Annotated in this window: 45 protein-coding genes (2 of these 45 cut by a window edge); 24 read left to right on the top strand and 21 right to left on the bottom strand. The window is 47.0% G+C overall.

The window, feature by feature from the left end:
* Window positions 1–1833: the 5' portion of a GH92 family glycosyl hydrolase gene (locus K1Y79_RS13410; protein WP_220250575.1), read on the bottom strand. It extends 477 nt beyond the left edge of the window; 1833 of the gene's 2310 nt are visible here — the first part of the coding sequence; it begins with the start codon at window positions 1831–1833; its stop codon lies beyond the left edge, outside the window.
* Between the two features lie 150 nt (window positions 1834–1983).
* Between K1Y79_RS13410 and proB the strand changes: the two genes are divergently transcribed.
* Window positions 1984–3018, top strand: a complete 1035-nt coding sequence (proB, locus tag K1Y79_RS13405; protein WP_220250574.1) for a glutamate 5-kinase — start codon at window positions 1984–1986, stop codon at window positions 3016–3018.
* 22 nt (window positions 3019–3040) lie between these two features.
* Window positions 3041–4288, top strand: coding sequence for a glutamate-5-semialdehyde dehydrogenase (locus K1Y79_RS13400; RefSeq protein ID WP_220250573.1), 1248 nt, complete (start codon window positions 3041–3043; stop codon window positions 4286–4288).
* Here the strand turns inward: K1Y79_RS13400 and K1Y79_RS13395 are convergent.
* Window positions 4281–6728 (bottom strand): glycoside hydrolase family 9 protein, encoded by a 2448-nt coding sequence (locus tag K1Y79_RS13395; protein WP_220250572.1) that lies wholly within the window; start codon window positions 6726–6728, stop codon window positions 4281–4283. The genes K1Y79_RS13400 and K1Y79_RS13395 overlap by 8 nt on opposite strands.
* A 156-nt stretch (window positions 6729–6884) precedes the next feature.
* On the opposite strand from K1Y79_RS13395, the gene K1Y79_RS13390 reads away from it, so the two are divergent.
* The 10 genes from K1Y79_RS13390 to K1Y79_RS13345 all read left to right on the top strand — a co-directional run bounded on the left by K1Y79_RS13390 (window position 6885) and on the right by K1Y79_RS13345 (window position 19172).
* Window positions 6885–8366, top strand: coding sequence for a sodium:solute symporter (locus tag K1Y79_RS13390; protein WP_220250571.1), 1482 nt, complete (start codon window positions 6885–6887; stop codon window positions 8364–8366).
* Between the two features lie 24 nt (window positions 8367–8390).
* On the top strand, window positions 8391–9191 hold the full coding sequence (gene murQ / locus K1Y79_RS13385; RefSeq protein ID WP_220250570.1) for an N-acetylmuramic acid 6-phosphate etherase: 801 nt from the start codon (window positions 8391–8393) through the stop codon (window positions 9189–9191).
* A gap of 6 nt (window positions 9192–9197) precedes the next feature.
* A complete protein-coding gene (locus tag K1Y79_RS13380) occupies window positions 9198–10391 on the top strand; it encodes an anhydro-N-acetylmuramic acid kinase (RefSeq protein ID WP_220250569.1) in 1194 nt (397 codons plus the stop codon).
* 119 nt (window positions 10392–10510) lie between these two features.
* Window positions 10511–11257, top strand: a complete 747-nt coding sequence (locus K1Y79_RS13375) for a DeoR/GlpR family DNA-binding transcription regulator (protein WP_220250568.1) — start codon at window positions 10511–10513, stop codon at window positions 11255–11257.
* Window positions 11258–11426: 169 nt separating this feature from the next.
* Window positions 11427–14549 (top strand): SusC/RagA family TonB-linked outer membrane protein, encoded by a 3123-nt coding sequence (locus K1Y79_RS13370; protein WP_220250566.1) that lies wholly within the window; start codon window positions 11427–11429, stop codon window positions 14547–14549.
* A 20-nt stretch (window positions 14550–14569) separates the two neighbouring features.
* Window positions 14570–15868: a RagB/SusD family nutrient uptake outer membrane protein gene (locus tag K1Y79_RS13365; protein ID WP_220250565.1), complete on the top strand. Its 1299-nt coding sequence runs from the start codon at window positions 14570–14572 to the stop codon at window positions 15866–15868.
* 318 nt (window positions 15869–16186) lie between these two features.
* On the top strand, window positions 16187–17203 hold the full coding sequence (locus K1Y79_RS13360; RefSeq protein WP_220250564.1) for a DUF4421 domain-containing protein: 1017 nt from the start codon (window positions 16187–16189) through the stop codon (window positions 17201–17203).
* A 71-nt stretch (window positions 17204–17274) separates the two neighbouring features.
* A complete protein-coding gene (locus K1Y79_RS13355; protein ID WP_220250563.1) occupies window positions 17275–17703 on the top strand; it encodes a c-type cytochrome in 429 nt (142 codons plus the stop codon).
* Between the two features lie 101 nt (window positions 17704–17804).
* Window positions 17805–18125 (top strand): hypothetical protein, encoded by a 321-nt coding sequence (locus K1Y79_RS13350; RefSeq protein WP_220250562.1) that lies wholly within the window; start codon window positions 17805–17807, stop codon window positions 18123–18125.
* A 282-nt stretch (window positions 18126–18407) separates the two neighbouring features.
* A complete protein-coding gene (locus tag K1Y79_RS13345) occupies window positions 18408–19172 on the top strand; it encodes a hypothetical protein (protein WP_220250561.1) in 765 nt (254 codons plus the stop codon).
* Between the two features lie 345 nt (window positions 19173–19517).
* Here the strand turns inward: K1Y79_RS13345 and K1Y79_RS13340 are convergent, their stop codons facing one another.
* From K1Y79_RS13340 to K1Y79_RS13310, 7 genes are read right to left on the bottom strand one after another with little or no spacing between them, the layout of a single operon-like run.
* A complete protein-coding gene (locus K1Y79_RS13340) occupies window positions 19518–20033 on the bottom strand; it encodes a hypothetical protein (RefSeq protein WP_220250560.1) in 516 nt (171 codons plus the stop codon).
* A 46-nt stretch (window positions 20034–20079) separates the two neighbouring features.
* Window positions 20080–20865: an SDR family NAD(P)-dependent oxidoreductase gene (locus K1Y79_RS13335; protein ID WP_220250559.1), complete on the bottom strand. Its 786-nt coding sequence runs from the start codon at window positions 20863–20865 to the stop codon at window positions 20080–20082.
* 22 nt (window positions 20866–20887) lie between these two features.
* Window positions 20888–23224, bottom strand: a complete 2337-nt coding sequence (locus K1Y79_RS13330) for a glycoside hydrolase family 95 protein (protein WP_220250558.1) — start codon at window positions 23222–23224, stop codon at window positions 20888–20890.
* Between the two features lie 13 nt (window positions 23225–23237).
* Complete coding sequence (locus tag K1Y79_RS13325) at window positions 23238–24458, bottom strand: DUF4998 domain-containing protein (protein ID WP_220250557.1); 1221 nt, start codon at window positions 24456–24458, stop codon at window positions 23238–23240.
* A 20-nt stretch (window positions 24459–24478) separates the two neighbouring features.
* Complete coding sequence (locus K1Y79_RS13320; protein ID WP_220250556.1) at window positions 24479–25735, bottom strand: DUF4959 domain-containing protein; 1257 nt, start codon at window positions 25733–25735, stop codon at window positions 24479–24481.
* A 37-nt stretch (window positions 25736–25772) separates the two neighbouring features.
* Window positions 25773–27689, bottom strand: a complete 1917-nt coding sequence (locus K1Y79_RS13315) for a RagB/SusD family nutrient uptake outer membrane protein (RefSeq protein ID WP_220250555.1) — start codon at window positions 27687–27689, stop codon at window positions 25773–25775.
* Window positions 27690–27699: 10 nt separating this feature from the next.
* Window positions 27700–30939 (bottom strand): SusC/RagA family TonB-linked outer membrane protein, encoded by a 3240-nt coding sequence (locus tag K1Y79_RS13310; RefSeq protein ID WP_220250554.1) that lies wholly within the window; start codon window positions 30937–30939, stop codon window positions 27700–27702.
* A 188-nt stretch (window positions 30940–31127) separates the two neighbouring features.
* Here K1Y79_RS13310 and K1Y79_RS13305 point away from each other — a divergent pair, with 188 nt between their 5' ends.
* From K1Y79_RS13305 to K1Y79_RS13275, 7 genes are all read left to right on the top strand, one after another.
* A complete protein-coding gene (locus tag K1Y79_RS13305; protein WP_220250553.1) occupies window positions 31128–32048 on the top strand; it encodes an AraC family transcriptional regulator in 921 nt (306 codons plus the stop codon).
* Window positions 32049–32075: 27 nt separating this feature from the next.
* Window positions 32076–32720: a hypothetical protein gene (locus K1Y79_RS13300; protein ID WP_220250552.1), complete on the top strand. Its 645-nt coding sequence runs from the start codon at window positions 32076–32078 to the stop codon at window positions 32718–32720.
* A gap of 112 nt (window positions 32721–32832) precedes the next feature.
* Window positions 32833–33396, top strand: a complete 564-nt coding sequence (locus tag K1Y79_RS13295; protein ID WP_220250551.1) for an RNA polymerase sigma factor — start codon at window positions 32833–32835, stop codon at window positions 33394–33396.
* 64 nt (window positions 33397–33460) lie between these two features.
* On the top strand, window positions 33461–34468 hold the full coding sequence (locus K1Y79_RS13290; RefSeq protein ID WP_220250549.1) for a FecR family protein: 1008 nt from the start codon (window positions 33461–33463) through the stop codon (window positions 34466–34468).
* Window positions 34469–34480: 12 nt separating this feature from the next.
* Entirely contained in the window at window positions 34481–37897 is a 3417-nt protein-coding gene (locus K1Y79_RS13285) for a SusC/RagA family TonB-linked outer membrane protein (protein WP_220250547.1), read from the top strand.
* A gap of 11 nt (window positions 37898–37908) precedes the next feature.
* Window positions 37909–39360 (top strand): SusD/RagB family nutrient-binding outer membrane lipoprotein, encoded by a 1452-nt coding sequence (locus K1Y79_RS13280; protein WP_236059591.1) that lies wholly within the window; start codon window positions 37909–37911, stop codon window positions 39358–39360.
* A 23-nt stretch (window positions 39361–39383) separates the two neighbouring features.
* Entirely contained in the window at window positions 39384–40634 is a 1251-nt protein-coding gene (locus K1Y79_RS13275) for an alkaline phosphatase family protein (protein WP_236059590.1), read from the top strand.
* Here K1Y79_RS13275 and K1Y79_RS13270 read toward each other — a convergent pair.
* The gene (locus K1Y79_RS13270) at window positions 40608–41141 is read right to left on the bottom strand and encodes a DinB family protein (protein ID WP_220250544.1); all 534 of its coding nucleotides are present in this window, start codon (window positions 41139–41141) and stop codon (window positions 40608–40610) included. The genes K1Y79_RS13275 and K1Y79_RS13270 overlap by 27 nt on opposite strands.
* A gap of 148 nt (window positions 41142–41289) precedes the next feature.
* Here K1Y79_RS13270 and K1Y79_RS13265 point away from each other — a divergent pair, with 148 nt between their 5' ends.
* Together K1Y79_RS13265 and K1Y79_RS13260 are read left to right on the top strand one after the other, a co-directional pair.
* Window positions 41290–42132 carry a rhomboid family intramembrane serine protease gene (locus K1Y79_RS13265; protein WP_220250542.1) on the top strand — a complete coding sequence of 281 codons (843 nt, stop codon included), beginning with the start codon at window positions 41290–41292 and terminating at the stop codon, window positions 42130–42132.
* Between the two features lie 584 nt (window positions 42133–42716).
* Window positions 42717–43394, top strand: a complete 678-nt coding sequence (locus tag K1Y79_RS13260; RefSeq protein WP_236059589.1) for a TIGR02117 family protein — start codon at window positions 42717–42719, stop codon at window positions 43392–43394.
* Between the two features lie 186 nt (window positions 43395–43580).
* Here the strand turns inward: K1Y79_RS13260 and K1Y79_RS13255 are convergent, their stop codons facing one another.
* The 3 genes from K1Y79_RS13255 to K1Y79_RS13245 all read right to left on the bottom strand — a co-directional run bounded on the left by K1Y79_RS13255 (window position 43581) and on the right by K1Y79_RS13245 (window position 46486).
* Complete coding sequence (locus K1Y79_RS13255) at window positions 43581–44621, bottom strand: S41 family peptidase (RefSeq protein WP_220250541.1); 1041 nt, start codon at window positions 44619–44621, stop codon at window positions 43581–43583.
* A gap of 14 nt (window positions 44622–44635) precedes the next feature.
* On the bottom strand, window positions 44636–45340 hold the full coding sequence (locus tag K1Y79_RS13250; RefSeq protein ID WP_220250540.1) for a M949_RS01915 family surface polysaccharide biosynthesis protein: 705 nt from the start codon (window positions 45338–45340) through the stop codon (window positions 44636–44638).
* 168 nt (window positions 45341–45508) lie between these two features.
* Complete coding sequence (locus K1Y79_RS13245; protein ID WP_220250539.1) at window positions 45509–46486, bottom strand: zinc metalloprotease; 978 nt, start codon at window positions 46484–46486, stop codon at window positions 45509–45511.
* Between the two features lie 325 nt (window positions 46487–46811).
* Here K1Y79_RS13245 and K1Y79_RS13240 point away from each other — a divergent pair, with 325 nt between their 5' ends.
* Window positions 46812–47789, top strand: coding sequence for a 2-hydroxyacid dehydrogenase (locus K1Y79_RS13240; protein ID WP_220250538.1), 978 nt, complete (start codon window positions 46812–46814; stop codon window positions 47787–47789).
* Between the two features lie 178 nt (window positions 47790–47967).
* Window positions 47968–50109, top strand: coding sequence for a rhamnogalacturonan lyase family protein (locus tag K1Y79_RS13235; RefSeq protein WP_220250537.1), 2142 nt, complete (start codon window positions 47968–47970; stop codon window positions 50107–50109).
* Between the two features lie 119 nt (window positions 50110–50228).
* Here the strand turns inward: K1Y79_RS13235 and K1Y79_RS13230 are convergent, their stop codons facing one another.
* Window positions 50229–51572 (bottom strand): serine hydrolase, encoded by a 1344-nt coding sequence (locus K1Y79_RS13230; protein WP_220250536.1) that lies wholly within the window; start codon window positions 51570–51572, stop codon window positions 50229–50231.
* Window positions 51573–51656: 84 nt separating this feature from the next.
* Between K1Y79_RS13230 and K1Y79_RS13225 the strand changes: the two genes are divergently transcribed.
* Entirely contained in the window at window positions 51657–52478 is an 822-nt protein-coding gene (locus tag K1Y79_RS13225; protein WP_220250535.1) for a ThuA domain-containing protein, read from the top strand.
* On the opposite strand, the gene K1Y79_RS13220 is transcribed toward K1Y79_RS13225, so the two are convergent.
* The 7 genes from K1Y79_RS13220 to allB all read right to left on the bottom strand — a co-directional run.
* On the bottom strand, window positions 52479–52676 hold the full coding sequence (locus tag K1Y79_RS13220) for a KTSC domain-containing protein (RefSeq protein WP_220250534.1): 198 nt from the start codon (window positions 52674–52676) through the stop codon (window positions 52479–52481).
* A 73-nt stretch (window positions 52677–52749) separates the two neighbouring features.
* A complete protein-coding gene (locus tag K1Y79_RS13215) occupies window positions 52750–54177 on the bottom strand; it encodes a DUF6986 family protein (RefSeq protein ID WP_220250533.1) in 1428 nt (475 codons plus the stop codon).
* 11 nt (window positions 54178–54188) lie between these two features.
* The gene (gene uraH / locus K1Y79_RS13210) at window positions 54189–54527 is read right to left on the bottom strand and encodes a hydroxyisourate hydrolase (protein ID WP_220250532.1); all 339 of its coding nucleotides are present in this window, start codon (window positions 54525–54527) and stop codon (window positions 54189–54191) included.
* Window positions 54524–55030 (bottom strand): 2-oxo-4-hydroxy-4-carboxy-5-ureidoimidazoline decarboxylase, encoded by a 507-nt coding sequence (gene uraD, locus K1Y79_RS13205; protein WP_220250531.1) that lies wholly within the window; start codon window positions 55028–55030, stop codon window positions 54524–54526. Before uraD ends, uraH begins: the two co-directional genes overlap by 4 nt.
* A gap of 13 nt (window positions 55031–55043) precedes the next feature.
* A complete protein-coding gene (gene allE / locus K1Y79_RS13200; RefSeq protein WP_220250530.1) occupies window positions 55044–55790 on the bottom strand; it encodes a (S)-ureidoglycine aminohydrolase in 747 nt (248 codons plus the stop codon).
* 1 nt (window position 55791) lies between these two features.
* Window positions 55792–57042, bottom strand: a complete 1251-nt coding sequence (locus K1Y79_RS13195; protein ID WP_220250529.1) for a M20 family metallo-hydrolase — start codon at window positions 57040–57042, stop codon at window positions 55792–55794.
* A gap of 14 nt (window positions 57043–57056) precedes the next feature.
* Window positions 57057–57671: the final stretch of an allantoinase AllB gene (gene allB / locus K1Y79_RS13190; protein ID WP_220250528.1), read on the bottom strand. 732 nt of this gene lie beyond the right edge of the window; only the last 615 of its 1347 coding nucleotides appear in the window; its start codon lies beyond the right edge, outside the window; the stop codon is at window positions 57057–57059.

Raw genomic sequence — 57671 nt, 5'->3', positions numbered from 1 at the left:
GAACTCGTCAGGTAGATGCATGGTAAACAGCGAATCCAGGTGGCCAGAGAAACGCTTTTTACCACCATTGAGTTCAATTAGTTCGGCCGGGTACTGAGGTACATAAAGGCTGTAATTCCAGGCATTACCTTCAATAAAACCCTGGTTGTCTGTTTTAAGCGGATCAAATGCTGCACGGAACGTGCCGTCATTGAGTCTCGGACGCATATAACCGATGCTTGCGTCATATACATTACGATAGTTCTGAGAACGTTTTATAAACTCATCATATATATCTTGTTTGCCCAATTTCTTGGCTATCTGAGCTATACACCAATCGTCATATGCATACTCCAATGTCTTTGACACAGAAGCTCCGCTTTTATCTTCCGGCACATATCCCTTGTCGATGTAGTAACCGATGCCATCATAACTGCGGTGCCTTGCAGTAGTTACACACGCTTCCAGCGCTTTTTCCTGATCAAACGGTGCATTCCCTTTGATGATTGCATCTGCAATCAACGATACACTATGATAACCTATCATACACCAGTTTTCATTAGCGTAATGCGACCATACTGGCAGCATGCGGTGTACGCTCTGATCGTAATGCGCCAGCAGGGATTGTACCATATCGGCGTTACGCTTAGGCTGTATTACATTGAATAAAGGATGTAACGCTCTGTAAGTATCCCACAAAGAGAAGGTGGTATAGTTAATAAAGCCTTCTGCCTTATGATTATTCTGGTCTAGCCCGCGGTAAGTGCCATCAATATCCATGTAGGTAGTAGGGCTAAGAAACGCGTGATACATAGCAGTGTAGAAGTTAATCATCTCATCATTGCTATTCAGCTGCGCAGTAACACGTTGCAACTCCTTATTCCATAATGCCTGGCCATCCTGCTTTATTTTGTTAAAATCCCAGCCCGGAGCTTCTGCTCGCAGATTAGCCAATGCACCTTCCGTACTAACTGGAGATAAAGCGAACTTGATCTTTATTTGTTCGCCTGCCTTTACCTTGAAGTCAAACCAGGCTCTGATCTGACGGCCTGCCATTTCAGGGAAGTTGTGCGCTACATCAAATTTGCGCCAGAAGCCCTTATATACATCATTTGCATAGTTCTGATGCCCGTATTGTGATATAGGTTTGGAGAATGACATTGCAAAATACTCGGTACGTGTACGCGCCCAGCCGTTAGTCTGGCGATAGCCGGTAACCAGTGTGTCATTCTCTACTCTTACAAACGTCCACACGTTCTTATTACCATAGTTATAAATGCCCGCCATCAGATCCAGGATAATATGTGCCTGATCTGTAGCCTCTGCAAATGTATATTGATGAAAGCCAACACGGGTAGTGGTGGTCAATTCTGCCGTAATATTGTATTTGTCGAGTTTAACTTTATAGTAATCTGCTTCTGCTGTTTCATTGTCATGAGAGAAACCTGAGCGGTAACCTGTCTCCGGATTGCTGGCTGTACCCGGGTTGAGTAATAGCTTACCTGTAGTTGGCATAATCAGAAAGTCACCCAGGTCAGAGTGACCGGTACCGCTGAAATGCGTATGACTGAATCCTGTAATAGTCTTATCTACATACTGATAACCTGCGCAATACTTATAAACGTCCGGGTTATAACGGCCGTTCATCTCATACGGGATCGTATCTGTATCGGGACTTAGTTGCACCATTCCAAAAGGCACGGTGGCTCCGGGATAGGTATGGCCCATTTTTTCAGTACCGATAATAGGTTTAACGTATTGTACCAGATTCCGTTCCTGCGCCTGCAGTGAAAGCTGGGTGCATAGAGAAAATGCCGTGAGTAATGTAAGACGTGTTGCCTGACTTGCGCCCATGTCAATATGTGTTTAAACGATTAGAGAACCCCGCAAAATAAAAGGTCCGGGATAAACAGCTTGTCACAGACGGGTAAAACAGTTTAAATGAAATGTAAATAATGAAAAAATGAGCCATTTTCAATATTTTGTTGGCAAATTCAGCGAGCAGTGACAAAACCGATACTAGTAATAAAATTTGGGACAGCTTCCATCACACACGAAAACGGGGAGCTGGATGAAACAATAGTGGCTTCCATTGCCAGGCAGGTAGCCGATCTTAAGAATGAATATAATATTGTGCTGGTGTCGTCTGGTGCAGTAGCTGCGGGTAAGAAATACCTCAAGAACTATACTGGCACTATGAGTGAACGCAAGGCGGCAGCGGCTATCGGTAACCCTTTGCTATTAAGCAAATATGCACGCTATTTCTCACCATATGATATTGCTATTGCACAAAGTCTTTGTGAACGCAGGCATTTCAGCAACAGGGCCCAGTTCCTTCAGCTAAAAAAGACATATGAAGAATTATGGGCCAGCGGTGTAATACCTGTAGCTAATGAAAACGACGTGGTCAGCGACCTGGAATTAAAGTTCTCAGATAATGATGAATTAGCCACGCTTATTGCTGTCGGCTTTGGTGCATCCATGCTACTATTCAGTACCTCTGTAGGTGGTGTGCTTGATAGGGAAGGAAAGGTTGTTCCACAAATTGAGACAATTGACGCATCTATCCTGTCGCTGGCAGATACCAAAAAGTCATCCCTGGGTTTGGGTGGAATGGTGTCTAAACTCACTTTCGCCCGTTTAGCAACCCGTATGGGTATCAAAGTAGTGATCTTTGGTATTCATACCAATGATGGTATTCTTAACGCGATTGCTGGTACTACAGGTACGTTATGTTTGCCGCAACCATGCAGTATGCCCGCCCGTAAGAAATGGCTGGCCAGCGGTAGTCTGGTAACCGGCCGGGTATTAGTAGACGAAGGCGCATTATCTGCGCTGCAGAAACGACGTAGCTTGCTGGCGGTAGGCGTGCTGACTGTACTGGAAAGATTTGAAGACGGGGAGGTATTTGAGATCGTTGATGAAGAACATAATGTGATTGCTGTGGCTCGTGCCAAGGTATCTTCGGAGGTGCTGTCTGAAGACGGGAAAATGCAGAATCTCGAGGTGGCACACGCTGATGATATAGTTTTATTATAAAACTGACCAAAATTTAAAGAAGATGGAGTCTATACAACCTTTACTTGAACAGGCACAGGCTGCCACCCGCTCCCTCAAGTCACTGCCTGATCACCAGAAGCAGCAGTTGCTGCGGCAGCTGGCCGATACAATAGAAACGCACACGGATGCTATTGTTGCCGAGAATAAGAAGGATCTGGATAAGATGTCCGATGAGGACCCTAAAAAAGACCGCCTGTTACTCAATACGTCCCGTATCAGTCAATTGGCGGCCAGCCTCCGTGACATAGCAGGACTGCAGGACCCTGCCAATCAGTTACTGCTGGAAAGAACCCTGGCTAACGGACTAAAAGTCGAAAAGCGTACGGTGCCTCTGGGCGTTGTTGGCGTTATCTATGAATCTCGTCCTAATGTTACACTCGACGTTGCTGCTCTTTGTATCCGCTCAGGTAACGTTGCCGTACTGCGTGGCGGTACTGACGCTTTTCATACCAATATCATCCTGGTAGAACTGATACAGAAGGTGTTAAAGGCATTCAACGCTGATGCAAATGCAGTACAGTTATTACCGGTTGATAGAGCGCTCATCGGAGAAATGCTCACTGCCGTAAAGTATATAGATATCATTATACCGCGAGGCTCTCAGCAACTCATAGACTACGTACGCGCTCATTCAAAAGTGCCGGTCATTGAAACCGGGGCTGGCGTATGCCATACCTATGTGGAAAAGACGGCCGATCTGGAAAAGGCCAGCGCTATTATCACCAATGCAAAAGTATCCCGGCCCTCGGTGTGCAACGCACTGGATACGGTACTGGTGGATGAGCAGGTAGCGCCTGAGCTACTTCGGTTGCTGGCAAATGCCTTGCAGGATTACGACGTAGAGATCTTTGCAGACGAACTATCCTACAACCTGCTGCAGGCACTGGAGTATCCTTACCTGATCAAGGCTACGCCATCTGACTTCGGACGTGAGTTCCTGGACTTCAAATGTTCTGTAAAGGTAGTAAATGGCGCTGACGAAGCATTGCAGCATATCCAGGCATACTCTTCCAAACATTCTGAAGCAATCATCTCACAGGATAGCGCTATCAGCGAAAGATTCCTGCAGGAAGTCGATGCTGCTGCGGTATACGTGAATGCATCTACCCGTTTTACTGATGGTGGTGTATTCGGATTGGGAGCTGAAATCGGGATTTCAACCCAGAAACTGCATGCGCGCGGACCATTTGCATTGGAGAAACTCGTCACCGAAAAATGGATTGTAAGGGGAGATGGCCAGGTCAGGTAGCCAGGTTATTCACTTTTTTAAACTGATACCCCTGTTGCTTTAAATATTTAATCAGCTGATGCAGTTGCAGGTACAGCTTATCTTTCCTTCTAGGATCTGTACCTGCATGTATCAGCAGTATAGCCCCATTTAGTTTTCCTACGCGTTGCTGCTCAAATCTTTTCACTGAAGACAGTATTACCGCTGTACTTTTATAAGTGTTGCCCATCTCCGGATAGGTGTAGTCGGCATTGGTTCCGGTACCTGGTGTAAAACTGATGACCTGCAATCCCTCATCCGCAGACCATCGCGCAATGCTGTCATTCCACCACTCATACGGAGGTATATATTGTTGAACCTGTGTAGTATCAATACCCGCCTGTTGCATTGCTGTCAGGTTGTTACGGATGTCTTCAAGGAACTGCGGCCGTGTTATCAACAGACTATCCGGCTTATTCCAGTCACAGTATAACAGGTGTTTGTCTGAATGAGGCCCCATATAATGTCCTTCGTTACTCAGCTGCTTTATAACCGGCTGCAGGTCAGTATTGCGGTAGCAATTACCAGTAAGGAAGAATGACCCTTTTACCTGCTCTTGCTGCAAAACTTTATGGATGGAGGATAATCCTTCTCCAAATTCATCTGCCGTAAATACCAGGGCAATTTCCCGACGACTACTATCCATTCTGGTAATGCCACCGCTGGTCAGGGTATAGCCCTTGCTACCTGCTGCGGTCTCCTGCGCGGCCAGCAGATAGATCAGGACCGCTGTGCCATCCATTGTCGGCTCATTGGTACTGTAGTCGCCATAGTCATCGTGGTAAACTGCAAGATCGCTCTGGTATTCTGCATATTCATCTTCCTCCTGGAGCTGTATACCAATCAGGTTGTTGAAGATATTGGTATATACCGGGCCGTCAACCAGGCCTCCATCAATGGGATATTGTTTCAGGTGGGTAAATGACGAATGCGGATCAACGGGTGTATCTCCATAGGCGGGTAGTCCATATACCATAGACGTACCCCAGGGATTACAGCCGAATATCCAGTCGAAACAGGCTTGTTCCAGCTGCAAGTAGCTGGCATCTCCACTTAACTGGCGGTACCAGTAACATTGAATGGCAAATGCCACAGTCAGATTATTACTGCACCAGATGAACGGTATCCCTCTGTAAAAGGCGTTCCCTGACGCTTTCTGCCACACCCTTTCAATCCCTTCTTTGTAATAGTGTATGAGCGTATCCCGCTGACTACCCGTAACCTGCCTGGCCAGTTCAGCATGCCCCTGGTTGATAAACGGATACCACTGATAATGCCTGGCTGTATCTTTCCCTAACCAGGGTGTCATCGGCTCCTGCCGGGCAAACGTCCATGCCTGGTTAAGATAGGAGCCACCCAACGTTGCCGCTGCCAGCTCCATGTCATCAGTCCAGTTATCTTCTTCATAGAAATAAGGAGAACGCCCCGGTGCTGTCTGACAAACGCCTGGTTGGGCCATGCCAAATGCATAAGCTGCTGTTGCTTTGTGACGCAGTGTTGCTGCATATTCTGATTGGATAGAAGAAAATAGCTGCTGCCCGAGTGCGAAACAGCTACTGAACTTCCCTGCAGTAGACGCTGTGCCGGTAGACCTGTTCTTGTATTTCAATAAGCCTTGGGGTGCGCCAGTACAGAAATATACCGGCCGTTCCAGTCCGCGGTCATAGAAGTTAGTATCCTGTCCTGGTATGCGCATGCCCCGGTGATCCCGATCGTCCCCTACCTGATTATACATTCTGTCGTCCCGGGGATTCATTTTAATCAGCCAATCCAGCCCCCATTTTGCCTCGTCCAGGACGTCGGCAATACCATTGCCGCCAGACAACCCATTTGCCTGTAAAGTGTCTGAAAATGCGTTTGGGAAGTCTCTCCATGCTGCCAGTAAATGCCAGGTCGCATTTGCAGATGTCGTGGCATACTGGAGGTAGTCCGACGCATCATGCCACCCTCCGGAGACATTCACAAAGGTACTATCCGGACCATATACCGGGAAGCCATCATGCGTATGACAAGAGTCTTTTAGAAAGGGATTAAAGCCGCTTCTTTGCTGTCGCAGGTACCGCAAACAGAAATCCGCCGTTCCTTTATAGGCTGTATCGCTGATGGAGAATTTGGGCGACTGCGTATTGCCTGTTCTCAAATAGTATTGTCCGGCAGTCGTAAACGCAGTAAAATCCAGTCTGCTTGTTTGCCGGAAAGGACCATACGCCCCTGTCGCATTTCCTGCTTTATTCTTAAATACCACCTTGCCCGTGGCGACATTTACCAGTTCAAAATATTTTAATGTATCTTGTTCTTTACTGCACCACACAGCTACCTTGCTGCCTGTGCACGCGTAACCAAGCTGGTTGATGCGTATAACGTCTGCAAGGAGGGGAAGGCTGATCAAAGCGGATAATACCAGCAGCAACAGCTTTTTCATAAACGCGCAGTTTTGGGTGGAGATGGTATGATCTTTCTAATTTAATTCGTTTTTCTGCATATTAATAATAGCATCTTTGCGTTTTTGTATTTATATTAGAATGTGAATGTGCGTTTTTTTGCGGCTTTTAATCAACTGAAACTATAATTCCCGGGTATGACAGCAGGTCTATTATTTTCCATCGTCATTGCGTATTTCATCATTTTATTGATCGTAGCCTGGTACACCGGCAGAAATTCCAATAACGAATCCTTCTTTATAGGTAATCGTAACAGTAACTGGATGCTGGTGGCGTTTGGTATGATCGGTACATCTCTCAGCGGGGTTACCTTTGTAAGCGTACCGGGCGATGTAGGTAAAACGGCCTTCTCCTACCTGCAGGTGGCACTTGGTAATATGCTGGGGTATGTGGCTATTGCCTTTATATTGCTACCCTTATATTATCGCCTGCAGCTTACCTCAATTTACAATTACTTCAATACCCGCTTCGGCGTCAGATCTTATAAAACGGGTGCATCTTTCTTTATATTATCCAGGACATTAGGTGCTACAGCCCGCTTATACCTCGTCGTTAACATCCTGCAAAACCTTTTACAGGAAACCTTCAGAGAACAGTTTACGGTTCCCTTCTGGGTCACCACCATGATCATACTACTGATGATACTGCTGTATACATTTGAAGGCGGGGTAAAAACGATCGTATATACAGATACGCTTCAGACTACCTGTATGCTGGCCGGACTGGTGATATGTATTATCTATATCCTCAATCACCTGGATCTGAGTGTTGGCAGCAGCCTCCAGGCCATGGGAGAGAAGGGAATGTCCCAGGTCTTCTTCTTCGACCCCAATAGTCCGCACTTCTTCCTCAAGCAGATACTAGGCGGTGCATTTATCACTATTACCATGACGGGAATGGACCAGGAGATGATGCAGAAGAACATCTCTGTAAAACGACTGGTTGATGCCCAGAAGAATATCATGACGCTCAGTGTGATCTTCGTGATTGTGATTATCCTGTTCCTGTTTCTCGGCGGACTATTATACCTCTTCGCAGAACAGATCAATGTCACCGCTTCGGCTGATAAACTGTTCCCAACGTTGGCCCTGGATGCCCGGTATATGCCGCCTGCTATCTCCATCATCTTCATTATTGCCCTCATATCGGCTTTGTTCCCAAGTGCAGACGGCGCTATCACGGCTTTAACATCTTCCTTCTGTATAGACATCCTGGATCTGCAAACAGATAAACCGAGGTCGGAAGAACAGAAGAAAAAGATCAGACGTACTGTACATCTGGCATTTACCGGCGTCTTCCTGATCTTCGTGCTGATCTTTAAACGTATTGATAGTCCAAGTATGATCTCTGTGATACTGAAAGTAGCGTCTTATACCTACGGGCCATTACTTGGCATGTTTGCATTTGGTATCCTTACCAGGCGTACGGTAAAAGACAATATGACGCCTAAGATCGCCATTGCAGCTCCTATTCTCTGTTTTGCTCTGGAATACTTCCAGCAGTATCTTTTCCAGGGGTATAAGATCGGTCTGGAACTGCTGATCATAAACGGATTACTCATGTTTATCGGTTTATGGATGTATTCAAAGGATAATCAGAAAATAGAACAGCTATCCTGATCTGTAAATATTAAAGCCAAAGCTATGCTTACAACTGAGATGTCTTCCCATTTTAACGATCTGGAGAAGATGAGTGTCCGCGCCCTGCTGGAAGGGATCAACAGTGAAGATATGACCGTGCCGCTGGCAGTGGCAAAAGCTATCCCCCAAATAGAACTACTGGTAACCGCCCTTGTTGGGAAGATGAAAGCAGGCGGCCGCTTGTTTTATATCGGTGCCGGCACCAGTGGCCGACTTGGTATATTAGACGCCTCTGAATGCCCCCCTACCTTTGGCGTGCCGCACGAACTGGTTATTGGTATCATTGCAGGCGGAGATACTGCTATCCGTAAGGCAGTAGAATTTGCAGAAGATGATACGCAACAGGCCGAGAAGGATCTGGATAAGTACAACATTACTGATAAAGATGCGGTGGTTGGTATTGCGGCTTCAGGCACGACGCCTTACGTAATCGGAGGAGTCCAGGCCATGAAAGCCCGGGGCATCCTGACGGGTTGTGTAACCTGCAATGCTGGCAGTCCGCTGGCAGCCTCGGTGGACTATCCGGTGGAAGCAGCCGTAGGTGCCGAGTTCCTGACCGGCAGTACCCGTATGAAATCAGGTACTGCGCAGAAACTGATACTGAATATGATCTCTACCTCAGTCATGATACAACTGGGCAGGGTGAAAGGAAATAAAATGGTAGACATGCAGCTGAGTAATCATAAACTGGTAGACCGTGCAACACGGATGGTCATGAGTGAGCTGCAGATAGATGAAGCTACTGCCAGACAGCTGATAGCCGAGAAGGGCAGCGTCAGGGCGGCTATTGAAAGCAGAAAATAAATAAGTATGAACGGCAACCTACGTAGGTTATTCAACATCGCAGATAAACCGGTCAGACGCATCATCGGACTGATGTCTGGTACTTCGCTCGACGGACTGGACGTGGCACTATGCGCAATAAGCGGAAGTGGTATGGATACCCGGGTGACACTGGAACATTTTGATACTGTACCTTATCCGGTGGAGGTCAAAGCCGAAATCAGGAAGGTATTTGCCAAAGACACGATCTCTTTTCAGCAACTTTGCCTGCTGCACCCCTGGTTGGCCGCCCTGCATGCGAAATGGATACTCCAATGCCTGTCAAAGTGGTGTGTCGCACCATCCGAAGTAGATCTGATTGCCTCACACGGACAAACGGTATATCATAGTCCGAAGATATTACATCAGTTACCCGATTTTCCTAATGCGACCCTTCAGATCGTAGACGGGGATCATATTGCGGTACATACCGGCATTATCACACTGAGCGATTTCCGGCAGAAACATATCGCTGCAGGAGGAGAGGGTGCGCCGCTTGCATTGTATGGTGACTACTGTCTTTTCTCTCAAAAGGGTGAAGACAGGATTATGCTCAACATGGGCGGCATCGCTAACTTTACCTTCCTGCCGGGAGACCTGCAGGCAACGGGCGTATTTGTGACTGATACAGGGCCTGGAAATACGCTGCTTGATGCGTTCGCCCGGGAATACTTCCAGGTAGACTATGACAAAGATGCGCTGTTTGCCAGACAGGGACAGGTGAATGAAGCATTGTTAACAGCCTTAAAAGACAACCCGTTCTTTAATGAGCAATTCCCGCGTACTACCGGCCCTGAGCTATTCAGTAAAACTTATGTACGGCAGGCGCAGGAGCGTAGTAATACGACGGCTATCTCTTCCTATGATATGCTGGCAACCCTTACCCATTTCAGTGCAGATACTATTACAGACGCCTTACAACGGATATTAAAACCAGATAAGAACTATGCAGTATATGTAAGCGGGGGAGGTGCGCATAACCCATTGCTGGTTGATCTTATCAGAGCCCGGTTGCCTCAGTTACGTTTACACACTACGGGAGAATTAGGCATTGCCGGCGATGCTAAAGAAGCAGTGCTGTTTGTCATCCTGGCCAATGAAGCTATTGCTGGTGAAGGTATCGACTTTGGTAAATCAGGCATGCCTGCTATCACGATGGGTAAGTTGTCATTTCCCGCATAAAAACGCATTTCATACTGCCGATAAGTGTAAACAAGCAAAAAAATGCGGGTTTATATTTTGTTGTCTGCGTTTTTTTGCAGAAATTCAATACTGAATTCAACCAAAGTAATGATCGCCTGATGTTAAAGGAAGAACGCCTCGCATACATACTTCACCAGGTAAACCTGCATAATAAGGTATTGTCTTCCCATCTGAGCGAACAGATACAGGTATCAGAAGATACCATCCGCCGTGACCTTGCAGAACTGGCACAGGAGGGAAAGATCATCAAAGTACATGGCGGCGCATTATCCAATTCATTCCACCAGGGTATTGCATCGCAGGATGTGTATGCTGTGGAAGATAAAAAAACCATTGCTTTAAAAGCCGTTCAGCTTATACATGACGGCATGTTTGTACTAACTACCGGCGGCACTACTATTGCTGAACTGGCGCGTGTATTACCCCGTGACCTGCAGGCAACATTTATCACAGTCAGCCTGCCTGCTGCTTTTGAATATGCAAATCACCCGAATATAGAAGTGATTGTAATAGGCGATAAGTTATCCAAAGGCTCAAAGATAACCGTAGGGGGAGAAGCCATTTCCAAAATAAAGATGATCCGGGCAGACCTGTGTTTCCTGGGAAATAACGCCATTGATGCCGCAGACGGACTCACAGACAACGACTGGGACGTAGTACAGGTGAAACGTGCAATGATCAGTACGGCCAAGAAGGTTGTCGTACTTTCCATATCAGAAAAGATAGATACATCAGAACAGCTGAAGATCTGTGACGCAGAAGAAATAGATGTACTAATAACAGAGCTGCCACCCGATTCAAAAAAGCTGCAGCCATACAGGAAAAAGGGTATCCAGATTCTATAAATAAAAACAGTCAGTGATTAACTGCCGGAAACATCTCCGGCGCTGTATTATACTAACGTAAATGCGCTTATCAGCCAACCTGTAATCAATCAGTTACCTAAGGCATATTCCGCTGAACGAACAGGGAACGTCATGCCTTTGTTTATCGCTTTACTATTAAAACTTAGTTATGAGAATGTATCCATTATTCCGGCTTGCCAGATGCAGGTATCTGCTGCTATTGCTGCTGATGCAGTGTATCACTGCCGTTGCTGCTTTTGCACAGGTCAGACTCTCCGGCAGGGTGACTGACGAAACAGGCGCTCCGTTGCCGGGCATTACCGTAGCCATCAGGGGGACGAAACTAGGGGCTACCACAACAATAGATGGTATGTATACTATTAATGCGGATCTGAAACCTGGCAACTATACACTCGTATTTACCGGTATCGGATTCACGCAGAAAGAAGGTACTGTAGAGATCACCAGTGCTACTGCCTATACCGTGAATCAACAGCTTGCTGCGTCTGTATCCAAACTGGACGAGGTAGTCATCACAGGTGCCTCTATCGGCACTACGCGCAAGCAGCTGGGTAGCTACGTCAGTAGTGTAAAGGCGGATGAACTAAGCAAAGGCGCTACGGCCAATGTACTGACGGCCTTACAAGGTAAAACTGCCGGCGCTCAGATCACACAGAACTCCGGTGATCCGGCCGGCGGCATGTCCGTCAAGCTACGTGGTATCAGCACCATCAGCGGTTCTACTGAGCCACTATATATCATTGACGGGGTGATTATAGACAACTCTACCACTCGTGTAACAAATGCTGACGCTTCCTACGCCGGTGGTAACTTTGCCGGTAACGTCGGGCAGAATCGTATGGTGGATATCAACCCGGCGGATATTGAGAGTATAGAAGTTCTCAATGGCGCTGCGGCTGCAGCTATCTACGGTTCAAGGGCCAATGCCGGTGTAGTACAGATCTTTACAAAGAAAGGAAAAGGAGGCGCGCCCGTTGTGAACTTCTCCACCAGCTTCAATGTTAATGAACTGCGTAAACGGCTGGACGTAAATAAAGCCCCGCTTAAATTTGGCGGCTCTCCCGACAGATCCACACAGACAATACTGGCGGTAGATACCGTTGTTACTTCTGCTGTAAACAGGTACGATTACCAGGACTATATCTTCCGTACTGGTGTAGGTACTGATAACAATATTTCTGTTACCGGCGGACAAAATAAAACCCGGTACTATGCTTCTGCCGGTTACCTCTATAACCAGGGTATTGTAAGGAACACAGACTTCAACCGTTATAGCTTCCGTCTGAACCTGGACCAGGAGTTAAACAAGTGGATCAGCTTTAATGCAAGCGTTAACTATATCTACAGTAAGACAAACGAAAAGCCTGATGGCAACTCCTTCTTTTCTCCTACAAATGCTGTCACTATCATCGGTAATTACTACGATATACAGCGCCGCAATGCCTTGGGTAATCTCGTGGCTGTGGGCGAACGTGGACGTGTCAACCCTGCTTCGATTATCGAAGACTTCAAGCAACAGCAACAGACCAACAGGGTCATCGCTGGTGCAGGTATCAAGCTGAATCCTACCAAGAACCTGACTATTGATTACCACATGGGTATCGATAACTACAGCCAGGATGGTACTACCTTCATTCCTCCTTTTGCCTATAATGTCAGCCTGGCCTTCTTTGGCGGCGGGCCAACGCTTGATCCTACCCAGAATGGATATGCCAGCACGGGTGTGAATAACTCCTTCCTGATCAACCATGATATCAATGCAACCTACAATGCGCAGCTTACTTCTGACCTGGCTTCTGTTACCCAGGTAGGCTACTCGCTGCAATACCAGAACATGCACTATTCTTTGCAGCAGGGCAGAGGGCTGCCGCCATTTGTGCAGACTGTCAGCGGCGCTTCCACGCCCATACCCGGTGCTGATGAAAGAACACGTTTGTCAATATCCGGACAGTTCATCCAGCAGAACTTTAAATACCGGGATCAGCTGTTTGTAACCGGTGCACTAAGAATGGATGGTTCTTCGGTATTCGGACAGGATCAGCGTAACCAGGTCTATACTAAGCTTAGCGGTAGCTACGTACTATCATCCACTGATTACTGGAAAAGCCTTCATGTGGCTAGCTGGTGGAACCTGTTTAAGCTAAGAGCTGCTTACGGACAATCAGGTAACCTGACCGGTATTCCAGCATATGGGCGCTTTAATACTTACAGGGCAGTAGCTTTTATTGGCGCAGCATCCTTCACATCACCGACTACTTATACCAATCCTGATATTAAGCCTGAAAGACAGGAAGAACTGGAATTTGGTACTGATATGGCTTTTGCTGATAACCGCATCAATCTGTCTGTTAACTACTACACTAAAAAAGTAAGAGACCTGCTGATTCCCCGGGCCATTGCTCCTACCCAGGGATACAGCACCCGGCTGGATAATATAGGTTCACTTTCCAACAAAGGGATTGAAGTGGTATTGAACGTGGTACCTGTAAAAACCAAAGACTTCAACTGGGATATGACGGCTATCTTCAACCGGAACAGGAATGAGGCGCTGAATATCGGGCAGTCGCTGCTGCTATACTCTACTGTCAGCGGTGCGCCTGTAGCTATTGCAAATGGCGAGGCGATCGGCTTCTTTTACGGTACTTTCTATGCAAGGGATGAAAATGGCAGCCAGTTATTGAATACAAAGGGTATCCCGGTAACTGAAGCAGGTGTGCAGAACTCCACATTCACTTATACGCCTGCCAGAGATCCGAATACGGGACTGCCTCCGCTAAGAGGTGTAACGGCTTTGCAGAAGAAGATAGGTGACCCTAATCCTGACTGGACGGGTACATTAACAAATGATTTCAGGTATAAGAAACTGAGCCTGCACACACAGCTGGACATAGTGCAGGGCGTTGATGTATTTAATGCTGACTTCAGAACCAGGCAGGGTGTGGATAATGGAAAAGTAGCGGAACAGGAAATATTAGGTCAGTTACCACGCGGTTTCATTGCCGGCAACTACAACATACAGGAATGGAGAATAGATGATGGCTCTTTCGTAAAACTCAGAGAAGTGTCTCTCAGTTATAACATCGGCAAACTGAAAGGCCTGAGCGACCTGACAGTTAGTGTGGGCGGACGTAATCTCTATTCATGGGATAATTACAAAGGCTATGATCCGGAGGTGAACGCTGCAGGACAAAGCACGGTGTTACGCGGTATTGACTTCGGTAGTGTGCCTGCGCCAAGAACCTACAATGTTGCGCTACGTGCCAGATTCTAAAAACATCAAAATGAAGAATGATGAAAACTAATTTCAACAGATATAGTTGTTCCCTGCTGGCAGGTATACTTTTACTGACAGCGGCAGGCTGTAAGAAGGAATATGCAGATCCTTCGGGCCCCTCTTACGACCAGGTGATCAGCAGTCCGAATGCCCTGGCAGATATTACTGTCGGCTTACAGAACTGGTATACAGCCAACCGTACCAGCATATTGTATACATCCATAGCGACAGCCAGTTTACTGACAGGTGAGACCTATGTAGTCAATGCAGGTAATGCCGACGAAGGGCAGCTGTTTGCCGGCGGGGCAAGTCTGCAGAATACCAACGCCGTTGTAACCGGTATGTGGGCTGTGTCTAACAAGGTCGTATTTGATGCCAACAGGACATTGAACAGTGTAGATGCGGTAGTCAGCGACGCTAATTATGCGGCAGGTATCAAAGCCTATGCGTCTATTTTTAAAGCGCTGGCTATCGGTAATATGTCTATGTTCTGGACGCATGTGCCGGATACGATCGGTGTGAATGTGCCCTTTATTACCAGTCAGGAAGGATATAGAAAAGCGGTGCGTGTTATTGATGGCGCACTGGGCGTGCTGGCCAAGGATACAATCAGCGCTGCTTTCAGGACCAGTATACCTGCCGGTGTGAATATACTGAATACGTTGTATGCACTGAAGGCGCGTTATGCCTTATTCGGCGGGCTATATGATACTGCACTGGCAGCGGCCAATAAAGTAGCTCCTGCGGCCCCTGTTTCGGTATTTTCCTACAACACAACCTTCACTAATCCGATCTTTACGTTGGTGACTGCAACTAACAACATCTACCAGGTAATAGATTCTTCCATGGGTTTACCTGCCGGTCTCAGGCCGGATGATGCTGACCAGCGTTTCCCGTTCTATGTCGGTATTCTCAGTAATCCTAAGTTCCGGGTAAAAGGCTTCTTCAATGCCTTGACACAGAGTATCCCGGTTTATCTTCCTGGCGAACTGACGCTGATAAAGGCAGAGTGTTATGCCAGAAAGGGTGAGGTGGCCAATGGACTGACAGCGTTGAATCAGATTGTGACTAAACAGCCTGCTGCGGATCCCCTTGGTGTAGGAGCGGGATTGCCTCCGGTAGATGCAGGCACTGCGGATGAGCTGTTGCCCCTGATCTATAAACATCGCAGAATTGAGCTTTTCATGAGTGGCATGGAGCTGGAAGACCAACGCCGGTTTGACCGCCCTGTGGCAGAACGTAAACGTACCTGGCTGCCATTTCCATTTGTAGAAAGAAATGACAACACAAATATCCCGGAAGATCCGGCATTTTAAAGCAATAACAGTATAATACCTGGAGAGGCCGGCGGGGATAAAAACCTGACGGCCTCTTGTGTTTGTGGCCAGAGTGTCGTATTTTACTTATATGTATGCTATGCTGAGAGACTGTCCATAACTCTTTAAATGCCCTTGTAAAGAAAGCCTGCTTTCCGGATTTTAACCAAAAAGTTAAATATGTTTAATTTTTGCATGATAATGAAGAAATAAACTATCTTGGAATAGAAATCCGGCGCAGCAATGATATGATACGTTCAATTCCATGGCCGCATTCTCCGGTAATGATTCCAGTGATAGCGCTGACTTTGACATGAAATGATACGCTTTATATTAAACCTACAACTGAACATCAGCCTGTTCCTTCTATTACAGATCATGGGAGCAGGCTGTTTGTATGCTCAGCGTACCCGGGATACTGCCTGGGTAAAGCCATTTGTAAAGAGTAATAATGTTCAGCTGTATGGAGGTTATTCGGGCAGCAGCTTTATCTTCCAAACCAAAACAACGCCCAGGGAATACTTCCGGTTATTAGCCAATAACGCCGGTTACACGGGGATCAACCTGAATTACAAATACCTTTCCCTCTTCTACGATTTCACTTTACCTTATACCAGCCTGGCCGACCGTACCACCGGCTTACGTAACCGTAACCTGCAATTATCACAGTTTGGATACCGCTTCGGGATAGAAGCCGGGTTTCAGCGTGTAGACGGGATGTTGTTTGAAGTGCGGGGCCGCCGGAGGGATCCGCCGGTTACCTTTGAGAATATCCGCTACCGCCGGTACGATGCTAACTTCTACGTTTTCACCAATCCGGAGCACTTTTCCTATACAGCCGCCAATTTCTATAGCAGCTTACAGCAACAAACTGCCGGTAGCCTGTTGTTTATGGTCAGTCCGCAATACCAGCAGTTCAGTTTTACCCACGCAAACCTGATCGGGGATGAGCAAAAAGACTCTATGGTATACGAACTGGTCAAGCCACAGCCTGCCTGGGTATCAGCCATTGGATATGTGGGGTACTCCTGCAATATCGTACTGGAAGGCGGGCATTGGAGCATTAGTCCTACTTTACTTGTTGGTGCAGGCGGGCAATACCCATTATATGACAACCGTTTCAACCCGAAAGAGATCAGCCTTGTATATAGTGCCATTGGCAGGATTAACGGGGGATATAATGGTGACCATTTCTTTGGATACCTGAGCGCCAGTCATGATTATGCACGGGACCATCTGCCGGCAGCGCACCTGCATCTGCAGAACAGCGATTTCTCCCTCACCGTCGGGTACCGTTTCCCAAGCCTGAAGCACAAAATTCTGGGCGTTCTGTAAAAAGTTGCGTAAGTAATAGGATTTTTTGTAAGTTCCTTGCCTGATTTAACAGGAAGCTAATTAATATCACTATGCAATTGAAAAGAACATGGCTGGTACCGTTATCGCTGGTACTGGCAGCTACGCTATGCTCTTTGTCTTTACCTCCGGAAGAGAAAGCCAAAAATCTGAAAGTATTACCCAAAAACATCAGTCATGACGATCTGATAAAGGAAATGCGTGGTTACAACAAAGCGTTGGGTGTAAAATGCGATTATTGCCATGCAAAACAAGCAGATAATCCACAGAAGATGGACTTCGCCAGCGATGCAAAAGAAGAGAAGGAAATAGCGCGTGACATGCTGAAAATGACCTACCGTATTAACAAGAAATTCTTTAAATCCGGCAAGGATGAAAAAGGTATGCAGGTAATGACAGTAACTTGCTATACCTGTCACAACGGACAGAAAGAACCGTCCTCCAGGCCGCCGGCGGCAGAAGAAGGGGCCCGGCAGCACTAAACCCGGTTTGGGAGGAATGAGTAAAAGCAATATCTTTATAAAGATACATCTACCTATTGTCGTATTAACTATTACAGATTACACAACTTAAATGTAAGACCATGATTGCTTTTAACTCCCTCGCCATTCTGGCCGTACTGTTCTTTGTCGCCCACGTTGTATTACTGTTTACGTCATTCGGGAAAAACGGATATCAGAAGAAACGGTATTTCTATTCGCACCTTACACTCTGGATCAGTGGTGCATTAGTATTTCTGCTGGCCATGCTCTTTGCAGGTACTAATACTTCCACCATCCTGGATGTGTTTGATACGCCGGGCAAGCAATTACTGATCCTGGGATTGGTAGTTGTCCTATCTTTCACTGCACACACAATCGTGCGATTGCTGGTGATTCCAAAGTATCAGCTGGGCAGCAAATAGTTATCAGCTATATTATTTTAAAGAGGGATTGTAACTACCGGTTACAGTCCCTCTTTTCATTTCCGGTATACATCATTCACCCGCCAGACGTGCCTTTCCGGGGCATAATTTCGATGTTGATCAACAATAGAAGTATCTGACTTAGATACTATCAAATGCCAGACGAACATGCTTTGAAAGCGCTGAAATAGTGGTCTTACTGATATTGGATGACGACGAATCTGTACTTCCAACAGCCTCAGTAGGTTGCAGTATTTTTATACATCACCAATATCATTTCAAATGGCTATACAAACTTCTATCCTGACCTTCACTGGTCAACTGGGTACCATGATAGGGTACCGCCGTAAAGGCAAGTACTTTACGCGCAGTGTACCACAATCAGTCAGACAAACTGCTGCCACACGCCATGCAGCTATCCGTTTTGGCATTGCCAGTCAGAAGGCAGCACTGATCCGCCATGCTTTTTGTCCTATGCTTGATGTGCATAACGATAAGGCATATATTAATCAGTTGAACAAAGTACTCATAGGCGCAACCGGCAATACAGTCAGCAGTATCACCGGCTTCCGTTTTAATCAGCATACCGGCATGAACCGTTTCTTTAAGGTATTACCTGTGTTGACTGCTGATAGCGCCTTACATATTCCTGCGCAAACCATTACTACCCGCAAGGGAGTAACTGCGCTTGAAGTAAAAGTGATGGCGGCACGTATCAGCTTTGCTACGCGCCAGGTAATCGGGCGTACTTCCACAACAATATTGATCAATGCTTCCCAACCATTCGACGGAGCGTCCATCCCTTGCAATATACCTGGTATCGGTACGCTGCTAGCGACTGTACAGGTACGGGCTATGTGTGGTGATACAGTATCCGGTAATGTGAAGGATGCAGCGGCAGATATTGCCGGAGTGCTGGAACCCGTGCGCTTACCTGCTGTTCAACCCACCTTTGTTGATAAGTCACACCTGCGCATAACTGAAGACGGTATGCTGGATTATAATAATTATTCACCGGCTACCGGTGCTTATGTACAGAGAGAATAAAGTAATACGGTCAGTTGAGTGTCTATTGGTGAGTGACTATATCTATTGAAATAAATAACCCTGGTTCCCGTATCAACCCCTTTACCTGCAGCTGCCTGCTGCGGGGCTATTGTCATTGTGTGAATGTGTCTGTGCTTCTCTTCATCTGATCAATACCTTTATAAATGCGTCCGGAAGTATACACCGGCTCAAGTCCACGTTGGCAAGGTCGCTGCTATAGTGCTTGCTTTGTGTGAGGAGTGGGGTGATACCATCTACTCATCTGCATTGCCTGCAAGACAATATGCGGTAATACTACCAGTAATGAGAATAGCCAATAACCTGTATCTCGGCACTACAATTCCTTTACCGGTGATATTGCAATCTTAACTTCTCTATCTCAGGCATCCAGAACTGTTCTGGTTTTTCCACTTCATGCCCTGCCTGCAGGAAGAACTTTTTCAGCAGATCAAATGTCAGGAAGTCTGCCTTGATGCCCAAACCCTGCGCTGTCTCCATGTGGCAACAGCTGAGGCATACGTTCAGCACGGATATTACTTCATGCTGATCGTTGTAGAAGATAATGCCATCGCGGAAGTGTGGTGCGCATAGCAATGCCGCTCTTTCTGTGATCGGTGTATTCAACGCTTGCATAACCGCTGTTGCCAGTGAGTGGTCCTTGCTGATAGTATGATGTAAGATAGCTGAAGGATGGAGGTCGCCGGCAGGACCGGTCAGGTAGTCGGTCAGCTGCATATCTTTAAAAGCTTCACCTCTGCAGAAGGAGTAGGTTTTCAGATAAGTAAAGTCTAATTGCCGGATATATTCTTCAGCGGACGTATAATTAATTGGCATATGGATCAGGACACTTGTCTGACCCAAAGTAAGCAGTTTTCCGGAAAGTCTCCAAATTAGCTGGCCTGACTACTCAGGCGTCTGCTGTTTGCATCAGTGCCCGGTAGCCCAGTTCTGCGCCTCCGCTTATGTGCATAACATGGCCAGTGATGAAGCGTGCCTTATCAGAAGCGAGGAATACGCAGGCATCTGCAATGACATCACCTTCCGGGCAATATCCCAGCGGGTGTATATCGCGCATATACCGCTCAAAGCCTGCACCGTTGGGCTGGTGTTTTCCCCATTCCCGCAACATAGGCGTCCATACGCCGGCGGGCGCTACTGCATTGACCCGTATCTGGAAAGGGGCATAGTCCAGTGCCATGGATTTTGTGAGTGTATTGATAGCGCCTTTGCTGGCGGTATAGGCAGCATGATTTTCCTGCCCTATCTCTGCTACCAGGCTACTGGTGTTAATGATACATCCCCTGCTTTGTTTCAAGGCAGTGATACCATGTCTGGTGGTGAGGAAGATGCTTTTCAGGTTTGTATTCATTACCTGGTCCCACTCTGTTTCGGTGGTGTCATGTAAAGGACTGGAAGGATGTGCGATGCCGGCATTGTTGTGGATAACGTCTATCCTGCCATATTTATCCAGCGTTTCCAGTATGGCGCGGGCTACATCGTCGGAGCGGGAGATATCTGCGAAGATGGCACAATGTTTATCTCCGAGGATATGAATAGCGGCTGCGAGGGCAGGCGCATCGTTGGATACAATCACAACGATAGCGCCTGCTTCTGCATATTTAAAGGCACACTCCAATCCGATGCCGGAGGAGCCGCCTGTCAGTAAAATGGTCTTACCGGTAAGCAGTTGCATATAATGAGGGTTATAAGGAGGATCAGCTTTTAGTAGCTGTGATGTCTTTTATTTCTCCGTTGATCTTTACTTTCACTTTTACAGGCGTGGGTGCGGTGATGCGATAGCTGGTGACTTTTCCATCCTTCCAGTCAAAGCTGACGGTGTAGTTGCCTCTTGCTTTCAGACCTTTTACGCTTCCTGCAGCTTTCCAGTGGTCGGGAACAGAGGGCAGCAGATGGATCATTCCCGCATGACTTTGCAGCAGCATTTCAGCGATGCCCGCTGTTGCGCCAAAGTTACCATCTATCTGGAAGGGAGGTCCGGCAGATAACATGTTATTGTATACACCTCCGCCTGCGCCGTAGTTAATGTCCGTTCTTGCGGTAGGTTTCAGCAGTTCCTTCAGCAGTTTGAAGGAGCGGTTACCGTCCTGTAGCCTTGCCCAGAATAGTAGCTTGTAGGCGATGGTCCAGCTGGGGCCATCATCGCCTCTTACTTCCAGTGTTTTCTTTGCCGCTGCTGCTAGTTCCGGCGTATGTTCTGCTGTGATGAGCGAGGCAGGGTACAATCCCCAGAGATGGGAGATATGCCTGTGCTCAGGATCGGTTTCTTTATAGTCTTCCAGCCATTCCATAATTCTGCCGTCCGGAGCCACTACTCCGGGAGGAGGCAGCTGAGCTAACTTGCCTTGCAGCTCTTTACGGAAATCAGCGTCTGTATGTAGCACTTCTGAGGCAGTGATGATGTTGTCAAATAGTTCACGTACGATCTGGTTGTCGATAGTTGCGCCGATGCAGATGCTGGCATGCTTGCCGTTGGGCAGGTAAAAAGAGTTCTCCGGAGATGATGAGGGCGACATGACCAGCCAACCGGTCTTTTCATCTTTGATGAGCAGACTGTTATAGAACTCAGCAGCACCTTTCAGCACGGGGTAGATATCTGCCAGGTATTTTTTATCATGGGTGAATGCATAATGTTCCCAAAGGTTGTTACACAGCCAGCCGGAACCGGATTTGGTAGCTCCCCAGGAGGCGCTTTCGCCCGGTTCAGTAAAGCCCCATACATTAGTGATAACGTGCGCTACCCAGCCGGGAGCATTGTAATAAGCTTTGGCTGTGCGCTGACCGGGAACTACCAGTCCTTTTACGAGGTCGGCCAGTGGCAGGTTCAGTTCTGATAAGTTAGACACTTCTACCGGCCAGTGGTTCATCTGAACGTTCACATCCAGGTGGTAGTCACCGTTCCAGGGCGTCTGTATCTGATTGGCCCATAAGCCTTGCAGGTTGGGTGGCAATAGCCCTGGTCTTGTGCTACAGATGTTCAGGTAGCGGCCAAACTGGTAGAACAATACCGGCAGTTCATTATCTGCCGTTGCGTTATTGTAAAAAGCAGCCAGCCGTTTATCCGTTGTAAGCTGCCCGGAATTGCCCTTTCCCAGGTTAAGCTGTACACGGTCAAACAACCGGGTGTAATTGCGTATATGGGCTTCCTTTTGCGTTTTATAGGGCTTTTTCATGGCAGTAGTCAGCTGACGGTCTATAAGCGCCCTGAAATCTTTATGTTTGAAGTCAGTGCCGGCTGCCACAAACAGTGTTACTGCAGTGGCGTTTTTGATGACCAGCGCATCTTTTTCTGTGGTGATGGTACCGCCGGTAGCCTGCGCTTTCACCGTAGCCTGGTACTGCATTCCTTTACCATCAGTGCCATTGTCCAGCTGACCGTATATTTCCAGTGCTCCTTTCTGTGTGCGGGTAGCGACTCTTTCCGGCCTGCTCATGGTAATACGCAGGTGCAGTTGTCCCGGCTGACTGGCGGTCAGTCGTATCAGTGAAAGGTCATCGCCGAAGCTGGTAAAGTACTCGCGGCGGTAAGTAACGCCATTGACCTCATAACTACAGGTGGCAACAGCATCCTGCAAGGAGAGCTGTCTTTCATATTTTGTAGGCACTGCTTTATCTGTATGTGCATACGTATAGGCAATCTGCAATTCTCCCAATGTCTGGTAACAGCCGAAGGGTACACTGCCAGAACCCTTGCCCGTGCAGATGAAGTCTTTATCCATCAGTGCCTGTGCTTCATCATTCCGTCCTTCCTTCAGCAAAGACTGTATGCGGGGCAGCTGTTTATACGCCTCGTAATTGTTGGCATCCTGCGGCGCGCCTGACCACAGGGTGATGTCGTTCAATACGACTTTCTCCCTGTCAATGCCGCCATCAGGCATCATCCCCAGTCTGCCATTACCCAGCGGTAGTGTTTCTTCCCATGCGGCCGCGGGTTTGTCATATTTCAATGCCAGCGGTCCTTGCTGCGCCTGACTGAAGCAGACAGGCATCATGAGCGCAATAGTAGCAATAACGTGTTTCTTCAAGATCTTCATCTGTTTAACGAACTTATTCTTTATTCCAGAAAGTGATTTCGGACATGTTTACATAACTGTTTTCTCCATTCGCGTTATGTAATACCCTGATCCGTATGTATCGCACCGGAGGTGGATTGTCAATAAGGTTTGTTTTGTAGGCGTTGTTGCCATTGTCTGTTCTGATAACTTCTTTTAACAATGTCCAGCCTTTGCTTTCCATGGCAGCTTTCCATCCACCGTCATCAGGACTCATTTCTGGGATAGCATCTGTCAGATCTGCTATACCCCATACTTCAAACCGGTCAGGATTGTTACAACAGTCTCTGCCCGTCTCTTCCAGCACGCCTAAATTGCTGTATACTTTACCCATGTCAAAGCTTAACACTCTTGGCAGGTTACCGCCACCATCACTGTGAAAAATGTTGGGGTATCCCTGGGGACCAACAGATCCATCCCATAGTTTGCTGACCCGGGTATCTGACTGGAAGATGCCCATATCGCCCCACATATCATGTTCCCGGAACAGGCTTTTATCGCAGGCTACCAGTCTGTATATAGAGGGGAACGTATCATACCGTGGCACCTCAAATGTATCCAGTGCATTTGATACAGGAATATAGGAAGACTGATATAAAACAGGCGTGCCGAATTTATAGTCGGTGAGTGTAAGCTCATCGGCGGCAGCGTTCAGTGATACATGTGTCTCCTGGTTGTTCTGATTGGTGTATTTCAGGATTGTACGGATATTGATGGTATCTGGTGCTACGAAACGTAGTGTAACAGAGTTGTCGTCATTTACAGTGTAGGGGTTATCCGGATTGGTCAGCCTGTTATTCAGCGTAGCAATATATACTGAACCGTATACCCTGGCATTATTGATCTCTGTGGATACGGAGCGGTTGCCTTTCGCATCGTAGGAGTAGATCATGAAAGAATACACATATTCAGACAGGTCAGCAATGGTACATCTGACAGTATCTGATGTGCCATGTGTGGTAGCTGGAATGTTGATGGAATCTGCGCCATTGTTCCAGAATACCCTGTACTGTGTAATGCTCTGATCAGGACTTGGCTGCCAGATCAGTTGTACGCGGCCGTTACCTGGCAACGCCCTGGCATTAGCTACCTTGCCGGGATATACCAGTTCTTCGCCATTAAGGTATTCACGGTAGTCGGTAGGTGTTTTACTACATCCCATCATCAGCAGCAAGCCGGTAAGGAGGCAGGTATTGTATAGTTTATATTGTTTCATTGTTAGCTTGTTTTGCAGTGTTATCTCGGATCGCCCCAGAATGTCAGTTCGATGATGTTGAAGAAGCTGTTGGTCTGTGCCATGTTGGATATACACTGGAACCGCATATATCTTACCTTAGGCAGATTGAGCGAGAAGTTGTAACTGAAGCCGGCATTCCAGAATGCCAGGTCGGCATTGTTGTATTGCGGATTAGGCAGTTTGGAAGGCTTATCATAAGCAGTAAAGTAGCCCAGATTGATCCAGCCTTTAGGCGTCACGCCACCTACAGGAGGCAAATGTTGTTCATCAGGCATCGTTTCATCTTCCGGCGTATCTTCACGGCCCCATAGTACCCAGGTCTGTGGTGCGCCTGCCTGCCATAACCAGTTGCCGCTGCCATCGATACCCCTGTTCCAGATGGTGTAACGGCTTAGTCTTGTAGCCTTGCCCATATCGAAGGTGATAACAGCAGGCCATACTAATGGCTGTATCGGTTGCTCTGTATGGTAACCCGGCGACTGTGTAGAATTGTTCCACAGGTTTTCTATTGACCATCCAAAGCCCGTCCTGGCATCTGTACCCAGCTGGTAAGAGCGGAACAGGGATTTATCCATCTGCGTTTCATACACGGGAGTAATAGTTGCATAGGCGGTATCAGAGATATTGCCCCACTGGTCGGTCACATACACGCCAAACTGCTGCGGGATGGTATCATAACCATGCAGACTGAAAGTTATACTGTCCTGGTCTGTGTAGTTCTGGGAGATAATCTGGTATTTATCCATCTTATCCGGCGCAATGGTAACAACACCAATATTGGCCTTTGCCCTGTTGATGGCAGTGATCTGTACGCCGCCGAAGTCCTGTCTGATCTTAATGGTAGGGCGGGTCAGCAGGTAAGCAGGCGTGTCAGGATGTACCTTCACGTGTACAGGTTCTGACATCACCTGTGCCCGGCTTACGACCAGCAGTTCCACATCATACTCCTGACTTTTAGCAAAGCCGCTGACCGTGATACTATCTGAGTAATAAGAAGACTTTGTTTGCCTGGAAGACTGTTCGTTGATCTTATAGTTTGCCTGTACATACAGGATATTGGCCGATTTAGGCAGAGTATAGGTGATGTATGCGCCTCCGTTGAAGTTGGTGACCTTGACGTTGGTCACGGGTTCAGGTTTCGTCATATCTGTGGATACAATATCGTTGTACCCATCTACCTTTTTACAGGAGAAAAGCAGCAGGACTGATATAGCGAGTAACAGTAACTGTTGTGTATAATGTGTGTAATACTTCATACGTGAAAAATTGTTTGATGAATAGATACAACCTGTCTTACCAGTAAAGGGTTTGTACCAGATTCGGATTAGTAAGCAGGTCGTAGTCCTGTATTGGGTAGAAGTAGTTCCTGACGCCAAAGACGGTTTGCTGTGCAATTCTCAGCTGGTAGTATCCATCGGTAGTGCGGTTAAACACATTCCATCCCTGCAGGGGCGAACTCAGTACGTTCTGCAGTTCTTTCCATCTGCGCAGGTCCCAGCCAGCCTGTCCTTCAAAGGCAGTCTCTATTCTCCTTTCCTGGTGAATGATAGCCCGTAGTCCTTCTTTGGTATTACATTTATTCGGGCTGGTAGAGTATTGTGTCCACGAAGCAACGACTCCTTTCAGTCCGGCTCTTTCTCTGACTTTGTCTATCCAGTTGTATACTTCCTGTCCGGGGCCGTTGACTTCATTCAGGCATTCCGCATATAGCAGCCATAAGCCGGTCAGTCGCATAAAAGGCCATGAATAGTTCTGCTGCACACTGTTTTGTCCGAAGGTGGTCTGATACGGCACCAGTTTCTTTGCCCAGTATCCTGTGGCATTGAAGCGCAGCTGATCAGGAGGCGCAGCTGGTCCGTTCACAGCATTGATGAAGTTGGGATTATTATCATCCAGGTTGCCGGAGCCGAACCATACGCTGCCATCAAATGCCACATCTGCATAGTAACGTGGCTCACGATTAAAGTTACCCTTGACAGTGTTATAACCTTTTTTGATATAGTAGGCATGTGCATCATCGCCTGCCTGTAGTTTATACCTGTTTTTGAAATCCCAGGTACGATCTTCATTAATAGGTACCCCATTCCTGGTATAGAAGAGTTCAGACTCGCCCAGCGGTACTGAGAAATTGGAGTATACTGCGAATACATTAGCCGCCGCTTCCGCTGTTACCCTTGGCGAGGCCATGTACTGCCATCCGAACTGTGTATTGAGTGTCCATATCTGTTCAGGATTCCAGCTATCCACAAATGCGCCCTGGATCGTGAGCATTCTGCGTGTCTCGTCAGACATGTGTACGATACCGCCGCTTAGTCTGAGCTGGTATAGGTCAGCGCCGGCAGCAGCAGCAGCTTCAATGGCCTGCTGACAGGCCACCATTGCACGTTGCCATTTGCTTTCATCATAGGCTTGCGGGAAGAGGGCATTACCATCTTTCCCTTTCATGGAGATATAGTCCCTGTTACCGTTGAACAGCGGACTAGCCTGCGTCGCCAGCACTTCTGCCTTTACGGCTTTCGCAATGGTGCCGCTGATGCGGCCCTGTTCTGCAGCGAGGTTCTGTATTAATGGCGGCAGGTCTACGATAGCTTCGTCGAGTAGTCTGACTACATAATTAAAGCAGGAGTCTACCGGTTGCTGTTTCACGCGTACCTGTTCAATAGTGGCATTCACTGGCAGGTTCACATCTACCAGCGGTATGGGACCATACATTCTGAGCAGCCAGTAGTGAAAGTAGGCTTTCAGGAATTTAGCTTCTGCCGCCCATCGTTTGCGCTGGAACTCGGGCAAGTCTGGCGGCAGGTGTACATTCTCGAGGAAGATGTTGCACCGGCGGATGGCCTGCCACATATTCTGGCCCATGTTGTAACCGGACCAGAAGTTCAGCAGCGGATTGGCACTGTTCTGCAATCCTCGCAGAATACTAAAACCTGCGTCTCCGCCGCTGCCACCTAAAGTGGTCTGGTCCTGTAATGGAAAAGGAAACATCATTTCACCAGAGGTAGTAAATCCTGCATTACGGCGTATATCTGACAGCGCCTGTAAGGTAGAGTAGCAACCGAACAGATATGCCTGGGTTTCATTGGCGTTGGCAAATGAACTTTCCAGCGTAGCGACGTCGTCAGGTACTACGTCAAGGTATTTGTTGCAGGACGATAATGTGTATATGGAGAGGGCAGCGCCCATGAATATTTTTAAGAGCTTTTGCATCTGCAATCGTTTATAGGTTGACATTGATACCGAAGTTGAATACCTTCTGAATAGGGTAAGCAAACCCTTGACCCGCCTGTTCAGGATCCCACAGTTTGAAGCTGCTGAAGGTGAATAGGTTTAAGCCGCTAAAGTACAGGCGTAAGTTGCGGATATGCATTTTGCGGGCAACTTCTTTCGGCAGGGTGTAGCCTAGTTCCAAAGACTTCAGACGCATGAAACTACCATCTCTCAACCACCACGTACTTTGTTGCTGATTATTCAGAATATCGGTATTGGAAAGCCTTGGCCACAGTGCATAAAGATTCTGGTTCTCTTCAGACCAGTGGTCGTCTGCATATGCCTGTAATATCTGGGCATTGTTAATGAAAGGAGCAGTGCCGTATTTGCCATTGTACCTGTCATCTTCAGAGGTCGCGTTGATGAAGAAGGACTCTCTTGCCAGGCCCTGGAAGAAGGCGTTCAGGTCAAAGTTCTTATATCCTACAGAGAAGCCGAAACCATAGATAATCTGTGGTGTGGTAGGTAACCCAATAGGTACCTGGTCGTCCTGGTTGATGATGCCGTCATTGTTCACATCCCTGTATTTGATGTCTCCGCCTACAGGCAGTGGCGAGTTACCGAATAACTGGGTAGGGGAGTTAGCGGCTTCTTTATCATCAACAAACAGGCGCTCTGCGATGTATCCGAAGGGTTGGTTGATTGCTCTTCCCCGCTGGTAGCGGTATTCATATTTATACTCCGGTTCTTCATATCGAACAAACTGATTGGAAGTAACCGTCAGGTTGCCCAGGATAGATGCCCAGAGGTTTTTGTTGATCGTCTGTTTGTAATTGATGTTCAGGTCAAGGCCTTTAGATCTGGCAGCGCCGACATTTGATTTAACGCTGGCTTCCAGTCCGGTGGTAACTGGAATATATCCGCGTTGCTGCAGGATATTATACCTGTATTCCTGGTAGACCTCTGCCGTAATATTCAGTTTGTCATAGAAGGTCATCTCTGCTGCCAGGTTAGACTTCCTGGATGTTTCCCAGGTTACGTCCGGATTAGGATAGTTCCTGATAGTGGTACCAAACATCCTCACACTATTGTTGGTCCCGAATACAGCAGAAGGCCCGTTCACATTACTGGGTATTACATTGGACAGGTAATAGAAACGGGTAAAGTCAATATTGTCATTACCCACCAATCCGTAGCTACCTCTCAGTTTAAGCCTTGTCATGATATTGGAGAAAGGGCCGTTCCAGAATTTCTCGTTGGATACTACCCAGCCGCCGCCGATAGTAGGAAAGAAGCCCCAGCGGTGCTGCATAGAGAAACGTTCGGAACCATTATATCCGAAGTTGAGCTCCAGGAAATACTTGCTGGCGAAGGAGTAAGTAGCTCTACCTGCCAGCCCGATATTACGATAGGGCAGTGAGTATTGTAGCGATGGCTGGCCGGTCTCCGGGTCATTGGCGTCAGCATTCAGCTTCTGCTGCCTGGTACCAATGAGTGCTGCACTGATATTATGTTTGCCAAAGGCGCGCGCATAATCCAGTGAACCCTGCATGTACAGGAAGGTGTTGACGTTCTTACTGCCAGGGTAGTAGCTGAGAAATTCCTGTGCCTGTCCGGGTTGATTATTCAGCCAGGTAAGGGAATAGGTATTACTGGCCTGGTCATAGTTTTCCACATCGTAGTAAAACGGCAGGTAAGACCTGGTCAGGTCAAAATATGCGTAACGGTTGGTACTGAATAAGCCACGGAAGGAGAGTCCTTCAGTGATGAAATTGAAGTTCTGATTCAGCTCAAACTGTGCGGAGAGTCTTGACTCAGAAAAGCTTTTATAGCCGTACATCAGTGCGGCGTAAGGATTGGATTGGAGGCTGCCGTTTACCATGGAGTTGCCAAACAGAATATGTTTAGTTCTCAGGTTGGCGCTGTCTGCCGGGAAATACGCCGGAAAAGCAACAGGGCTGGTATGCAGTGCCCTGTCGTACATATCACTTGCCAGGCCGGAGCGGTCGCCGGTGATAGGACCGGTATATTCGTTGAAGTTGCCCCAGAGGCGTACCACCGCTTCTGTCGTCTTGGTGATTTTCACATTGACATTCGACCGAAGCTGATAGTTTTCAAACTTCATAGCCGAGTTGAAATTATTGACAGGGTTAACCTGCAGAATGCCGTTATCTCTGTCATACGAGCCGGCAATGTAGTAGCGGGCAGCATCGTTACCACCCTGTACACTGAAATTGGCGCGTTGGGTGGTAGTCTGATCTTTGAAGAGAACCTTCATCCAGTCTACTGCCGGGTATACGTATGGATTGTGGCCAGGGGCCTTTTCCCAGGTAGCCTGCGTATTGATAATGTCATTAGGCGTATACAGCGGTTTGGCCAGGGGATTTCTGGTGGTGATAGCCTCGTTATACAGCTTCATGTAGGTAACAGGATCTGCTAGTTTCACCGTCTGGGTAGGGCGGGAGATAGAACGTTCATAACGTACGTTGACGTTCGCTCTGCCGGCCTTACCTTCTTTCGTGGTGACAAGTATGACGCCGTTGGCTCCTCTTGCCCCATACAAGGCGGCGGCGCTGGCATCTTTCAGGATAGAGAAGCTGGCAATGTCATCTACCTGCAAACGGGCAAGGTCGTTGGCGCTTAACTCTATATTGTCTACCAGGATGAGGGGGCTGGCACTGTATCCGAAAGTGGTAACACCACGGATAAAGAAATTGGAATTATCCAGTCCTGGCTGCCCGCCACGCTGAAACGATATCATACCTGCAATCTGACCGGCCATAGCATTGGTCAGGTTACTGGAGGGTATCTTCAGTGCACCGGGATCAATAGCGGTAACAGAACCTACCACGGCTTCTTTTTGCTGTTTGCGGCCATAGGCGACTATGACTACTTCTTCAGCTTTGAAAGTGGCAGGTTTCAATATCAGGTTAATAACTTTGGATGAGGGAGTAATGCTGATGTACTGTTGTTCAAAACCCACAAAAGAGAAGCGAAGCAAGGTGCCCGGTTCCACATCGAGGATGAACTTTCCGGTGGAGTTGGTTGATGTAGCGATGTTCTTCTTGTTTTCAGCGACGACGTTTACCCCTTCCAACTTAGCTCCTGAAGAATCAGTAATGGTACCGGTAACGGTAATTTTTGCAGGTTGCTGCGCAAGTACATGGTTGGTAAAGAACGTGGAAAACAGCAGTAACAGGTACAAGTGTTTCATCCCGGGCAACCGGGACATGAAGTGGAATCGTGGCATAAACCAGTTGTTTGGGAAAAAAGTGTTTGTGAATAAAGCTATTTCATAAATGGAATTGTCTGGCAAATCTATCTCATCACCCAGCTGGTGTAAATAGCTAATTCCTCTTTTTTGATGAATTATTCCACGATTTTCGTTTGGAATAAGTATTTTTCAGTTACAAGAAACATCAAAACAAAAATCACGTTATGGGGACGCTGCAAAGAAGGGACGGCTTTGAGGGGGAACAGTTAATCAGTCTCCCGGAAGCTGTCTGGAGAAACGCTATTAAGCTCAACCCAGTATTAAGTCAGCTGTACATCACACATATTGGTTATTTTCCGAAGGCTGCTTTTCATTACCGGGACAGGGAAAAAGGTTGTACTGACAATATCCTGATTTACTGCGTACAGGGTAAAGGATGGTATTCTGTTGACAACAGGATATTTCATGTAGGAATGAATGAATATGTTATCATTCCGGCTACAGATCTGCCACTAAGGTATGGCTCTGATGATGAGCATCCATGGACTATCTACTGGGTACATTTCAGCAGTACAGATATTCATACATTTAATCAGGGGTTCAATATCGGGGTATATGACGGGCCTAAGCCGATTCACCGGAATGAGAAAGGTATCCAGTTATGGAAGACGATGTACGAGTCCCTGCAGATGGGTTTTGGGAAAGATAACCTGAGTAAGGCGAACCTGTACCTGTATCATTTTGTCGCTACCTTCCTGTATCCTGATAAGCCTTTACACGAGCGGGAGGAAAGCAGTAGCCGTATACAGGAAGCTATCAGGTATATGCAACAACACCTGGCCGCCACACTTACCGTAGAAGAGCTGGCCCAACTGGCAGGCCTGTCGCCGTCCCACTTTTCTGCCCTGTTCAAGAAGACAACCGGCATGTCGCCACTGAACTACTTTATACACCTGAAGTTACAGCAGGCCTGCCTGTTACTATATACTACCAATCTGAAAATTAAACAGGTAGCCGTCGCTATCGGCTATGAAGATCCGTACCATTTCTCCCGCCTGTTTAAGAAAAGTATGTATGTTAGTCCGGAGCAGTACAGAGGTATGCGCAGAAAAGACCATGACGGGATGGACTGCCTGGTATTGTAACTACGCCGGATCTGTTCAGATAACAAGATGGAACGTATTTTGACTGGTCTACTCATTGACAGGACCAGGGCGATGGCTATTGCTGAAAAGACAACTGCGGGTAGCATGATCCCTGATGCTGGTAGTGCGCTGGTCTACCATTACACAAGACCAGCTTTGCGTGATCTGACATTTATTTTTATTTTGGATGACCGATATTATTATTTACAGGCATTGATTAAACAATCAGGTATGATTATGAAAAGGCTTTTTCTCAGCATGACTTTCTGCTTAAGTCTGGCTTTATCTTACACTTATGCACAGCAGCCCCCGAAGCAAATACGGGAAGGCAGCCACAATTTTACCCTGCAATGGATCAGCTGGGATAAACCAGGTAAAGTGGATATCAAAAAACAGGCAGATGGTACTTATACTGTAAAAGGTGAACAACGTGGTGATAACGGCGACTTTGTAACCATTGATGGTACATTGAAGATGGTGACATACAGTGAGCTGATATTTAACGGCAAGATCCAGACAAAGTACTCCAATGTAAACAACGGTGAAGTATGTGATAAGACAGGTACCTATCATTTTCTGGCAAAAGGTGCAAGAAAGTACTGGCGGCTACAGGAAATGGATAACTGTGAAGGGAATAACGTAGTGGATTATGTAGATATCTATTTTAACTAGCTACCCGCTCTTCATCAGTAAGCAATTGTTAACGGGGCGGGGATAATACCCCGGGTAAGACTTAATAATAAGCTAACATTAAAACCCATTCCCGCCCCGTAGCTTTGTGCCAATGGCACGCCGGTCTTTTGATGATAACCAATATCTGCAGCTGTTCATCTCCGGAAACGAAGATGCATTTGACGCTATATTCAAGCGTTACTACGAAGGACTTCTCCAGTTTGCCAAGGTCCTGCTGCCATACCCCACAGACGAGGCAGAGGATATTGTAGCCGAAATGTTCTGCACTCTCTGGCATAACAGGCGACAGATAGCTATTACTACCACTTTAAGCGCTTATTTATACGTTTCTGTCAGGAACAGGGTATTTGACTACTACAGAAAACGTAAGACGCTGTTTAATTTATCTGAAGACGCCCTGGCAGATACACCGGATGAAGGATACCAGCAACCCGACCATCAGCTGATATATAAAGATGTGACCTCTCATATCCAATCTCTCATAGCGCAGTTACCCCCACAGATGCAACTCGTCTTTAAAATGCACAGATATGAAGGTTTCAGTTATGAAGAGATTGCAGGCCTGTTAAATATCTCTGTCAATTCCGTGAAGACGCACATGTTCCGTGCACTGAAATCCCTCAAGGCAGCCTATCCAATATTACCAATATGTTAACTCCATTTTTCTTGTCATGAGCAGGATCATTCTTTTCGTCCTAGTCTTGTAAACAGAGAAAATATTGGAACAGCAGGAGCTTTATTTACTGATCACCAGGCATTTTAATGAACAGACACTACCATGGGAAGAAGATTTCCTGGCTGAGTGGCTGGCAAACGCAGAAGAAAACAGGCAGACTTACAGCGTATTAAAAGATATATGGCAGGCCAGCGGGCAACAGCATAATGAGGCGCAGACAGCTGCTGCGCTGCAGAATGTGAAACAACGCATACGCCGTCATACACCGCCAGTAATCATTACACTGATGAAACAATACCGTACACAGATCGCGGCCGCAGCTGTGGTTACAGGTGTTATTATCAGTAGTATGTTTTACCTGCGCCATCAGCCAGCAAAACAGGCTGTTGCCTATCTGGAAAAAACTGCTGCACCAGGACAGGTGCTGAAAGTTACAATGCCCGACAGTACAATCATACACCTGGCTCCCAATAGCCGCCTCCGTTATACAGCCGGTTTCGGAAAGGATGACAGAAACATGATCCTGGACGGGGAAGCATTTTTTGATGTCAGCAAAGACGCGCATCATCCTTTTAATATACAGGCAGGCGAACTCGCTGTAAAAGTATTGGGTACCCGTTTTAATGTGACCCATTACGCAAATTCAGACAGCGCCGCAGTATCATTAGTAGATGGAAAAGTGCAGGTCAGCCTCCCTGCACACCCGCAATCTTTCGCCTTGCAGCCCGGACAAGAGCTTTACTACAACAGTCGTAAAAAGCAGGCCTATACCAGGGCATACGATGTAGAAGCCGTAACCGGATGGACGTCCCGTTTACTGGTGTTCCGCAACGAATCACTGGGGGTAGTTGCCCGCAGACTGGAGCAGTTATATGATGTGGAAATTACCTTCGCCGACCCGGCAATGGCCAGCTACAAATTGTTTGCGAAGTTCAGTGATAAACCACTTCACTACATCCTGGATGTAATCAAAGCAACGGACAATCTTGATTACACCATCAACGGAAAACAAATCCGCTTTACTACAAACAATGCCTATCAATCACGCTAAATGCATGAATTTATGTTTCCTTTGTACAAACATCTGAGTATCGCCCGCAGTAAAGCAGTACTATGCCTGTTGCTTTGCTGTGTGTTTTCATTGCCTTTTACTACTGTAATGGCGGGCATGCGCGCTGACCTGCACAAGGTCCCCTGTTCTCTTACCGTACACAATAAATCATTAGAAGAAGTATTTGAACTGATTGAACAACAAACACATTATGCCATCATCTGTGTGGACCAGTCCGGACTGATGAACAGGAAAGTCAACCTCAATGCCAGGAATACTTCCCTTGAAAACGTGTTACAGCAACTCGCAGGACAGGCTGCTTTTAACTATAAGTGCCTGGACAATAATATTATCGTAAAGGCAGGTACTGCCACCACCCCTGAAGACCCTGCAGAAAAAGTGGTATCCGGGAAAGTCACTGATGGACACAACCAGGCACTACCCGGCGTATCTATCATGGTAAAAGGTACAAAGCGTGGGACTATCTCCAATGATAATGGTGACTTTCAGATCAAAGCCAGCGAAGGAGAAGTATTACAGTTCTTCTTTACAGGTTTTCAAACCTATCAGCTCACAGTAGCAAAGGCTGCCACCTACCAGGTAGTACTGAAGGATGATGAAAAGGTACTGTCTGAAGTATTGGTAACCGCACTGGGTATCAAGAAGGAAAAGGCTAAAGTAGGTTACGCTGCACAGGAAGTAAAAGGTGCAGACCTTGTTAAGGCTCGTGAATCAAACTTTGTCAGTTCGCTGACAGGTCGTGTGGCAGGTCTGACCATCAGAAATACAACAGAAATGTTCGGTGATCCGGGGATCTCACTGCGTGGTGAAAAACCATTGCTGGTAATAGACGGTATTCCTGACCAGGCAGCCGATCTGTACAAGATCAATGCAGATGATATTGAATCTATCACTGTGCTGAAAGGCGCTTCTGCATCAGCTCTGTACGGTTCCATCGGTCTCAATGGTGCTATCATGATCACTACCAAAAGAGGTGGTGGAAAAGACCTGACGGTGGACTTTAACTCTTCCACACAGTTTCAGACCGGCTTTATCCGTATACCCAAAGTACAGACAACCTATGGCAATGGTTTCAAAGGAGAGTACCAGTATGTAGATGGTTCTGGTAGCGGTCCTGAAGGCTTCGGCTGGATATGGGGGCCTAAACTGGATCAGCGTGACCCTTCTACTGCAAGCGGTTACTTTGAAACACCACAGTTCAATAGTCCGGTAGATCCAACAACAGGTCAGCTGGTACCACTGCCTTTCCTGTCCCGTGGTAAAGACAATGTGAAGAACTTCTTCAGAACAGGTATCATCACCAGTAATAACCTGAGCTTTACCAAGTCAAGCGATGCAGGTAGCTTCAGGGCTTCTGCTTCCCACATCTATCAACAGGGTATAGTGCCTAATACAGACCTGAAGAATACCTCTTTTAACATGGCGGGTACTTATAACCTGAGCAAGGACTTCAGCGTGAATGGCCGTATCAGTTATAATAAGGAATACACCAATAACTTCCCAGAGACCGGCTATGGTCCTACCAACTATCTGTATAACCTAATCCTGTGGACAGGTCCGGATATCGATGTACGCGATCTGCGCAATTACTGGGTACCCGGCAAAGAAGGTGTGCAACAACGCCATTACAATATCTCCTATTATAACAATCCCTACTTCCAGGCCTACGAATACCTGAGAGGATTTGATAAGAATAATACCTTCGGTTCCCTCGATCTGAACTATAAAATCAGTCCGTCTTTGAGTGCAAAGTTCCGTACCGGTATCAACCAGTATAGTCTGCACCGTAACTATAACGAACCTAAGAGCTATATCGGATATGGTAATAAGTCAAGAGGTCAGTATGCTATTACTTCAGACACTTACTTTGATATAGTATCAGACCTGATCGTAGACTATAACCACACGTTCAGCGATAAGTTCAAAATACATGTACAGGCGGGCGGTTCTAACTACTACCGTAACCTGAAGGCAGACTCCAGTATTACAGACGGGTTGACTATCCCGGGCCTGTATAACCTGAGTAACTCCGCTAATGCCGTACAATCTGCCAACAGACTGGAAGAACGCAGGATCGCAGGTATATATGGTATTGTGGATGTAGAACTGTATAATGCGGTATATGTGTCCCTCACCGGCCGTAATGATAAGATCTCTACACTGCCTGTACAAAACAACAGTTTCTTCTATCCATCCTTGTCCGGTTCTGTAGTGATCTCTCAGCTGACCAGGTTACCTGAATGGTTCTCTTTCCTGAAAGCCAGAGGTGCGGCCTCCCGTGTTACAAGTGGTGTACTGGATGCAGCGTATACCTATAACTATTTGCCGTCTTACGACAAAGGCACTGTATGGAATGGCACACCGGCGCTGTCTTATAGTAATGTGATCAGAAATCCGGAACTGACCCCACGTACCAGCGATAGCTGGGAAGCTGGTGTGGATGCCAGGTTCTTTGGTAACAGGTTGGGCTTTGAATTGACCTATTTCCAGACAAAAGACTATAACAATATCATCGATGTACCGGTATCACTGGGCAGTGGATTCGGTTTCAAAAAGGTGAATGCCCATGCTTACCGTCGTAAAGGTTTCGAGCTGGTAGCTACAGCTAACCCTATCCGCAAGGATAAATTCAGATGGGATATATCTATGAACCTCGCCACATACCGTCAGGTAATCAGAGAGATCACCGGTTCAGACAGGATTGAATACCTGAAAGTCGGTGACAGGAGAGATAAGATCTTTGCGACTACTTATCAGAAAGATCCTTCAGGAAATATCATCTACAGAGCTGACGGCTTCCCATTGGAAGAAAGCGTGAAGCGGTATATCGGTAACGGAGAACCTGACCTGGTATACGGTCTGGAAAACAGTTTCACTTACGGCAACTTCAGTTTCCGCTTCCTGGTAGACGGTCGTGTAGGTGGATTGATGTACTCTACTACCACACAGAAGATGTGGTGGGGTGGTACTCATCCTGGTACAGTGAACCAGTTCAGGGATGATGCCAATGATAATAAATCTACCTACGTAGGTAAAGGTGTGGTAGTGACTTCCGGCCAGGCTACCTATGATGCAGAAGGCAATATCATCAGTGATAACAGAACCTTTGCACCTAATACACAGGGTGTGAACTATATTGACTTTATGACCAATACCAGCAATGGAGTGGACAATAACTACAATTACTATTCACAGACTTTCCTGAAACTGAGAGAAGCGACGCTGACCTACAGAGTGCCATCCAAATGGCTGAAAGGACGCATATTCCGCGCGGCAGATATCTCAGCAGTAGGTCGTAACCTGTTACTGTTTACCAAGATGCCGAATGTTGATCCGGATGCAGGAGTGGATAATCTGCAGACCCCATCTACAAGAAGCATCGGTGTGAATCTTAATCTTAAATTCTAATGTCAGCAACGATGAAGAAAATATTAAGCATAGCAGCTATGGTATTGGTAGTAGCTACCGGCTGTAAAAAGTTTGAAGATTTTCAGACAGACCCTAACAAGTCTACTGTGTCTACTCCTGATTTGTTATTGAATACTGTAATTCAGCAGGGCTTTCAGTCTACGTCTTTAGGCGCTGCCCTGGCCACCAGGCAGATGGTATTTGTCAACAGTGTGTCCAACGAACAATACTATGGCTGGACGCGCGCTAATTTCAATACTTACAATAACCTGCGCCAGGTGATGAAGATGGAGGCGGAAGCTAACAGAATGCAGAAGCCGGAATACCTGCCGCTGGCAAAGTTCTTCAAAGCATACAACTTCATGAAGCTGACAAATACCTTTGGCGATGTACCCTATTTCTCTGCCTTAAAAGGAGAGCAAGATACGTTGTCACCTGTATATGACAGGCAGCAGGATATCTATCTGGATGTGCTGAATGAGCTGAAAGAAGCCAATGAACTCATTACCACTAACACGCCGAATGTGCAGGGGGATATCGTGTATGGCGGTAACATGCAAAAGTGGAAAAGGCTGATCAATACACTATCGCTGCGCATACTCATGAGTCTTTCGCTGAAAGAGAACAATAGTACGCTGAATGTAAAGGCGAGATTTGCTGAGATTGTGAATAACCCGTCTGTTTACCCATTGCTGACGGGCAATGCTGATAATGGTCAGCTGGTGTTCTTTGATGTGCAGGGGTCGCGTTATCCTACCTATTTTGATAACGACCTGCAAACAGCTTATTACCTGGATGCTAACTTTGTTGACCTGTTGAAGGGTATGCGCGATCCGCGTCTCTTCCGCTTTGCAGAGAAAGCACCTAAGTTTGCCGGGTTGCCGGATAATGATTTCAATGCTTATGGTGGCGCGAAAGGCAGTGATCCGATCAATGATAACAGCTCGAAGGTATTACGTGGAGAGGTATCGAAGATCAAATCCCGCTATTTCAATGATCCGGTAAATGAGCCAAGTATTGCATTAGGTTATGGAGAATTGCAGTTCATACTGGCGGAAGGTGTGGTACGTGGATGGATTACGGGTGATGCAGCGGGGTATTATCAGAAAGGTATCCAGGCATCCATGCTGTTTTATGGTATAGATCAGTCGTCCATAGATACTTATCTGCTGGCCAATCCGCTTCCGGCTACAGATCAGCTGAAGGCCATCCTGACCCAGAAATACATTGCTTCCTTCATGAATAGCGACTGGACATCTTTCTATGAACAGCGCCGTACGGGGCTGCCGGCATTTGATGTATCAGGTGGGGGCGTACTGAATGATAAGAAGATTCCTAAACGCTGGATGTATCCGGAGTCTGAAATACAGAATAATCTGACTAACTTAAACGCAGCTATCAACAACCAGTTTGCAGGAAATGATAATATCAATAGTGTGATGTGGTTACTGAAAGCAGAATAACTGGTATTTCATAAATTTAAGTCATGATGAAGAAAATATACCTTGCTGCCTGTGTGGGCCTCCTGTTGGGAGGTCCGCTGCAGGCGCAGCAAAGAGAGAAGAAAGTAGTATTTGTTATTGCAGATGGTATTCCGGCAGATGTGCTGGAGAAGCTGCCTACACCTGCTATTGACCGTATCATCGCAAAGGGCAGGTATACCCGGATGCATGTAGGCGGGGACAAGGGTACGTATAATCAGACGCCAACCATATCGGCCGTAGGATATAATAGTCTGCTCACCGGCACCTGGGTGAATAAACACAATGTGCCTGATAACGATATCAAAGCGCCTAACTATCACTACCATAACCTGTTCCGTCTCTTTAAAACACAGTATCCGAAGCAACAGGTAGCGATCTATTCCAGCTGGCTCGATAACCGCACGAAGCTGGCAGGAGATGGTCTGGAAGCGGCAGGCAATGTACATATCGATCTGCATGCAGACGGATATGAGCTGGATACCGTACGTTTCCCGCACGACCGCAAGCGGGACTTTATGCATGCCATTGATGAGAAAGTGATTGATGAGGCAACTGCGGGCATCAGAAAAGACGCGCCTTCCCTGTCATGGGTGTACCTGGAATATACAGATGATATGGGACATGGGCACGGTGATAGTCCGGAGTTTTATAAAGCCGTAGAAATGATGGACAAGCAAATGGGCCGCCTCTGGGAAGCTATCAGTTACAGGCAGCAGCATTATAAGGAAGACTGGATGCTTGTTATTACTACAGATCATGGCCGGGATGAGCAGACAGGCCGCGATCACGGCGGACAATCGCCTCGTCAGCGCAGCACCTGGATGGTAACCAGTTACAAGCCGGCCAATGATTATGCCCGCTATTATGAGCCGGGAATTGTGGATATTATGCCAACTATTGCCCGTTACCTGAACATGGATATCCCTGTGAATACAGCCCGTGAGATAGACGGTATCCCGATGATAGGGAAGGTGGCTATTGCTAATCCGTCAGCTAACTTTATCCAGGGAAATATTGACCTGAAGTGGTCTGCCCTGCAGGATACGGGTAATGTGAAGATATGGGTAACAACTACAAACAACTTTAAGACGGGAGGCACTGACGAGTACCGGCTGCTGGCAGAGGTACCCGTACAGAACCGTCATGCATTACTGGATGTAAAACAACTGTCTTCCCGTTTCTATAAGATTGTACTGGAAACAAGTGTGAATACTGTCAATACCTGGTTAGATTCTGATACCAAGTCCAGGTAGGTATCTTTCTTTCAGAATCCGCAGATGGTGCAATTCATGACCAGGAATAATGTAGGCCAATGTTCTGACAGATACCGGGTTGTTGCTGGCCTTACCCATAATGGTTTCCTGCTCTTTCTTCAGATTACGGAAAAGGTATATCGTTGATTCGCGTACTACCCTAAATTCGTTTGCCAGGTCCTGTAACGAACGTTCTCCGGCAAATGAATTTAGGACGTAATCGTCCTGCTCAAACCCGGGCAGTTCCTGTGTCTCCCCACGCAGGAAGCATAACAGCCGATAGGCAAATACTCTCTCTGTATCAATCATGTGTCCTAAAGTTTCCTTGACCGTCCATTTACCGGGCGCATATGCGTAGTCGGCCTTCTCCTCTGGTATAGCAGTGAAAAATGCATAGGTACTGTCTTTCAGTTCTTCTACGATCGTCTGAACGTCGGCGTCTCCGACAGCGTTAATATATACTTCCTGAAAGGGGACAAATTCTCCAGGTTGAGGTTTTGAGATCATGGGTGCGATTTTTGATAATATTAAATAAAATTCCGCGAAAGCGCGAATCCATGGCGTCAGATCCGGATATATTTGGGTTGAAAGTAGTATTGCGTGAACAATATTTCCTGCTGACGTCCCCTATAGTTATTTCTAAAACCCGCATTGAATGGCAAACATTGGTCTTATTAACCTCTTACTGATTTTTGTGAATGTCGCCGTGTCTTACAAAGGACTTAAGGACCGTTCCTTTTTTAACAGATACGCATTTGATGTAGATAATATTCTGGTATACAAGGACTACAAGCGGATGGTTTCTTCAGGCTTCTTACATGTAAGCTGGATGCATCTGCTGTTTAACATGTTTGCATTGTATATATTCGGCAACAGCCTGGAACTGAAGCTAGCTCCATCCGGCTATCTGACTTTATACTTTATCAGTCTGATAGGTGGCAATATATTGTCGCTGATGATCCACCGTAACAATGGCGACTATAGTGCGGTTGGAGCCTCAGGAGCCGTATGCGGCGTTATCTTCGCCTCAATTGCCTTATTTCCTGATATGAGGATCGGGTTCTTTGGAATACCCTTCTCCATTCCGGCATGGGCTTATGGGGTACTATTCGTTCTATACTCCATTTACGGTATCCGGTCTAAAAAGGATAACATCGGGCATGAAGCACACCTCGGAGGAGCCCTGATTGGCATGGTAGCCGGGTTGTGTATGAAACCTGAGGTGATTGCGGAAAATTATCTCACCATTCTGTCGATTCTTTTCCCAGGTATGTTATTTATTTTTGTAATAGTTAACTGCCCACATATCTTCTTTATCGATAACAAACACTTTAAAGCACACATGGGAGACTACCATCTGGATGACCGCTACCATCTGGAGCGCTCAGGCCAGGAGCAGGATCTGGACTATCTGCTGGAGAAGATCCACCAGCGAGGTATGAAAAGTCTGACCCGGAAAGAGCGGGAGATGCTGATGAAATACTCCCAGGAAGTCTGAATAAATGGCTGATTGTTACAGGAACAACATAAAAAGAAAAGGCGCTTCGGTATGGAAGCGCCTTTCTTATTTACAGTTTAGCCTGTTTGATGCCGCTTTGTGTTTTATGCTATCTCTCCACCAACAGGTCACCAAAAGGGCACCTCAATATCCCCGGGATATCGAAGTGCCCTTTTGATGACCTGTTGGTGCTGCTATCATTTAAAAGATGAACCCTGTCTGGGTATAATACAATGAAGCCAATTATCCAGGGAAAGAGGCCAGGGGAGTGGGATAGTATGTAAAACCAGGTTGTAGGAGGCAAAGAGATGGGTTGTCAGGCCTGAAGGGTGGCAGCTACCTGTATAGGTCGGGGTGCGACATCATTGTTTCAGCGGCAGCTATTTACCGGCGCAGGAGCGATCCGGGCCTGAAGGGGTGCGACGCTTTTTGTGGAAAGCAGGGAGACCCTCCCAGTCGGTAAATTGTGACTTACAAGGGGTTATCTGCCCGCTGGTATTGTCAGGCAATGCGTATTGTGTGAAAGTCTGTAGTAATATGTAACTTTAGTGCAGGAGTATCGCTCCGTTTAAACAACTACAGCATTGAAGAAAATTATGAAAATCATCGGGTGGACCGTACTGATACCGGTACTACTTGTAATCCTGTACTTATCAGCAGCTTACATATTGTCACGTATTACAGTAAAGAAAGCGCCTTCCAATGGCGACGACATTACCCTCTACATCCTGACCAATGGCGTACATACCGACCTGGTAATGCCGGTCAGGAACAGTCAGATAGACTGGAGTAAGGAGGTGTTATTTTCAAATACCACCAGCAATGACACCAGCGCCCAGTGGATTGCCTTTGGTTGGGGGGATAAGGGGTTTTACCTGGAAACGCCCACCTGGGCAGATCTGAAGTTCAGCACCGCCGTCAAGGCAGCTACAGGACTTAGTAGCTCGGCTATCCACGCTACTTTCTATCGGTCCTTAAGGGAGGGAAGCGAATGTATTAAGTTTACTACCGACAGTGCGCATTATGCGAAGCTGATCACTTATATCCGGGAAAGTTTTGACCGTGATGAAGCCGGCAATGTTATCCACATTAAAACGGACGCAAATTATGGTGATGCGGATGCATTTTATGAAGCGAAAGGAAGTTACAGCCTGTTCCATACCTGCAATACCTGGGCGAATAGCGGCTTAAAATATAGCGGGCAGCGGGCCTGTTTGTGGACGCCGTTTGATAAGGGGATCTTTTATCAATACAGGAAATAGAGGCCTGGGAAGACAGGCGTATAGTACGCTGTTGAGGAGGATGAAGGAGCATTTTTTGCGTCTGGAACCCGGCCTGCTGGAGATCAGTGGTAGATTGATAGTTTGTATAAAACAAAGCGGTCCTGGAATAGTAGCCAGGACCGCGTTGTTTTGTATAGTGCGCTTTGGGCGCTGATTGACGGTGTATTATTTCCGGGCGGCAGCAACATTTTCCTGTTCCTTTCTGATCAGGTTTTCAGCTTCCGTTCTGGCATCTTCTCCTTTTACGACCACGTCAGGAATCACGCCGGTACCTTCCCATCCTTGTTCAGATTCAGGGGCTGCTACCATTTTTACGGGCATAAATACGACTAGGTTTTCCTGTAGTGGAATCATGGTACCAGCTATGCCGGCACCTGCAGTAGTATCGCCGACTATTGTAGCGCGGTGCATTTTCTGCAAAGCAAAGGCAAAGCCTTCCGTGGCAGAGGCCGTGTGTTTATTAACCAGGATATACAGTTTACTATCAGGCATTCTTTTGCCTGGCACAAAAGGGTATGTCCATTCCTGTATGTCTTTTGATCTGTCTTTATGATAACCGTGCAGGTAGTATCTTTCATCACCGGCATGGAAGAAATATCCCGCAAGGAAACGGCCCATCATACCGGTACCACCGCCATTGTCTCTGATATCGATGATAATGTTTTTGGAATAGGCAGCCATGTTCATTGCATTGGCTGCCATCTCAAAAGCTTCCTGTTCGCCATGGAAGCCGCCTGATATTTTGATATAGGCAGTGGAAGTCTTTCTGTTCAGTTCCACTGCATCAAAGCCATAGTTGTTCTGTCGCTTCTTTTCCAGTTCCAGTTTGATGTCTTCCGGCGTCCTGGTATTAGCGTATGTTCTGGTAAGTTGTTCAAAATAGTTTTTACTATGGAAGATGGTAAGGTGTACATCTTTGTGTACCTCACGCAGATCAGCAGTGATCTTTTTTGCCAGCTGCTCAGGTGAAAGGTTTTGATAGGCTTTCTTGTTTTCCTGGCTTTTTAGTGTGGCAATGTACTTTTTGGATATCTCCGGAAACGGATAACCATCGTCCAGGCCTTTGCTGATTTTTTCGAGAATAACATGGGTTGCTTCTTTGCTTACCACGTGGCCGGAATCTTTTGCAGCTGTCTGTGCAGACATGTGCAGCGGCAGGCATATTGCGGCCAGCAAGGCGGCAGATTTATAAGCGTGTAGTTTCATATAATTGGAAGTTGTCAGTCTATCTGCAATTGTTTCTTATCCATTGCTTTTTCATATCCGGTAGGATATATCACCAGGTCTTTTTCACTGAGTGTATGCATCAGTTGTCTGATATGTTGCTGCGCTGGTATGGGCAGTTTGTAAAAGGCATCGTCAATCCGGATATTGCGTTCATCATCCAGTATGCCGTTCTGTATCCTGATAGCTATTTTTTGTTTGTTGTGATATAGCATTATTTTGATCCGGCCATCATCCAGCCCATTGATACCTTTTGTGCCGTATACGATCAGTGGATCGATATGGCCATCTTTGTCAAGATCTTCCAGCTCGCAGAACTTCGTCCAGAACCAGATGCTGGTTTCTGCGCCGTTCTGACGATCATGGCTGTTGATAAAGTCATTCAGTTCAGCGAATTTTTCCGGTGTTCCATTACCCTTATCATGGAGAAGAAAAGCTTTGATTTTATGGTTGATGGTATCACCTTCCTTGATTTCATTCCTGCTTTCACACAATACGAGATAGTATTTTCCACTGGCATCGCCGAAATGGTAGGCCCGCTGGATACCTAAGTTGTCAAAAAGCGAGGTATGTAACTTGCTGGAGAAAGTCTGTTGCGTTTGTGCCGGAGCAAGTATTTTACTCCAGGTGTCAGACTGTTGGGCATATAGTTGTTTACCACCGGTAATGATGATAGACAATGCTATCAGAAACATCCGCATAATGACGAATCTTAAATGAATTGTTATGAACTTAAATGAATTGTTAATCCTTTGTGGGATTGCGTTTCGCCTTGTGCAAGTTATTATTATTCGGGAATTATTACAACGAGGAATATGAATAATTTTCGGGCTTTAACACAACAATAAGCTCTCTCCCGGAGCTTTTATTTACTGTGCGAAGCCAGCACGGCCTCCACCAGTCAGGAATGTTGCCAGCATTCTTGTTTTTTGACCTTGCGTGAACATATGCATACAGGCATCGTCCGTATAGTCCATAAAATTCATGGTCATCTCGATAGGCGTACCGGCACAGGTGCTGCGGTGCGGGTAGCTTGGACAACCGAAGTTGGATGTATTATGCGGCGGCGTATCATTAACGAAGTCGGTACCACAGTTAGCATCGCCCCAGATATGGCGCAGGTTAAGGAAGTGGCCTACTTCATGAGTAGCAGTTCTTCCTTTGTTAAATGGTGCAGTAGCAGTGCCGGTGTTGCCGAAGCAGTCATCCACAATTACAACGCCATCTGTTGCTGGCGCGCCGCCGGGGAATTGTGCGTAGCCAATTACACCGCCGCTTAACGCACCTACTACCCAGATATTCAATACAGAATCGGGAGTAGAAGCAGCGATACCGCCTGAAGCAACGCTTTTCATTGCATCATTGGTACCCCAGCTGGTGCGGGTAGTAGATTTTCTTACCACATTTTTGAGTTCAAAGCGGATACCTACAACAGCTTTTACTGCACCGAAAGTGGTATCACCAAATTCGGCATTCAGGCCGTTGAAGTCCTTGTTCAGAATATCAATCTGAGACTGGATTTGTGTGAGAGAAATATTCTCTGCAGTGGTTCTGTATAGTACATTTACCACTACAGGTATCAGGATGGTGCCGTCAGGCAGTAAGCGGTAGGCGGATTTGTCTTTTTCTACCCGGGCAGCCAGGTCTTCAATGCGGGCCATTCTGGCAGCCAATGAAGGATCTTTTCTCAATTGTTCCTGTAATACGTCAGCTGCGGCGCAGCGTCTTACGAGTGTTGCAGGTTGCTCATCGGGAGTAGATTCATCTGTTGTGGCGGGTTTATCGTTTTTAGAGCAGGCTGACAGTAGCATTGTGCCACAAAATAATAGCAAACATAGTTGTTTCATGGTGTTTACAGATTTTGGGTTTACTCATACATCTATCTTAGGGTTAATGACCGGGAGAGAGCAGGATAGATTGTGGGTTTACCTTACAAAGATAGGTGGATTGACTTGAAAAAATAAGCCTCCCAGGTAAAACTTGGGAGGCTCTTGAGACTTGACTAAAATAAACAATAAACTAACGCTTAACCAGTAGACCTGCTCTTAATGGTGCGAGGGAAAAGCGAATATCTGTTCAGGGACAAAATTACCCGAAAGAGTTTGTCAAAAATATCCCTGAAAACAGTCATTTATGTATTTTGTGTGTGGTAACAAGAAAATTTATACAGCCATGAGAAAGAGAGTGTACATAACAAGAACAGTTCCGGAAGTCGCTTTAGAGCTTCTTAAAGCGCATCAGATCGATTACACCGTGTGGACAGAGAAACGTCACCAGACGGAGGAAGAGCTGATACCTGTTATGAAGGATTATGATGGGATCATTGTTTCCGGTCCGCTCCAGGTAAGCCGTCAATTCCTGGAATCATGCCCTGATCTGCGCATTGTATCAATGATGTCTGTAGGGTATGATAATGTAGATATTGAAGCCGCAAAGGAACTGGGCATTGCTGTAGGCAATACCCCCGGAGTATTAAGCGGCGCTACTGCTGATACTGCTTTCCTGTTGCTGTTGGCAGTATCCCGAAAGGCGTTTCATATGCATAAAGAGATTATACGTGGCAACTGGAAGTTCTGGGATCCTACTGCTAATCTGGGACTGGAATTAAAAGGGAAAACGCTGGGCATTGTCGGACTTGGAAGGATTGGCTTTGAGCTGGCGCAACGCTGTGCCGGAGCATATGGTATGAAGATTATTTACCATAATAGAGGCGTCAATGAAGAAGCAGAAAAGGAGCTGGGCGCAGTACGGGTATCCTTTGACGAATTATTGCAGCAGAGTGATGTGGTATCTGTGCATACAGCCCTTACTCCGGAGACAGAAGGAATGTTCAATAAGGAAGTTTTCAGTAAAATGAAGCCGACGGCGATATTTATCAACACTGCCCGGGGTGGTGTGCATAATGAGCCTGATCTGATCGCTGCACTGCAAAATGGCACTATCTGGGGGGCAGGTCTGGACGTAACAAATCCTGAACCAATGGCCGCAGATAATCCGTTGTTAAATATGCCGAATGTCGCTGTGCTGCCGCATATAGGTTCAGCCACTATTGATACCCGTAACGCTATGGCCGCCATAGCCGCTAAAAATGTCATACGGACATTTGAAGGAAAAACCCTGGAACACGCTGTGGTAGAGAACAGAGTGTAGGTTTTATCGCACGGAGTTTTAGTAAATTTGAGATAGGAAATCAGGTAGTAAGCCCCGGTTCACCACGGCTGTTTTGTCTATTATAGACAATGGCAGTTAGCCCCGTTATTGCGGCATAATGGTTAGCCGGTAGCTACTGCCTGATTGCTGATTTCTCATTTTAAAACAATGTTCCCGTATGAAAAAAATGCTATCCATTCTGCTGCTGAGCAGTACCCTTTGTCTCTATTGTTTCTCCCTTCGTGCACAGTCAAAACAAATGGAGTTTCTTTCCCGTGCCCCGGTTGCTGTAAGACAGAGCAGCAGCGCTGTTTATGTTGGCTGGCGCATGCTCGGTACAGATCCTGCATCTATTGGTTTTAATGTGTACAGAAATGGGGTTAAGTTAAATGCTGCACCTATCACTAATTCCACTAACTATGTTGACAATGTTACTACCAATGGCTCCTACACTATCCGCCCTGTTGTAAACGGCACAGAACAGGCCCCTACCAATGCGGTGAATGTATGGACCAACAACTACCGAACCATCCCGCTGCAGATACCTCCAGGCGGCACTACACCTTCCGGCGAAGCATATACCTATACCGCCAATGATGCCAGCGTTGGCGATCTGGATGGCGATGGTGAATATGAGATCATCCTTAAATGGGATCCTACCAATGCAAAAGACAACAGCCAGAGTGGCTACACCGGCAATGTCTACCTGGATGCCTATAAGCTAAATGGTACACGCCTCTGGCGCATCGATCTTGGCCGTAATATCCGTGCCGGCGCACACTATACCCAACATATGGTGTACGACCTGGATGGAGACGGCAAAGCAGAGGTAGCCGTTAAGACAGCTGATGGTACTATCGACGGAGTTGGTACTGTTATCGGGAATGCCAGCGCTGACTACAGGAATAGCGGCGGGTATATACTGAGCGGGCCTGAATTTCTTACCATCTTCAACGGACAAACCGGTGCTGCCATGGCTACCACTAACTACCTTCCTGCAAGAGGTACGGTGTCTTCCTGGGGAGATAATTACGGTAACCGTGTGGACAGGTTCGTTAATGCAGTGGCTTATCTTGACGGTGCACGCCCTTCACTGATTATGGGCCGTGGGTATTATACCCGCCTTGTCAGGGTAGCATGGGACTGGCGTAACGGACAGCTTACACAGCGCTGGACCTTTGATAGTAATACCTCCGGCAATGGAGGACATGCCGGTCAGGGTAACCACCAGGTAACAGTCGGCGATGTAGACAATGATGGTAAGCAGGAGCTGATCAATGGTTCCAGCGCCATCAACGATAATGGAACCAGCCTGTATGTCAATGGCCTCGGACATGGAGACGCCATGCATATGACAGACCTGGATCCTGAAAGGCCCGGGCAGGAACTGTGGCAATCCCATGAGTCGCCATCCCAATACGGCAATTTCGGTATAGAATTTAGAGATGCGCGGACAGGTACGCCTATCTGGGGCAGAGGCGCGGCAAACGGTATCAATGGAGATATCGGGAGGGCAATGGCTGCTGATATTGATCCTACACACCTGGGGTATGAAGTATGGGCCTCCGCAGGCGAGCTGTATACCTGTAAAGGGACATCTATAGGCACAGCGAAACCTTCTATGAACTTCGGCATCTGGTGGGATGGAGACCTATGCCGGGAGCTGCTGGATGGCGTTAAACTGGATAAATGGAACTATACAGCCAAAAACATGACCCGGCTGCTGACGCTATCTGACTATGGGGCGGCATCCAATAATGGTACAAAAGCGAATCCTGCACTGACTGCCGACCTGCTGGGTGACTGGCGGGAAGAGATATTGCTACGTAGCTCGGATAACAGTAACCTGCTGTTGTTCACAACAACTATCCCTACTTCACACAGGCTATATACATTGATGCACAATGCGCAATACCGTACAGCGGTTGCCTGGCAGAACACTGCCTACAATCAGCCGCCTTACCCTGACTATTACCTGGGTACCGGTATGGCTACACCGCCTCAGCCCAATATCTATATTCCCAATAGTCCTGCTTTGCCTGTAAGCATTGCTGAAAAGAGCGTAACGCCGGTAAAAGCGCTGACGATACGCCCTAATCCTGCAGATAATGCTGCCTATATTGATTACAATAGCAATAATACCCGTTTAATTGTGGTTATAACGGCGACAGATGGCCGGGTGGTATTCAGACGTACCGGCAGTATTACAGAGCTGAATAACGGCTTAAATGCGGTAATAGGAGGATTTGTTAAGGGAGTGTATATCGTGCAGCTGAAAGACGGGGAGCAGCAATCCAGTGGCAAATTGGTGATTAACTAAGTATTACTATCTGAAGAAGATATCAGCTGCATACAGCTATTTATACAAGGGAACTACGATGATATTCGCAGAGAGGCCGGCCGGAATGTATACCGGCGGCCTCTCTGATTGTATGTTGGTTATTGTGTGACTTTCTTTCCGGGAGTTTCCCTGCCATTCTGGTAGAGGATTAATCCGGTCACTTGCTGCTGCTCATTTCGCGTAAACCTGACCTGTGCATCCACGACTTTCAGGAAGAAGAAGTCTTCTTTCTCAGGAAACAGCGGTGATTCTGACTGACCGGTTGGCTTGCCCATCAGCATATTGTCTTTCACAGACATTACAATGCTGAAGTTCGGAAACAGGTTATACTCTCCGGTGTACTCCTGAAGTTTTGCTACCGGTACCTGTATGGCTACCCGTTCTTTCGGAAGGGTATAAGGTTGATTGTATAAGGCTGCTATCAGCGACTCTGCGATTTTACCTGCGTCTCTGCCGGAAGCATTATCCAGTACTATTACACAGACATCATCTTCCGGTACGCGCTGGATACTGGTTACATACCCGTGAATACCTCCGCCATGAGATACCTTCCTTTTACCAGCGATAGAGTCAGATTGCCATCCATAGCCATAGTTGTTCATGAATGGGGTATATGCCTTCTCCCAGTCCTCCTTTGAGAGGATCTTGTGTTGTTGCGCTGCCTGGTGCCATTTGTACAGATCTCCGGTTGTACTGTACATAGCGCCTGCTGCAAAAGATACGGTAGAATCTACACCCGGAGCCAGTACACTGGACGAGTCAGTAATGCTGAAGTAACCGGTTGACTTTTTACTATCCTTTAGGTTTTTAAAGTCAAAGCCTGTATGGTCCATATGCAATGGTCCGAAGATATATTCTCTCAATACCTGTTCATATGGTTTACCACTGGCTTTTTCTATGATATAGCCCAATAGGGAATAACCGGAATTAGAATAGTCCCATTTAGCGCCGGGAGAAAAGTTAAGCGGCTTGTCTTTGAACATAGCCAGGGCTTTTTCCCTGGTAATTGGGTTGGATACTTCCTTTTGCATGAACTCCCTGTTATTGGTATAGTTGTAAATGCCGGAAGTATGTGTCAGCAGATGTTCAATCGTTATACTGTCTCCCTTGGGATAGTCAGGGAAGTATTTGGATAGTTTATCCTGCAGACTGAGTTTTTTCTCTTCTGCCAGCTTCAGTACGGCTGTCGCGGTAAATTGTTTGGTGATAGACCCTAGCTGGAATATAGTAGCGGGTTCATTCCGGATGCTATCAGCAGTACGCTGATACCCGAAGGCTTTGTTCAGCAGTATCTTGCCACCCTGTGCTACCAATACTGCCCCATTGAGCTTGTGCATTCTGCTGTAAGTGCTGACAATAGTGTCCAGCTTTGCGGTACTGCTCTGAGCCGCAACGTGTTGCATAAAGCCAAGGATGATCCCCAGGCATAACAATCTTTTCATGTGAAGTGTGGTTTGGAAGACGGTAGGGCTATGTTGTATGCTTAAAGATAAAGTTATATTTTGGATTTCATAAATTCTCACGTCATGAAAAAGCTGTTGCGGGTAATACTTGTCTGTATAGGTAGCCTGATAATGACAACCGCCCGCGCGCAGAAGCACCAGACTTTCAGCGTCATTGGTTTCTATACCGCCCTGCATGATCAGGCGCATATCAGCTTTGTGCACGAAGCCAACAAATGGTTTGCAGCAATGGCAAAACAGCATCACTTCACCTACGACGCTACTAATGACTGGCGTAATATGAATGACACTTTCCTGGCCCGGTACCAGGTAGTTATCTTCCTCGATACCCGACCGGATATGCCTGCACAAAGAGCAGCATTCAAAGCCTATATGGAGCATGGAGGTGCATGGATGGGTTTTCACTTTGCGGCTTTCGCACTTACGCCGTCAGCATATCCACAGGACTGGGACTGGTATCACAACGAGTTCCTGGGAGCTGGTAGTTACAGCAGTAATACCTGGCGTCCTACGTCTGCTATACTGAAAGTGGAGCAAGAAGAGCATCCTGCGGTTAAACGCCTTCCTGTAAAGTTCAAAGCTGCACCCAATGAATGGTACAAATGGTCTAATGACCTGCGGTTAAATCAGGATATTGAGATCCTGCTATCAATTGATTCCTCCAGTTTTCCTCTTGGTACCGGCCCTAAGCCACATGAGATCTGGCATAGCGGGTATTATCCTGTGGTGTGGACAAACAGGCGGTATAAAATGATCTACCTCAATATGGGACACAATGACATTGATTATGAGCATCATACCAATAAGACGCTCTCTTATACCTTTGACAATAAAACGCAGCGTAAGCTGGTACTGGATGCTTTACGCTGGCTGGGGGCACGCTGATTAGCCGACCTTCTCATAAGGATAATGTCCCTTGATGTATTTGTTCAGATAAGTGCCCTTGGAGCCGGAAGTCTTCATGGCCTGGTACACTTCTTCGGGCACGTTCTTGTAGTCATAGATCAGACCAGAAACGAAGATAATCCGGAGCGTAGCTGTCTCGGGATTATAATGCATCCTATGTACAACAGATGATGGCATATCATTTACTATACAATTGCCATTCCATTCGCAGCAGCGTCATCTTTATGGCAGTCCGGCAGACAGATCATGGCTACTGCCTTCTTCCTTCCAGTATCCGGTAGAAGGAACGGCTTCTTATTTCGTCCAGCAATAAACCTGTAGCCAATACTTCATCTTCTGATATAGCGCCGCAATTAATTGCCTTCAGAAAGAAGTTAAGCAGTCCTTGTCCGGTAGCGGCATCATCAAAGATATCTTTTGTTAAGGTAGATATAGCGGCACGTTCTACAAATGTCTTCAGCCGGAACAGTGCATCTTCATAATTGCTCAGGAAGAACAGGTAGGTAGCTGCATACCGCATCGGCAGTTGTGCCGGATTCAGGTCCCATCCCTGGTAGAAGCCATTAATCAGGGAGTGCTGTGTATGTGAGAATCCAATGCGCCATGCATGGTGTACACTGTCTGCATTCTCCTGCAGTTGCGCCAGCGTCAGCTGCTCGCCTTTATGCGGGGCCACTGGTATAACATTGGTAGCTCCGTCAGAGAGGAAGATGCCCGTACCGCCTAATGCTACTTTAGTCATATGATGCGCAAAGTCGCATACAGGGTGCGCCATCGTCTGATACCTGGCGGTAATACCACAGGAGGCTGTGTAGTCATATGTACCGAAATGTGCAGCGATGCAACGTCCTTCGCTGGCACGAATGATACGCATTAAAGGGTTCCGGCCTTCATCATCCATAATGATCTGCGTAGCCTCTACCATAGTTTCCATTTTCAGCGAACCCCTCTCCAGGCCATGAGCCTGTTCCAGCAGCTCAAACAACCGTATGAGGGTAGTGACCTGTTCCGGAATAGTCACCTTGGGCAGCATGACGACAAAGTTGCCGGGCAGCTGGCCATTGGTATGTTGCAACAGGGTAGTCAGAAAGAGATCCAGTGTTCTTACGCTACGGTACTTCAGGTCTTCGGTAAACGGTTTAATACGGATGCCTGTAAAAGGCGAGACCGTTTGTTGCTGCATACCTTTTGCCAGTTCCCTTGCTGCGGCTATAGCAGTAGCATCTTCTTCATCATCCGGGCGGTTGCCGAAACCATCTTCAAAATCTATCCGGAAATCTTCTACCGCTTCTGTGGATAACTTACGTACTATTTTGTTGTAGACGGTATAATACAGCCAGGTATGGTCTTTTTCAGGTAACTGCCCCGATAACTGATCCAGCTTTTGCGTCAGCAGCGCAATATCCGCCTGTTTATGCGGTAATTGCTGATAGCCTTCCAGCTGAAGCGCCTTTGCAAAGGTGACAAAATCCGGTGCATATGTCTGCAGGTGTTTCAATGCAATCTCGCCCATCCTGACGCAGGTATCGGCTTTAAAGAGATTAGCACCGCCGTACACGGTATGTACAGGTTGCCTGTCAGGCCGGTCTCCGGGATATACCCGCTGAAACTTTAGGTTGGCCTGTTGCAGTTCCTGTAACAGTCTTTCTTTGTCATTGTCAGCTATTGCCAGTTGCATAAGGAGGTGTTTTAAGCGCCACGGTAAGTGGAGTAACCAAATGGATTCAATAACAGCGGTACATGGTAGTGTGCATCGCTGCTGATGTGAAACACTACTTCCACAAAAGGGTAAAAGGCAACCGTAGCACGCGAATCAAAGTAGGGTTGTGTTTCAAATTTAAGTTTATAGATGCCTGCTGTCAGTAACTTATGTGCTGGCAGCAGGTCAGTAATTCTACCTTCTTGATTGGTTTGACCCGCGGCAATGGCTGTCCAGTGCTGTCCCTCTTGCCGGAACAACTGAACGGCCACTCCCCGTGCGGGTATACCTGCGGAAGTATCTAGTATATGGGTGGTAATCTGGCTCATGCGGTCAGCAACTTTTTTAGTCTGATAGCAGTGATCTTCTCCTGTTCGGTCATGGCAATCCTGAGTTCATCTTCGGGAGCGTTACTGAGTCTTTCAGTCAGCAGGGCCAGCATTTCCGGCGCTGATCTGCCGGTAGCGCATACAATGAAGGTGTAGCCAAACTTCTCTTCATACAGCTGATTACCCTTAGAAAAAGCCTGCAGGATGACGGTAGATGCATCTACGGTACCGGCCTGTTCTCCGGCTGCCCAGTTAGCAGTAGCAGCAAATTTATGCTGCAGGGAATGCAGGTCGCCTATCCTGGGGTGATGGGTGAAGGCTTCGCGCCAGTCATCTTCGGAGCTGGTCTGCCAGTGCCTGGAGGCGGCTTCCAGTAAAGTGTCTTCATCCTTTACCGGAAACTCTTTTTTCATTTTGTCAATCCATGTTGTTGCGCCACAGCATTTGCTGAGCGCCTCTGTCAGTTGTTCTGGTGGTAAGGCGTTTAACGTCGTCAAAGTCATTTGGTGGAATTTATTATATAGTAGTTGGGAACCTGTTCACATTCTTATAGTAAATGTAAACGGCAGGTTCTTTTCCCATTGCGGTAAACCATTGCTGACAATAGGGGGCCATCCAGATGGCATCTCCTTTCTTTACAGGGTACCATTCCTGGTCCAGCATATACACTCCCTGTCCCTGCAGGTAAAGCAGGCCGTGTTCCATAATATGGGTCTCTACAAACGGAAGATGCCCGCCGGCATCATACGTGAAGATATTCACTGCCATATCAAAAGAAAGGTCTTCGGGTAGTAATACCTGCAGGCGTAATGCAGGATCGCCCAGAAATGCTGGTCCTGCTATATTGGCGGCATCGCCGAAGATAACCGTCGGCTGCGGATGACCTTTTAAAGGTTCGTATATTTTGTGAAATGTCACTATCTGTGTACCCTCTTCAAACTGTTCCAGCCGGTAGGCATGGCCGGCTGGTATATAGACAAATTGTCCTGCTGTCAGCACCTGCGCCTGTGTATCTGCTTTTGCTGTGCACCGGCCACTGATGACATAAAAGAAGATCTGTGCAGTTTCGGTGTCTCCTGCTACAACGCCTGTTTCCTCTGCTGTAATCAGTGTCTGCCCGAGCCGCGCGCCCATCTGTTCATTGATGATCACATTAACGCGGCAGTTCGTCCATCCGGGTACAACACTGTTTACATAACCATCAGGACAGATCACTGCATGGTTACGTCTTACTACTGATCTGGTCAATGCTGATATTTCCATATTACCGCGTTTGATATACCTCTGTAAGGTGATGAATAAAATGATCTGCTACTTGCACTGCCGCTGCAATATCGTTTACTTCTACGTTTTCCAGCGGCTGGTGACTGATACCTTTGTAACATCTTACAAACAGCATACATACGGGGGCCACTGCCGCTATTGTTACAGCGTCATGGCCTGCGCCACTATGCAGATTCTTTACATTATATCCGGCTGCTACTATTGCCTGTGCCAGCAGGTGACTCAATGCCGTATCGCATTCTACCGGCATTGACTTCTGCATGATAGCCCAGTCGGCAGTCAGGTGTCTCTCACTACAGATCCGGAAGCCAATATCTCTCAAAGACCTGCGTGCTTTCTTCAGTATCAGCTTATCGGAACTGCGAAGATCTAACGTAATGGTCACTTCCCCTGGTATCACATTACTGGCGGGATCTGCGATATGCAAAGTGCCTACGGTTGCCAGCAGCTCATCCTTATGCTGTAATGCATATTGCTCTGCGGCAAGTATAAATGCTGCTGCGCCGCATAAAGCATCATGCCGTCTGTCCATCGGTACAGTGCCTGCGTGTCCCGGTATGCCTTTAAATGTAATACGCGCCCGTTGCTGTCCTGAAATGCTATGTACGATGGCGATTGGTAACTTATCTTCATATAGTACTGGCCCCTGTTCTATATGTATTTCAAAGTATCCCATCCAGTCCTCTGCAGGAATAGCATCTGCCTGTAACTTTTCCGGATCTCCGCCTATCGTTTTAATAGCCTCGCGCAGTGTAATACCGTTATTGTCTGTTTTGTCCAGCAGGGAAGGCTGGAAAGTGCCGGCAACGGTATTACTGCCAAGGTAAGTGGTATGAAAACGTACGCCTTCTTCATCACTAAAGGCGATCAGTTCTATATTGAATGGTAGTTGCACATGTTCTTCCTGCATGCGGCTGATAAGGTCTAACCCTATGATCACGCCCAGCGGACCATCAAAACATCCTGCATTTCTTACTGTATCAATATGTGAACCGATAACAAAGGTACGTGCGCCTGGCTGTCCGCAGTTCCATCTGCCTCTCACATTACCAATGTTGTCTATTCTGGCTTCGAGTCCTGCTTCCTGCATCCAGGATAATACTTTCCTGCAACCGCTTACAAAGGCCGGAGAACCGAAGGTGCGGGTAATGCAATGTGTTTCTTCACTGATACATGCCAGGTCGCGGACCCTGGTAAGAATGTTGTTTGCGCGGTGCAGGTAGTTTTCCATAAAGCGTATTTACACTATACGTTTGACTGTCTCAATATGTTTTCCCCTTTATTGGCATGCGGGAAATTTCCCTCGTCAAATACTTTCTCTCCTTTCAGGTATGTCTGTTCTACTACGCCATATAGTGTCTCATTGATATAAGGGGTCAACTTGTGCTTATGATAGAGGCCATCTGCCTGGACGGTAAATGATCTTTCGGGATCCCACACGACCAGGTCTGCGTCATAGCCTTCTTCAATCTTTCCTTTTCTGTCCTGCAGCCCTGTCAGTATTGCCGGCCCCTCACACAGCCATTGCGCCAACTGCGGAATACTGATGCCTCTGACTCTTCCTGCTGTCCATAATGCAGGCAATGCCAGCTGCAAAGATGCAATACCACCCCAGGCGGCGGTGAAGTCTCCTGTATCCAGGTATTTCAGTTCGGGAGGCGCAGGGGAGTGATCGGTGGCTACAAAGTCAATAATACCGTTTTTAAGTGCCTCCCAGAGCTGCTGGTTATTATCCCGCTCTCTGATAGGCGGAGCGCATTTGAAGCTGGTATTCCCATCCGGGATCTCTTCTGCATTGAAATACAGGTAATGTTGCGCTGTCTCTGCCGTAATCGCTACTCCTTTCTGCCTCGCTACCAG

Origin of the sequence: Chitinophaga rhizophila, assembly GCF_019492185.1 — a bacterium.
GTDB classification, from domain to species: Bacteria; Bacteroidota; Bacteroidia; order Chitinophagales; family Chitinophagaceae; genus Chitinophaga; species Chitinophaga rhizophila.
The sequence above is the reverse complement of the archived record's forward strand: the minus strand, read 5'-3'. Positions and strand labels throughout refer to the sequence as shown.

Excerpts from the sequence above, each read along its gene's own strand:
- K1Y79_RS13380 (WP_220250569.1), top strand. The coding sequence starts at position 9,198 with ATGAACGGCAACCTACGTAGGTTATTCAACATCGCAGATAAACCGGTC.
- K1Y79_RS13310 (WP_220250554.1), bottom strand. The coding sequence starts at position 30,939 with ATGCCACGATTCCACTTCATGTCCCGGTTGCCCGGGATGAAACACTTG.
- K1Y79_RS13230 (WP_220250536.1), bottom strand. The coding sequence starts at position 51,572 with ATGAAAAGATTGTTATGCCTGGGGATCATCCTTGGCTTTATGCAACAC.
- K1Y79_RS13195 (WP_220250529.1), bottom strand. The coding sequence starts at position 57,042 with ATGGAAAACTACCTGCACCGCGCAAACAACATTCTTACCAGGGTCCGC.
- K1Y79_RS13375 (WP_220250568.1), top strand. The coding sequence starts at position 10,511 with ATGTTAAAGGAAGAACGCCTCGCATACATACTTCACCAGGTAAACCTG.
- K1Y79_RS13225 (WP_220250535.1), top strand. The coding sequence starts at position 51,657 with ATGAAAAAGCTGTTGCGGGTAATACTTGTCTGTATAGGTAGCCTGATA.
- K1Y79_RS13325 (WP_220250557.1), bottom strand. The coding sequence starts at position 24,458 with ATGAAACAATATAAACTATACAATACCTGCCTCCTTACCGGCTTGCTG.
- K1Y79_RS13220 (WP_220250534.1), bottom strand. The coding sequence starts at position 52,676 with ATGCCATCATCTGTTGTACATAGGATGCATTATAATCCCGAGACAGCT.
- K1Y79_RS13215 (WP_220250533.1), bottom strand. The coding sequence starts at position 54,177 with ATGCAACTGGCAATAGCTGACAATGACAAAGAAAGACTGTTACAGGAA.
- K1Y79_RS13285 (WP_220250547.1), top strand. The coding sequence starts at position 34,481 with ATGTTTCCTTTGTACAAACATCTGAGTATCGCCCGCAGTAAAGCAGTA.
- K1Y79_RS13280 (WP_236059591.1), top strand. The coding sequence starts at position 37,909 with ATGAAGAAAATATTAAGCATAGCAGCTATGGTATTGGTAGTAGCTACC.
- K1Y79_RS13245 (WP_220250539.1), bottom strand. The coding sequence starts at position 46,486 with ATGAAACAACTATGTTTGCTATTATTTTGTGGCACAATGCTACTGTCA.
- K1Y79_RS13235 (WP_220250537.1), top strand. The coding sequence starts at position 47,968 with ATGAAAAAAATGCTATCCATTCTGCTGCTGAGCAGTACCCTTTGTCTC.
- K1Y79_RS13255 (WP_220250541.1), bottom strand. The coding sequence starts at position 44,621 with ATGAAACTACACGCTTATAAATCTGCCGCCTTGCTGGCCGCAATATGC.
- K1Y79_RS13240 (WP_220250538.1), top strand. The coding sequence starts at position 46,812 with ATGAGAAAGAGAGTGTACATAACAAGAACAGTTCCGGAAGTCGCTTTA.
- K1Y79_RS13320 (WP_220250556.1), bottom strand. The coding sequence starts at position 25,735 with ATGAAGTATTACACACATTATACACAACAGTTACTGTTACTCGCTATA.
- K1Y79_RS13305 (WP_220250553.1), top strand. The coding sequence starts at position 31,128 with ATGGGGACGCTGCAAAGAAGGGACGGCTTTGAGGGGGAACAGTTAATC.
- allE (WP_220250530.1), bottom strand. The coding sequence starts at position 55,790 with ATGGAAATATCAGCATTGACCAGATCAGTAGTAAGACGTAACCATGCA.
- K1Y79_RS13400 (WP_220250573.1), top strand. The coding sequence starts at position 3,041 with ATGGAGTCTATACAACCTTTACTTGAACAGGCACAGGCTGCCACCCGC.
- K1Y79_RS13315 (WP_220250555.1), bottom strand. The coding sequence starts at position 27,689 with ATGCAAAAGCTCTTAAAAATATTCATGGGCGCTGCCCTCTCCATATAC.
- K1Y79_RS13270 (WP_220250544.1), bottom strand. The coding sequence starts at position 41,141 with ATGATCTCAAAACCTCAACCTGGAGAATTTGTCCCCTTTCAGGAAGTA.
- K1Y79_RS13250 (WP_220250540.1), bottom strand. The coding sequence starts at position 45,340 with ATGCGGATGTTTCTGATAGCATTGTCTATCATCATTACCGGTGGTAAA.
- K1Y79_RS13295 (WP_220250551.1), top strand. The coding sequence starts at position 32,833 with ATGGCACGCCGGTCTTTTGATGATAACCAATATCTGCAGCTGTTCATC.
- K1Y79_RS13335 (WP_220250559.1), bottom strand. The coding sequence starts at position 20,865 with ATGCAACTGCTTACCGGTAAGACCATTTTACTGACAGGCGGCTCCTCC.
- K1Y79_RS13370 (WP_220250566.1), top strand. The coding sequence starts at position 11,427 with ATGAGAATGTATCCATTATTCCGGCTTGCCAGATGCAGGTATCTGCTG.
- K1Y79_RS13355 (WP_220250563.1), top strand. The coding sequence starts at position 17,275 with ATGCAATTGAAAAGAACATGGCTGGTACCGTTATCGCTGGTACTGGCA.
- K1Y79_RS13300 (WP_220250552.1), top strand. The coding sequence starts at position 32,076 with ATGGAACGTATTTTGACTGGTCTACTCATTGACAGGACCAGGGCGATG.
- K1Y79_RS13330 (WP_220250558.1), bottom strand. The coding sequence starts at position 23,224 with ATGAAGATCTTGAAGAAACACGTTATTGCTACTATTGCGCTCATGATG.
- K1Y79_RS13345 (WP_220250561.1), top strand. The coding sequence starts at position 18,408 with ATGGCTATACAAACTTCTATCCTGACCTTCACTGGTCAACTGGGTACC.
- K1Y79_RS13350 (WP_220250562.1), top strand. The coding sequence starts at position 17,805 with ATGATTGCTTTTAACTCCCTCGCCATTCTGGCCGTACTGTTCTTTGTC.
- K1Y79_RS13390 (WP_220250571.1), top strand. The coding sequence starts at position 6,885 with ATGACAGCAGGTCTATTATTTTCCATCGTCATTGCGTATTTCATCATT.
- K1Y79_RS13360 (WP_220250564.1), top strand. The coding sequence starts at position 16,187 with ATGATACGCTTTATATTAAACCTACAACTGAACATCAGCCTGTTCCTT.
- uraH (WP_220250532.1), bottom strand. The coding sequence starts at position 54,527 with ATGAGCCAGATTACCACCCATATACTAGATACTTCCGCAGGTATACCC.
- K1Y79_RS13265 (WP_220250542.1), top strand. The coding sequence starts at position 41,290 with ATGGCAAACATTGGTCTTATTAACCTCTTACTGATTTTTGTGAATGTC.
- K1Y79_RS13365 (WP_220250565.1), top strand. The coding sequence starts at position 14,570 with ATGAAAACTAATTTCAACAGATATAGTTGTTCCCTGCTGGCAGGTATA.
- K1Y79_RS13395 (WP_220250572.1), bottom strand. The coding sequence starts at position 6,728 with ATGAAAAAGCTGTTGCTGCTGGTATTATCCGCTTTGATCAGCCTTCCC.
- K1Y79_RS13275 (WP_236059590.1), top strand. The coding sequence starts at position 39,384 with ATGATGAAGAAAATATACCTTGCTGCCTGTGTGGGCCTCCTGTTGGGA.
- uraD (WP_220250531.1), bottom strand. The coding sequence starts at position 55,030 with ATGACTTTGACGACGTTAAACGCCTTACCACCAGAACAACTGACAGAG.
- murQ (WP_220250570.1), top strand. The coding sequence starts at position 8,391 with ATGCTTACAACTGAGATGTCTTCCCATTTTAACGATCTGGAGAAGATG.